Source organism: Streptococcus sp. LQJ-218, from assembly GCF_003428885.1.
Classification (GTDB): domain Bacteria; phylum Bacillota; class Bacilli; order Lactobacillales; family Streptococcaceae; genus Streptococcus.
Map to the genome: position 1 here is coordinate 173,015 of NZ_QQRU01000002.1, position 57,671 is coordinate 230,685.

The 57,671-nt window shown below is 38.7% G+C and carries 57 protein-coding genes, 2 pseudogenes and 1 riboswitch (2 of these 60 running past the window's edge); of the genes and pseudogenes, 10 read left to right on the forward strand and 49 right to left on the reverse strand.

Annotation, left to right across the window (positions count from 1 at the left end):
- The 10 genes from dltD to D2908_RS02530 all read right to left on the reverse strand — a co-directional run.
- Window positions 1–1,011: the 5' portion of a D-alanyl-lipoteichoic acid biosynthesis protein DltD gene (gene dltD, locus D2908_RS02485; protein WP_117304602.1), read on the reverse strand. 258 nt of this gene lie to the left of the window's left edge; the window shows 1,011 of its 1,269 coding nt (coding positions 1–1,011); it begins with the start codon at window positions 1,009–1,011; its stop codon lies beyond the left edge, outside the window.
- Complete coding sequence (gene dltC, locus D2908_RS02490; protein WP_000351967.1) at window positions 1,004–1,243, reverse strand: D-alanine--poly(phosphoribitol) ligase subunit DltC; 240 nt, start codon at window positions 1,241–1,243, stop codon at window positions 1,004–1,006. The genes dltD and dltC overlap by 8 nt, the downstream gene beginning before the upstream one ends.
- Before the next feature lie 13 nt (window positions 1,244–1,256).
- Entirely contained in the window at window positions 1,257–2,501 is a 1,245-nt protein-coding gene (gene dltB / locus D2908_RS02495; RefSeq protein WP_117304604.1) for a D-alanyl-lipoteichoic acid biosynthesis protein DltB, read from the reverse strand.
- A complete protein-coding gene (dltA, locus tag D2908_RS02500; RefSeq protein ID WP_117304606.1) occupies window positions 2,498–4,048 on the reverse strand; it encodes a D-alanine--poly(phosphoribitol) ligase subunit DltA in 1,551 nt (516 codons plus the stop codon). Before dltA ends, dltB begins: the two co-directional genes overlap by 4 nt.
- 20 nt (window positions 4,049–4,068) lie before the next feature.
- The gene (locus tag D2908_RS02505; RefSeq protein WP_049495393.1) at window positions 4,069–4,200 is read right to left on the reverse strand and encodes a teichoic acid D-Ala incorporation-associated protein DltX; all 132 of its coding nucleotides are present in this window, start codon (window positions 4,198–4,200) and stop codon (window positions 4,069–4,071) included.
- Window positions 4,201–4,511: 311 nt separating this feature from the next.
- Complete coding sequence (locus D2908_RS02510; RefSeq protein WP_117304608.1) at window positions 4,512–5,690, reverse strand: ryptide export MFS transporter; 1,179 nt, start codon at window positions 5,688–5,690, stop codon at window positions 4,512–4,514.
- Window positions 5,691–5,840: 150 nt separating this feature from the next.
- Complete coding sequence (locus D2908_RS02515; RefSeq protein ID WP_117304610.1) at window positions 5,841–6,545, reverse strand: MIP/aquaporin family protein; 705 nt, start codon at window positions 6,543–6,545, stop codon at window positions 5,841–5,843.
- A gap of 70 nt (window positions 6,546–6,615) precedes the next feature.
- Entirely contained in the window at window positions 6,616–8,442 is a 1,827-nt protein-coding gene (gene glpO / locus D2908_RS02520; protein WP_049495385.1) for a type 1 glycerol-3-phosphate oxidase, read from the reverse strand.
- A 30-nt stretch (window positions 8,443–8,472) separates the two neighbouring features.
- On the reverse strand, window positions 8,473–9,981 hold the full coding sequence (gene glpK, locus D2908_RS02525; protein WP_084930603.1) for a glycerol kinase GlpK: 1,509 nt from the start codon (window positions 9,979–9,981) through the stop codon (window positions 8,473–8,475).
- A 159-nt stretch (window positions 9,982–10,140) separates the two neighbouring features.
- On the reverse strand, window positions 10,141–11,568 hold the full coding sequence (locus D2908_RS02530) for a helix-turn-helix domain-containing protein (RefSeq protein WP_117304612.1): 1,428 nt from the start codon (window positions 11,566–11,568) through the stop codon (window positions 10,141–10,143).
- A gap of 164 nt (window positions 11,569–11,732) precedes the next feature.
- Between D2908_RS02530 and hslO the strand changes: the two genes are divergently transcribed.
- From hslO to D2908_RS02545, 3 genes are read left to right on the forward strand one after another with little or no spacing between them, the layout of a single operon-like run.
- Entirely contained in the window at window positions 11,733–12,605 is an 873-nt protein-coding gene (gene hslO, locus D2908_RS02535; RefSeq protein WP_117304614.1) for an Hsp33 family molecular chaperone HslO, read from the forward strand.
- The gene (dusB, locus tag D2908_RS02540) at window positions 12,592–13,572 is read left to right on the forward strand and encodes a tRNA dihydrouridine synthase DusB (protein WP_165847417.1); all 981 of its coding nucleotides are present in this window, start codon (window positions 12,592–12,594) and stop codon (window positions 13,570–13,572) included. Before hslO ends, dusB begins: the two co-directional genes overlap by 14 nt.
- 1 nt (window position 13,573) lies before the next feature.
- Entirely contained in the window at window positions 13,574–14,125 is a 552-nt protein-coding gene (locus tag D2908_RS02545) for a cysteine hydrolase family protein (RefSeq protein ID WP_117304618.1), read from the forward strand.
- Between the two features lie 297 nt (window positions 14,126–14,422).
- Here D2908_RS02545 and D2908_RS02555 read toward each other — a convergent pair whose 3' ends face one another.
- From D2908_RS02555 to D2908_RS02585, 7 genes are all read right to left on the reverse strand, one after another.
- On the reverse strand, window positions 14,423–16,690 hold the full coding sequence (locus tag D2908_RS02555; RefSeq protein WP_117304620.1) for an ABC transporter permease: 2,268 nt from the start codon (window positions 16,688–16,690) through the stop codon (window positions 14,423–14,425).
- Window positions 16,687–17,364 (reverse strand): ABC transporter ATP-binding protein, encoded by a 678-nt coding sequence (locus D2908_RS02560; protein ID WP_117304622.1) that lies wholly within the window; start codon window positions 17,362–17,364, stop codon window positions 16,687–16,689. The genes D2908_RS02555 and D2908_RS02560 overlap by 4 nt, the downstream gene beginning before the upstream one ends.
- 8 nt (window positions 17,365–17,372) lie before the next feature.
- Complete coding sequence (locus D2908_RS02565; RefSeq protein WP_240628268.1) at window positions 17,373–18,152, reverse strand: AAA family ATPase; 780 nt, start codon at window positions 18,150–18,152, stop codon at window positions 17,373–17,375.
- Window positions 18,139–18,693, reverse strand: a complete 555-nt coding sequence (locus tag D2908_RS02570) for an AvrD family protein (RefSeq protein WP_165847418.1) — start codon at window positions 18,691–18,693, stop codon at window positions 18,139–18,141. The genes D2908_RS02565 and D2908_RS02570 overlap by 14 nt, the downstream gene beginning before the upstream one ends.
- Window positions 18,686–19,042 carry an AvrD family protein gene (locus tag D2908_RS02575; protein WP_117304626.1) on the reverse strand — a complete coding sequence of 119 codons (357 nt, stop codon included), beginning with the start codon at window positions 19,040–19,042 and terminating at the stop codon, window positions 18,686–18,688. The genes D2908_RS02570 and D2908_RS02575 overlap by 8 nt, the downstream gene beginning before the upstream one ends.
- A 97-nt stretch (window positions 19,043–19,139) precedes the next feature.
- On the reverse strand, window positions 19,140–19,745 hold the full coding sequence (locus D2908_RS02580; RefSeq protein ID WP_117304628.1) for a response regulator transcription factor: 606 nt from the start codon (window positions 19,743–19,745) through the stop codon (window positions 19,140–19,142).
- Window positions 19,723–21,357, reverse strand: a complete 1,635-nt coding sequence (locus tag D2908_RS02585) for an ATP-binding protein (RefSeq protein ID WP_240628269.1) — start codon at window positions 21,355–21,357, stop codon at window positions 19,723–19,725. Before D2908_RS02585 ends, D2908_RS02580 begins: the two co-directional genes overlap by 23 nt.
- Window positions 21,358–21,612: 255 nt before the next feature.
- On the opposite strand from D2908_RS02585, the pseudogene D2908_RS02590 reads away from it, so the two are divergent.
- Window positions 21,613–21,813, forward strand: a pseudogene (locus D2908_RS02590) (tRNA dihydrouridine synthase DusB); the annotation flags it as partial.
- Window positions 21,814–21,883: 70 nt separating this feature from the next.
- Here the strand turns inward: D2908_RS02590 and D2908_RS02595 are convergent.
- Window positions 21,884–22,579, reverse strand: coding sequence for a hypothetical protein (locus D2908_RS02595; protein ID WP_117304634.1), 696 nt, complete (start codon window positions 22,577–22,579; stop codon window positions 21,884–21,886).
- Between the two features lie 278 nt (window positions 22,580–22,857).
- Between D2908_RS02595 and D2908_RS02600 the strand changes: the two genes are divergently transcribed.
- Complete coding sequence (locus tag D2908_RS02600) at window positions 22,858–23,088, forward strand: hypothetical protein (RefSeq protein ID WP_117304636.1); 231 nt, start codon at window positions 22,858–22,860, stop codon at window positions 23,086–23,088.
- Window positions 23,089–23,160: 72 nt separating this feature from the next.
- On the opposite strand, the gene D2908_RS02605 is transcribed toward D2908_RS02600, so the two are convergent.
- The 17 genes and pseudogenes from D2908_RS02605 to D2908_RS02685 all read right to left on the reverse strand — a co-directional run bounded on the left by D2908_RS02605 (window position 23,161) and on the right by D2908_RS02685 (window position 40,069).
- Complete coding sequence (locus D2908_RS02605; RefSeq protein ID WP_117304638.1) at window positions 23,161–23,934, reverse strand: NUDIX hydrolase; 774 nt, start codon at window positions 23,932–23,934, stop codon at window positions 23,161–23,163.
- Between the two features lies 1 nt (window position 23,935).
- Window positions 23,936–24,715 (reverse strand): nicotinamide riboside transporter PnuC, encoded by a 780-nt coding sequence (pnuC, locus tag D2908_RS02610; RefSeq protein ID WP_117304640.1) that lies wholly within the window; start codon window positions 24,713–24,715, stop codon window positions 23,936–23,938.
- 9 nt (window positions 24,716–24,724) lie between these two features.
- Complete coding sequence (locus D2908_RS02615; protein ID WP_117304642.1) at window positions 24,725–25,783, reverse strand: AAA family ATPase; 1,059 nt, start codon at window positions 25,781–25,783, stop codon at window positions 24,725–24,727.
- A gap of 147 nt (window positions 25,784–25,930) precedes the next feature.
- Entirely contained in the window at window positions 25,931–28,363 is a 2,433-nt protein-coding gene (locus D2908_RS02620; RefSeq protein WP_117304644.1) for an ATP-dependent Clp protease ATP-binding subunit, read from the reverse strand.
- Window position 28,364: 1 nt separating this feature from the next.
- Window positions 28,365–28,890: pseudogene (locus D2908_RS02625) on the reverse strand (CtsR family transcriptional regulator).
- A 118-nt stretch (window positions 28,891–29,008) separates the two neighbouring features.
- The gene (locus D2908_RS02630; protein ID WP_117304646.1) at window positions 29,009–29,737 is read right to left on the reverse strand and encodes an ABC transporter ATP-binding protein; all 729 of its coding nucleotides are present in this window, start codon (window positions 29,735–29,737) and stop codon (window positions 29,009–29,011) included.
- On the reverse strand, window positions 29,737–30,744 hold the full coding sequence (locus tag D2908_RS02635) for an ABC transporter substrate-binding protein (protein WP_117304648.1): 1,008 nt from the start codon (window positions 30,742–30,744) through the stop codon (window positions 29,737–29,739). The genes D2908_RS02630 and D2908_RS02635 overlap by 1 nt, the downstream gene beginning before the upstream one ends.
- 37 nt (window positions 30,745–30,781) lie before the next feature.
- The gene (locus D2908_RS02640) at window positions 30,782–31,540 is read right to left on the reverse strand and encodes an ABC transporter permease (protein WP_165847419.1); all 759 of its coding nucleotides are present in this window, start codon (window positions 31,538–31,540) and stop codon (window positions 30,782–30,784) included.
- Entirely contained in the window at window positions 31,503–31,793 is a 291-nt protein-coding gene (locus D2908_RS02645) for a thiamine-binding protein (RefSeq protein WP_117304743.1), read from the reverse strand. Before D2908_RS02645 ends, D2908_RS02640 begins: the two co-directional genes overlap by 38 nt.
- Window positions 31,794–31,866: 73 nt before the next feature.
- Window positions 31,867–31,969: riboswitch (TPP riboswitch) on the reverse strand.
- 82 nt (window positions 31,970–32,051) lie between these two features.
- Window positions 32,052–33,170 (reverse strand): choline binding-anchored murein hydrolase CbpD, encoded by a 1,119-nt coding sequence (cbpD, locus tag D2908_RS02650; protein WP_117304652.1) that lies wholly within the window; start codon window positions 33,168–33,170, stop codon window positions 32,052–32,054.
- Between the two features lie 89 nt (window positions 33,171–33,259).
- Complete coding sequence (locus tag D2908_RS02655; RefSeq protein ID WP_117304654.1) at window positions 33,260–33,526, reverse strand: Veg family protein; 267 nt, start codon at window positions 33,524–33,526, stop codon at window positions 33,260–33,262.
- Between the two features lie 2 nt (window positions 33,527–33,528).
- Complete coding sequence (gene dnaB, locus D2908_RS02660) at window positions 33,529–34,881, reverse strand: replicative DNA helicase (RefSeq protein ID WP_117304656.1); 1,353 nt, start codon at window positions 34,879–34,881, stop codon at window positions 33,529–33,531.
- 43 nt (window positions 34,882–34,924) lie between these two features.
- The gene (rplI, locus tag D2908_RS02665; protein ID WP_117304658.1) at window positions 34,925–35,377 is read right to left on the reverse strand and encodes a 50S ribosomal protein L9; all 453 of its coding nucleotides are present in this window, start codon (window positions 35,375–35,377) and stop codon (window positions 34,925–34,927) included.
- Complete coding sequence (locus tag D2908_RS02670; RefSeq protein WP_117304660.1) at window positions 35,374–37,347, reverse strand: DHH family phosphoesterase; 1,974 nt, start codon at window positions 37,345–37,347, stop codon at window positions 35,374–35,376. Before D2908_RS02670 ends, rplI begins: the two co-directional genes overlap by 4 nt.
- A 136-nt stretch (window positions 37,348–37,483) precedes the next feature.
- A complete protein-coding gene (gene raiA / locus D2908_RS02675; protein ID WP_117304662.1) occupies window positions 37,484–38,032 on the reverse strand; it encodes a ribosome-associated translation inhibitor RaiA in 549 nt (182 codons plus the stop codon).
- Window positions 38,033–38,111: 79 nt separating this feature from the next.
- Window positions 38,112–38,774: a ComF family protein gene (locus tag D2908_RS02680; RefSeq protein WP_117304664.1), complete on the reverse strand. Its 663-nt coding sequence runs from the start codon at window positions 38,772–38,774 to the stop codon at window positions 38,112–38,114.
- Entirely contained in the window at window positions 38,771–40,069 is a 1,299-nt protein-coding gene (locus D2908_RS02685) for a DEAD/DEAH box helicase (protein WP_117304666.1), read from the reverse strand. Before D2908_RS02685 ends, D2908_RS02680 begins: the two co-directional genes overlap by 4 nt.
- A 56-nt stretch (window positions 40,070–40,125) precedes the next feature.
- Between D2908_RS02685 and D2908_RS02690 the strand changes: the two genes are divergently transcribed.
- The 3 genes from D2908_RS02690 to cysK all read left to right on the forward strand — a co-directional run bounded on the left by D2908_RS02690 (window position 40,126) and on the right by cysK (window position 42,243).
- On the forward strand, window positions 40,126–40,761 hold the full coding sequence (locus D2908_RS02690; protein ID WP_117304668.1) for a YigZ family protein: 636 nt from the start codon (window positions 40,126–40,128) through the stop codon (window positions 40,759–40,761).
- Window positions 40,762–40,776: 15 nt separating this feature from the next.
- The gene (locus tag D2908_RS02695) at window positions 40,777–41,220 is read left to right on the forward strand and encodes a PH domain-containing protein (RefSeq protein ID WP_117304670.1); all 444 of its coding nucleotides are present in this window, start codon (window positions 40,777–40,779) and stop codon (window positions 41,218–41,220) included.
- A gap of 96 nt (window positions 41,221–41,316) precedes the next feature.
- Window positions 41,317–42,243, forward strand: a complete 927-nt coding sequence (gene cysK, locus D2908_RS02700; RefSeq protein WP_117304672.1) for a cysteine synthase A — start codon at window positions 41,317–41,319, stop codon at window positions 42,241–42,243.
- A gap of 121 nt (window positions 42,244–42,364) precedes the next feature.
- Here cysK and tsf read toward each other — a convergent pair whose 3' ends face one another.
- The 12 genes from tsf to D2908_RS02760 all read right to left on the reverse strand — a co-directional run bounded on the left by tsf (window position 42,365) and on the right by D2908_RS02760 (window position 53,590).
- A complete protein-coding gene (tsf, locus tag D2908_RS02705) occupies window positions 42,365–43,405 on the reverse strand; it encodes a translation elongation factor Ts (RefSeq protein ID WP_049494714.1) in 1,041 nt (346 codons plus the stop codon).
- Window positions 43,406–43,483: 78 nt separating this feature from the next.
- Window positions 43,484–44,263 carry a 30S ribosomal protein S2 gene (gene rpsB / locus D2908_RS02710; protein ID WP_049494712.1) on the reverse strand — a complete coding sequence of 260 codons (780 nt, stop codon included), beginning with the start codon at window positions 44,261–44,263 and terminating at the stop codon, window positions 43,484–43,486.
- Between the two features lie 224 nt (window positions 44,264–44,487).
- The gene (locus tag D2908_RS02715) at window positions 44,488–45,735 is read right to left on the reverse strand and encodes a CHAP domain-containing protein (RefSeq protein WP_117304674.1); all 1,248 of its coding nucleotides are present in this window, start codon (window positions 45,733–45,735) and stop codon (window positions 44,488–44,490) included.
- Window positions 45,736–45,828: 93 nt separating this feature from the next.
- Window positions 45,829–46,323: a rod shape-determining protein MreD gene (gene mreD / locus D2908_RS02720; protein ID WP_049494708.1), complete on the reverse strand. Its 495-nt coding sequence runs from the start codon at window positions 46,321–46,323 to the stop codon at window positions 45,829–45,831.
- On the reverse strand, window positions 46,323–47,141 hold the full coding sequence (gene mreC, locus D2908_RS02725) for a rod shape-determining protein MreC (protein WP_117304676.1): 819 nt from the start codon (window positions 47,139–47,141) through the stop codon (window positions 46,323–46,325). Before mreC ends, mreD begins: the two co-directional genes overlap by 1 nt.
- A 58-nt stretch (window positions 47,142–47,199) precedes the next feature.
- Entirely contained in the window at window positions 47,200–47,994 is a 795-nt protein-coding gene (locus D2908_RS02730; RefSeq protein WP_117304678.1) for an energy-coupling factor transporter transmembrane protein EcfT, read from the reverse strand.
- Window positions 47,987–48,826 (reverse strand): energy-coupling factor transporter ATPase, encoded by an 840-nt coding sequence (locus D2908_RS02735; protein ID WP_117304680.1) that lies wholly within the window; start codon window positions 48,824–48,826, stop codon window positions 47,987–47,989. The genes D2908_RS02730 and D2908_RS02735 overlap by 8 nt, the downstream gene beginning before the upstream one ends.
- Window positions 48,811–49,638 (reverse strand): energy-coupling factor ABC transporter ATP-binding protein, encoded by an 828-nt coding sequence (locus D2908_RS02740; RefSeq protein WP_117304682.1) that lies wholly within the window; start codon window positions 49,636–49,638, stop codon window positions 48,811–48,813. The genes D2908_RS02735 and D2908_RS02740 overlap by 16 nt, the downstream gene beginning before the upstream one ends.
- Window positions 49,635–50,180, reverse strand: coding sequence for a CDP-diacylglycerol--glycerol-3-phosphate 3-phosphatidyltransferase (gene pgsA / locus D2908_RS02745; RefSeq protein ID WP_061589682.1), 546 nt, complete (start codon window positions 50,178–50,180; stop codon window positions 49,635–49,637). The genes D2908_RS02740 and pgsA overlap by 4 nt, the downstream gene beginning before the upstream one ends.
- Window positions 50,181–50,190: 10 nt before the next feature.
- Window positions 50,191–51,018: a cytoskeleton protein RodZ gene (gene rodZ, locus D2908_RS02750; RefSeq protein WP_117304684.1), complete on the reverse strand. Its 828-nt coding sequence runs from the start codon at window positions 51,016–51,018 to the stop codon at window positions 50,191–50,193.
- A 41-nt stretch (window positions 51,019–51,059) separates the two neighbouring features.
- The gene (locus tag D2908_RS02755) at window positions 51,060–52,343 is read right to left on the reverse strand and encodes a pitrilysin family protein (RefSeq protein WP_117304686.1); all 1,284 of its coding nucleotides are present in this window, start codon (window positions 52,341–52,343) and stop codon (window positions 51,060–51,062) included.
- Window positions 52,340–53,590, reverse strand: a complete 1,251-nt coding sequence (locus D2908_RS02760) for a pitrilysin family protein (protein WP_117304688.1) — start codon at window positions 53,588–53,590, stop codon at window positions 52,340–52,342. Before D2908_RS02760 ends, D2908_RS02755 begins: the two co-directional genes overlap by 4 nt.
- Before the next feature lie 158 nt (window positions 53,591–53,748).
- Between D2908_RS02760 and yaaA the strand changes: the two genes are divergently transcribed.
- Complete coding sequence (gene yaaA / locus D2908_RS02765) at window positions 53,749–54,117, forward strand: S4 domain-containing protein YaaA (RefSeq protein WP_117304690.1); 369 nt, start codon at window positions 53,749–53,751, stop codon at window positions 54,115–54,117.
- Between the two features lie 2 nt (window positions 54,118–54,119).
- Window positions 54,120–55,217: a DNA replication/repair protein RecF gene (gene recF / locus D2908_RS02770; RefSeq protein ID WP_117304693.1), complete on the forward strand. Its 1,098-nt coding sequence runs from the start codon at window positions 54,120–54,122 to the stop codon at window positions 55,215–55,217.
- Window positions 55,218–55,267: 50 nt separating this feature from the next.
- Here recF and guaB read toward each other — a convergent pair whose 3' ends face one another.
- Window positions 55,268–56,746, reverse strand: coding sequence for an IMP dehydrogenase (gene guaB / locus D2908_RS02775; RefSeq protein WP_000073411.1), 1,479 nt, complete (start codon window positions 56,744–56,746; stop codon window positions 55,268–55,270).
- Window positions 56,747–56,897: 151 nt separating this feature from the next.
- Window positions 56,898–57,671, reverse strand: partial view of a tryptophan--tRNA ligase gene (gene trpS, locus D2908_RS02780; protein ID WP_117304695.1) — the 3' portion only. It continues 252 nt past the right edge of the window; only the last 774 of its 1,026 coding nucleotides appear in the window; its start codon lies beyond the right edge, outside the window; it ends in the stop codon at window positions 56,898–56,900.

A 57,671-nucleotide genomic window follows, 5' to 3' on the forward strand; every position in this document is an offset into this window, starting at 1 on the left:
GTACATATCTTCTCTGAGCCCTGTGTAGTCCATCCATTTCTTATTGACAGGTTGGATGACAAAGAGGACATTAACTTTCGATTTTGCAAATTGATTGAGAACCAACTGTAAATCATTATATTCAGATGATTTTAGGAAGCTGTAATTCTTTTGATACCCTTCCCATTTTTTCAAATCCTTCTTAACCTCTCTCGTATAGAAATGATTTTCCATTCCCATATCATTATTGGTCGTATTTGTTTCTGCATCCTTTCGAGCTATTTTTTCTAACTCTTGGTAAGAAAATTGATCTGGAAGATCTTTTAAATAATTTTCCACATGTTCCTTATATTTGAGTTTTCCTCTAATGGAGAACTGACCAAATAGAGAAGCCTGTCTCTCATTGAATCGGGCAAAGGCTTTAACAATAGTATAGTCAACTTCTGACAACTCCTCTCCCTTCTCCAATTTCTGGACAATACTCTTCATAGGTAATCGTGGATTTTGCTTTAAGAGACGTTTTGCCGCGTGCTTAGCAGCTGTATCTCCTGTTTGATTTTCCAAAAAAGCCGTCAACTGATCGTTGTTAAAATAGTTTTGGAAAAATGCTGGCTCGTAATCTTCTTCTGTAAACCACTGAGGAGAAATCACAAATACCGCCTGTTTATTCTCAATTTCTGGCAAAATTTGTTGCATACCAAAGTACTGATTAAGAGAAGCCGCACCTGCCTGCCCCAAAAAGTATGGTCGATAAGAACGATTATACTTTTCAGCCAATACAGCAGGATGCATACTATCAAAACGAATCCACTCACTTGAACCAAAAAAGGGGACAAAGCGCATATTAGGATCTGAAAGGGCCCTAACCTTTTGACTTCTTTCTTTAAAACTTTCCGTGCTAATTGCAGCCGCAAAATGTTTTTCTTCTAACAAATTATGACTTTGATTACCAGGATAGAAATAAATCAATAATAAGACAAGAAAACTAGCAAGAAACAGAGGTCCGAAGATTATCCATAAGCGTTTAAGCATTTTGTAGCTCCACAATGCCAGCTATAATTTTATTGGCTGTATTCCAGTCATCGCGACCGAACTCTGTCACTGGCACACGAATGTCAAAACGGTTTTCAATCTCCACAATCAATTCAACCGTTCCCATACTATCCAAGACACCTGCATCAAAAAGATCTTCATCCATCATGTCAGAAACATCTTCCATAAACAACTCATCAATGATTTCAATAACTTCTGATTTGATATCCATTTTTTATATCCTTTTATTTTTTAAACCACAAATCATTCAAAAATCCAGAAAAGATCAAGAATGAAAACATGACGACATGGAAGGTGACAACCATGCCAAGCAACTGAATCCAGCGATTCTCAGGTAAGGCAGCCTTCCCTGCTTTTTTGCGTTCTTTATTGAGTGCTTTTTTCTTGCGAACCCAAGCGTCATTGATGACCAGTCCAATCCCATGAAAGAGTCCGTAGGCGATGTAGTACCAGGTCACACCATGCCAAAATCCCATAATCAGCATATTGACAATATAGGCTACACTTGAGGTTACATTACGATTTTTAAAGACCTTCTTTCTGGTCAACACCATGACCATTCGCATAAAGACAAAGTCACGGAACCAGAAAGACAGGCTCATATGCCAACGATTCCAAAACTCCTTTAAATCTCGTGATAAAAAAGGCTTGTTGAAGTTGATCGGGCTACGAATCCCCATCAAGTTTGAAATGGCTAAGGCAAACATAGAGTAGCCAGCAAAATCAAAGAACAATTCCAAACCAAAGGTATACATGACTGCTAGGGCATAATGATTAAAGAAACCACCTGACTGTAGGGCTAGATTCTTCAGAGGAGGTAATAAAATCTCTCCTAAAATATGGGCTAGGATGAACTTGTATAGAAAGCCAAGCATGATGTACTTGACAGCTTCTTCCAGCATATCCATCAACTCATCTCGCTCAGGAATAGTCCGATAATTTTCATTAAAACGTTTGAAGCGATCAATCGGACCACTTGAAAATGTCGGCATAAAGAGTAGAAAGCGGAGGAATTCCCAGAGGGTAAAATCCTTAATCACTCCATCTCTCAGCTCGATGATAATTCCCACCGAACGAAAAGTCAGATAAGAAATTCCCAAGAACCCAAGCAAAGACTGCGTTCCATTGATAGCCGGCTGCACCTTGACAAAGATAATCGGAAGGAGGGACAGAAAACTAACTAGGTAGAAGACCCACTTGCCATCCTTACTTTTTCGATAATGCTTGTAGAAAAGCAAGAGCAATATCTCCCAGCAAAGGTAAATACCCAAGGCAGCCAATTGACTAGTCTTCCCACCTACCAACATGGTGACGATAAAGAAGATACTAACCAACACCTCGTACCAGGCAAAGCGTTTCTTGAAAAAGAGACCGATAAAGATGGGCAAGGTTGCAGCAATCACATAGACAAAATACTGAGGATTGCCGTATGGCTCTAAATGAGGAAGCTGTTTGAAAAATTCCATCATCGGCTGTTTACCTCATTGATCAAGCCTTTGATGTCAATCTTTCCATTTGGAGTCAGTGGTAAACTGTCTCGATAAAGGAATTTAGATGGCATCATATAAGACATCATGATATCTGCTAAGTCTTCTTTGATAGCCTTGGTAATATCGATATCACGCTCAAACTGCTCGCGGACACCGTCTTTTAAGATGACATAGGCCAGTAAATTTTGTACCTTGTGATCCTTGTTATAGCGCGGCACTGCAACAGCAGACTCTATAAAACGAGACTTATTAAGATTTTGAGAGACATCTTCAAGCTCAATGCGATAGCCATTAAACTTAATCTGGAAATCCATGCGCCCACCATAGAGAAGCAAGCCTTCATCTGTCATAGTTCCCACATCGCCTGTGTGATAGGCTGGCAGCCCTTCAAATTCAAAGAAGGCTTCTGCTGTTTTTTCAGGATTGTTCATATAACCTTTTGAAACGGCTGGTCCAGAAACAATGATTTCTCCCTGTTCGCCATTTGGCAATTTATTGCCGTCCTCGTCAATGATAAAGGTTGGAGAATCAGCCTTGGTATAGCCGATTGGTAGGCGTTTGAAAGTCGCTAGCATCTCGTCTGTCACAGCAACAGCTGACAAGGCTACTGTTGCTTCTGTTGGGCCGTAGGCATTGATAATACGGGCATTCGGGAAACGCTCACGTAGTTTTTGAGCCGTTTTGACCGTCAATTCTTCGCCATCAAAGTAGAAATGCGTAATTCCAGGCATTTTCTCGCTATTGAAGTCTTCAGACAACATAGCCATATCCACAAAAGAAGGCGTTGATGTCCAGATAGCGATTGGTAATGAAAAGATGGTCGCAAAGAGTTGCTTAAAGTCCTGAGTAATAGCTGAAGGAAGGGCAAAAAGTGTACCACCCAGTGCCAAGGTCGGCGCCCAATACATGACAGACAAGTCAAATGAATAAGGTGGCTGAGCCAGCATTTGTGGACGACTTGGAGTTGAAAATTCCTTGTCCGTAATCATCCAGTTGGTAAAGCTGAGGAGATTATCATGTGAAATCTGCACTCCCTTTGGCTTACCAGTCGTACCAGAAGTAAAGATAATGTAGTAGTTATCATCTCCCTTGACTGGATGCGTGATTTCATAGCTAGTCCCTTGAGCAAAGGCTTCTTGAACCTGATTTAGGTTCATCATCGGTGTCGAAACCTGCTCCAATGGAAAGTCTGAGATGGCAATAATCAAGCTTGGCTCTGCTACTTCTATGATAGCTGAAACTCTCTCCAAGGCTGAATGACTGTCAATGGGAATGTAGGCATGACCTGACTTAGTCAGCGATACAAAGGTTGCCAACATTTCATATTCTTGGCCTCCAAAAACAACCACAGGAGACTTCTCTGGTAAATCCAGTCGATCGATGACTGCAGCCAAACTATCCGAATCAGCCTTTAAATCTCCATAAGTGTGTTCCTGACCCAAAACATTGTAAACAGGATAGCTAGGCTGGGTCTGAGCAAAATACTCAATGGTTTCAATCATATCTACTATTGGTTTATTTGACACAATAGGAATTCTCCTTCAAGTTAAAATTCATTATAGATAAAGCTTCCTTGACCCTGACCAAGATAGCTAAAGAAGTAAATCAGCCCTAGAAAGATAAGAAAATACAAGGCTGTCCGACCAAGAAAAAGGTACAATTCTTTTCTCTGTTTCATCAAGAAAAACCATTCATTTCTGTAATTTTTGCTAAATAAGATAGATTCTTACTATAGTATTTTTCTACCATTGTACCACTTTATAGACTAGTTTTTCAATTGTTTACCGTACATTTTCACTACATTTCAGATTATTTTAAGGATTATGCGGTTTTTATATGTATATTTCAAATAGAGTGATCCTGGGCAAAAACTCAATTTCAGTAGAAAATGAAGGGAATCTGTCCATAATAAAACGCATAATATCAAGTTTTTTTCAACACCTGATACTATGCGCTTTTCTGATTTTTAAAGACTTCTTACCCGGTCTCTCATTTTAAATAGTCTCGTCTGATATAAATTAAAATAGCTTCTATCATCAGACAAATGGCTGATATCCAAAAACTGATGCTAATACCAAAACTCTCAGTAATATAGCTCATTAGCAAAACAAATACTGAAAATGATAGTGTCGAAATCACTTCAAGAACGGAATAAACATTAACCAAATTATTTTCCTCTACTGTTTCCTGAAGAAATACACTTTCAGGAACTTCTTTTAGTTGCGATAACATACCAACTAAAGCTGAAAATACTAAAAACATCTGTGCGTTTGGAAAATATAGAATAGTCAGTGTCACTATTGCAATGGCTACAAGAGGAAAAAGAATACTTTCCCATTTAGCAGCGAGTAACTTTTCAGATAGCCTAAAAGCAATTAAGCCACTAATTATAATACCAATAGAGTATGCTGTATTAGAATATCCCCAGTAACTTTCCGTTTCATTTAATAACTCCGTTACAAAGACAAGTATGATAGACGAAACCCAAATCGTATTTGAGAAAATTTCAAATAAATTTGCTGATACAAAAAGTCTTAATCTAGGATTTCTAGCAACTAACTTCCAACCTTTGAGCAAAATTTCAAGATTAGTTTCTGACTCTAACACCTCCACTTCAGCCTTAGGAAGAAATAACATCAGGAAGCTAGAAATGATATACAAGATTAAAATGATAAACGTGGTAGGTAGCAGACCAATTGTTGCAAACAAGAGTCCACCTAACCCCCACCCCACCAATTGAACGGCTTCACCACTCATTGATAAGGCTGAGTTAGCCTTACCCAAATCAGTCGCATAGCGTGGCACAATAGCATAGGAAACAGGTGCTGCAAAACCATCTAATATGGAAATTGCAACAACAAATAGATAGATTACCAAAGGCGCTACTGATTGCATTACGGTAAACATTCCTACCAATATCGTCAATAATATAGTCTTTCCAAATTGGGATAAAGATAAAACCCTATTTAGCGCTAACCTTTTAGTAACCAAAGGAACTAAAAGACTCGCAACAAAAGAGGATACCCCTATTAAAATGGGAACTAGTGATGTGGCAATTACTGATTTTGAAATAATGTATATGTTAGCAATGATGGTTACTCTAAAGAAAATATCTGCTAAATTTGCAAACAATTGAGAGACTAACAATTTGATAAATGAATTAGACATATAGCTCTCCCATCTTAGTTACAAACTTTAGAATTAAAATTTGATTTTTAATATTTTAGCATAAAATAGCAGAAAACAAAAGTGATGGTTTTCACATAAAAAAGCCTGAGATTTTCATCTCAAGCTTTATCAACATAATTGTTTTCTAGATTAGAAAAGTGAGAATACAAGCACGGCCAAGGCTGCACCGAGGATAGGTCCCACAACAGGAATCCATGCATAAGACCAGTCTCCGTCTCCCTTGTTTGAAATTGGAAGGATACTGTGCATGATACGAGGTCCAAGGTCACGAGCTGGGTTCAAGGCATATCCTGTTGTCCCACCTAGTGATAGACCGATACCGACAATCAAAGTCCCCACTGCAAAGGTTCCGATTCCTGCTTGAAGGTCATAAAGTCCCAAGGCAAAGATTGTCAACACCAAAACAAAGGTTCCAAGGATTTCGCTGATCAAGTTAGAAACTGTATCTTTGATGGCTGGTCCTGTGCTGAATGTTGCCAGGATATTGCCTGCATTTTCCTCTGCCTCATAATGCGGTTTGAATTGCAACCAAACCAAAATCTGACCCAGCATAGCCCCTGCGAACTGGGCTAGGATATAAGGCAATACGGAAGCCCAAGGCAAGTCACCTTTTAAAGCTACACCAATTGTCACAGCTGGGTTTAAATGAGCTGGACTAAGTTTGCCAGATACAAATGCTGCAACCGCAACTGCAATCCCCCAACCCATAGTAATCACAATCCAACCTGAGTTGTTGCTCTTGGTTTTAGGAAGAACCACACCTGCAACAACACCATTTCCTAGAAGAATCAGGATTAAAGTTCCCAAAAATTCTCCAAATAATTCATTCATCATCTCTCTGTCTCCATTAAAAAGGAGGAGAGGGTAGACTAGGAGTCCTGCCCTCCACCTCTTTTATTTTTTCTTAATTTTTTAATTCTGCTAAATCATTGTTAGCAAGAGCTGCTTCGACATCAGCTCGGTAAGCTGCTTTTTCTTCTTCTGTCCAGTCATAGAATCGTCCCATTTCATCCAAAACTGGCTCAACGATGCTATCCAAACTATCACGCATAAAGAGCATGTGGTTGGTACGACGAAGGAGGAAGTCAACTGGGCTCAGAGCCAACTCGTTGCGCATTGCATAGTGAAGTGACAAAGTATCTGCCAAGCTGAGTCCTGGCGCTTGTTCTAAGCTGTGAGCAAGAGCAAAGACTTTCGGTGCATTTGAACCGTAAAGATTTGCTAGGTAATGAGCTTCCTTGCTATCCAAACCACGTGACACTCCAAGTTGCGCAAAGGCTTCGATTTCTGAGTCCACATTTGCTGGGTTCAATTCTCCACCTGAAACAGGGTAAGTCTTAGAGTTGATGAGTTTAAAGCTGCGGTCAAATTCTGCTTTGAGGATATCAACCACGCGCTCCATAGCTCCTTCAGCCATCTTACGGTAGTCTGTGATTTTACCACCAGCAAGGGTCAAGAGGCCATTATCATCACGGTCCAAGCTCGAACCACGTGAAACTGCAGATGGGTCCAAATGTTTCTCAGAGGTACTGCTTTCAAGCTTGCTGACAGCTGACTCAACATCTTCACGCGTTTTTTCTTTAGAAAGATAAGATTCAACAGTCGCAATCAAGTTGTTAAAGCTTTCATCGCTGATGGTTCCGTTATTTCCGCCATTGTAGTCAGAAGCGCTATTGCCTGCGATCAATGGACGAAGACCTGCCCAGCTGCTTTCGATATCATCAATGGTGATGTTGGCTTCTGGGAAGCGGTTGTTGACAATGCCAAGTAGATAATCTACATCTTCCTGCGTCACTTTTGGATGTTCCAAATCACCTGTGTAGTCTGTATCAGTTGTACCAAAGTAAGTCTTGTTTTCACGTGGAAGTACAAAGACCATACGACCATCGCCCAAACCTGTGTCAAAGTAAACTGGCTGTGAAACCTTGATCTTGCTTGAATCCACTACCAAGTGAACTCCCTTAGTTGGACGCATTTGTGAGAATTGGGTTCCCTTATTAGACAAATTGCGTACCTTGTCGCTCCAAGGACCTGTCGTATTGATAACCAGACGAGCCTTGATTTCAAATACTTGGTCTGTCAATAAATCACGAGCTACAACACCTGTAATCTTGCCACTTTCGTCAAAGAGGAAGCCTTCTGCCTTCACGTGGTTGGCAATGAGAGCACCATCTTGGTTGGCACGTTTGATGTTTTCAATCACGAGACGCGCATCGTTGTTACGGAAGTCAAGGTAAACCCCACCTCCCACCAAACCTTCTTTCTTCAAGTTTGGCTGGCGTTCCAAGACTTCTTCCTTACTCAAAACCTTGTTAGCAGCTGGCGTGTTATTAACCCCTGCCAAAAGATCGTACAAGTCCATAGCTACTTTCAGACGGAAGAGGCTAAAGGTCGCTCCATCTTCATCGTAAACTGGTAAGAGCATTGGATCTGGTTTTGGAATATGTGGTGCGATTTGTTGAACCACTGCACGTTCAGAAACTGTATCTGAGACCACTTCTACATCGAATTGTTTGAGGTAGCGAAGTCCTCCGTGAACCAATTTAGTTGAGCGGCTAGATGTTCCTTCTGCAAAGTCTTGCATTTCAATCAAACCAGTATCTAGACCACTGGCTGCAGCCTGCAAGGCTACACCAGCACCAGTGATTCCTCCACCGATAATCAAGAGGTCCAAGGTACGTTCCTGCATTTTTTGAATTGATAATTCTCGTGTTTTCTTTGAAAATTCCATATTTACACACTTTCTAACTAAGTCGTTTTATTAGTCGTCGATTTCCGCAAAGACTTGCGTTGCTTTCACAGCCTTCTTCCAGCCCTTGTAGAGTTGTTCCTTGCGAGATTCGTTCATAGATGGTTCGAAGAGTTCTCCTGTCTCATTCAAGAGTTTCAACTCATCCAAGTCTTTCCAGTAACCTACTGACAAACCTGCTAGGAAGGCTGCCCCTAGAGCTGTTGTTTCCAAGTTTTTGGCGCGTGCGATATCGATTCCCAAAATGTCAGCTTGGAACTGCATGAGGAAATTGTTCATAGCTGCACCACCGTCTACTTTCAAGACTTGGATAGCTGTCTGCGCATCCACTTGCATGGTATCAATGATATCACGCACTTGATAAGCGATAGATTGCAAAGTCGCCTTGATAAAATCTTCTTTAGTTGTTCCACGAGTTAAACCAAAGACCGAACCGCGAGCATTTTGATTCCAGTATGGAGCACCTAGACCTGTAAAGGCTGGAACGACATAAACTTCATCGTTGTTGTGAGAATCACGAGCGTATTTTTCAGATTCTGGTGAATTTTCTACCATGCGAAGACCGTCACGAAGCCACTGAATAGCACTTCCTGCGATGAAGATCGAACCTTCCAATGCATAGTAAACCTTGCCGTTAATTCCGTAACCAATGGTTGTCAAAAGATTGTTCTCAGATAACTGCATCTCTTCCCCAGTGTTCATGATGATGAAAGAGCCTGTTCCATAAGTATTTTTAACCATACCAGGTTCAAAGGCCAACTGTCCAAAGAGGGCCGCTTGTTGGTCCCCAGCCATACCTGAGATTGGCACTTCTCCACCGTAGAAATGGAATGGCGCTGTCTTACCGTAGATTTCAGAGTTAGAACGAACTTCTGGTAGCATAGCCTTAGGAATATTGAGGATTTCCAAAATCTCATCATCCCATTTGAGTTCTTTAATATTGTAGAGCATAGTACGGGCTGCATTTGAGTAGTCCGTCACGTGAGCCGCACCGTCAGTCAATTTCCAAACCAACCAAGTGTCAATAGTACCAAAGAGCAATTCCCCTTTTTCTGCTCGCTCTTGAGCACCTTCTACATGATCCAAAATCCAACGAACCTTAGTCGCTGAGAAGTAAGCATCGATGATCAAACCAGTCTTTTCATGGAATTTTTCCACATAACCTTGGCTTTTTAGTTGCTCAGCCAAAGGGGCTGTCTGGCGTGACTGCCAAACAATAGCATTGTAGATAGGGAGCCCTGTTTTCTTATCCCAAACGACTGTTGTTTCACGTTGGTTGGTAATTCCAATTGCTTCGATTTGACTTGGCTTGACACCACTTTCGATGAAAGCTCCAGCAATAACAGACTGAACTGAGTTCCAAATTTCATTGGCATTGTGCTCAACCCAACCTGCCTGAGGAAAAATCTGAGTAAACTCTTTTTGACTCGAGCTAACCTTTTCTCCTTTTTTGTTAAAAATAATGGCACGAGAACTTGTAGTTCCCTGGTCAATCGCCATAATGTATTTTTCTTGTGACATGTGCTGTCCTCCTGATAAAAATCTTGAGGATATTTCCTCTTTACACTAACTAGTATACAAAATAAAGCGCTTTCTCGTTCATCAATTTTTTTTAATTTTTTAAAAAACATGAGGAAATTGTGTGAATTTCACAAAAAAGACCTGGAACAACCAAGCCTTTTAAGTGAATAATAAGTGGCGAATAGCCGCCAAATCTTCCATATCTAAGTCATTTTTTAAATAATAGACCGGTGTTTGTTCCTTCTTATGAATGGGGTTATTGGTAACCAGCAAATCATAATGTCGAGTTCGGTCATAGGCTTCAATGGTAATAAAACGATTGTATTCCAAATACCGTTTCAAAATGGCTGCCATTCTTGAAAAGACAAGAAAACCAGATGTCAAATCCAGACCAATCCGCATATGTTGGCCACCATTTTCAGCCATATATTCGATTAACTGGAGCCATTCCCAGAGAATTTTCTTATCCAAATCCGTCCCCTGCTGAAAGGCAGGTAGAGCATGAAAAATCTCTTCTGCTATCTCTTTAAAATCATGTTCCATCAGGAAATATGGATGACGATTCTCCAACTGGTACTTGTAGTGATCCTGTAAAATATAGCCCTTATAGAGATAGACTTGAGCACAAAGCTGACTGAGTTCATAGGTGACATGGTCCTCTGTATAATCCCCCAGCAACTCCTCCTTCTTCATTTCTTGAATCAATTGCGTCAGCAAATCTGCCAACCGCCCTCCAAAACCAAGAATATACTCCATAGTGTGAAGGGGAAGAATACGATGAGATAAGAGGAAAGAAAAGAAAGTCATCATCTCCCCATCCTCAGTTCCTAGAGGAAGGTGTTGCCCAGCAAAAAAGGACGGAGCCTTTCGATGCAAACGAAGGTAGAAAATGTTGTCAAAATACCCTCGCATTTTCTCTTCTATCACTTGAAACTGACAGGCATTGACCCGGAGACGCTGTTGACTGATGTGAGACCATAGAACCAAGTCCAGTTTCTGCCCAGAAGACAAACTTGCACCGCAGATTTCTTCTAGTGTAGCAATCTCCTGTTTTCTCTCTGGCTTCTGCATGTGGTCTTCCCATTCCTGACTCGACCAGACCTTGCGGAAAAGACAGAAATAGAAATAGCGAATCTGATGCTCTGGACCTCGCCAACGTCCATTTTGGATGGATAAATCAAATTCTGACAATATCTGATTTAAACCAGCCAAATGGCGACCAAGTGTTGCCTCGCTAATCACCAATTCTTGAGCCAGCTGATGGGCTAAAAACTGTTGATGGTAGAGTAGATAGACCAAAATCTGATATTTAACAGCATTCTCCAAAAACAAGCTCCGGATATCTCTCCCCTTAGTAGTTGCATCGATTGACAGACGCAGATTTTCATCTTCTAAAGAGATATTCAGGTCTAAGCCACTGTCCAAAGCCTTATCATTGATCAGAGTGACATATTTGGTTAGGGTTGCTTTTGAAAATCCTGTTTCCTCCATTACAGCCTTAATGGTTGTCTGAGACTCTTGTAATAGAAAGGAAAGGATTGAAAATTGGCCAGATTCGGCCTTTTCCATCAAGTCTCCTAAATACATTTGTTACCCCTTTCATTTTCTACCTTAAGCATAGCATAAATCTTAGAAATGCTGAAATAATCTGTTTCTCTTTTTATTTTCATGCCGATTTCCTGGTCCATTATCCTGAAAATCAGCAAACACACGGCTCCCCCTTTGGGCATTTTTATGCTAAAATAGTAGCTATGGATAAAATTATTAAAACTATATCAGAAAGCGGAGCCTTTCGTGCTTTTGTCCTTGATAGCACAGAAACCGTCCGCACTGCTCAAGAAAAACACCAAACCCAAGCTAGCTCAACTGTAGCGCTTGGTCGAACTCTTATCGCCAGCCAGATTCTTGCTGCCAATGAAAAAGGAAATACCAAACTAACAGTGAAGGTGCTGGGAACGAGCTCTCTAGGCGCTATCATCACCGTCGCCGATACCAAGGGGAACGTCAAAGGCTACGTTCAAAATCCTGGTGTTGACATCAAAAAGACTGCAACTGGTGAAGTCCTAGTCGGGCCTTTTGTTGGAAATGGTCAATTTCTCGTTATCACAGACTACGGCATTGGAAATCCTTACAATTCTATGACTCCTCTCATCTCTGGGGAAATCGGTGAAGACCTAGCTTTCTATCTTACAGAAAGTCAACAAACACCTTCTGCAGTCGGTCTCAATGTCCTTTTGGACGAAGAAGACAAGGTCAAGGTTGCAGGTGGTTTCCTCGTTCAAGTTTTGCCAGGAGCCAAGGAAGAAGAGATTGCTCGCTTTGAAAAACGCATCCAAGAAATGCCAGCTATCTCAACCCTTCTGGAAAGCGACGATCATATCGAAGCCCTCCTCAAGGCTATCTATGGCGACGAGCCATACAAACGCTTGTCTGAAGAAGAAATCCGTTTCCAATGTGACTGTAGCCATGAACGCTTTATGAACGCTCTTACCAGCCTTCCAAGCTCAGACTTACAGGAAATGAAAGAGGAAGACCACGGGGCAGAAATCACTTGTCAATTCTGCCAAACTACTTACAACTTTGATGAAAACGACCTGGAGGAACTCATTCGTGACAAATCTTAATACACCCTTTATGATTGGCAATGTTGAGATTCCCAATCGTACCGTTTTAGCACCCATGGCTGGCGTGACCAACTCAGCCTTCCGTACTATCGCAAAAGAGCTTGGAGCTGGACTCGTTGTCATGGAAATGGTCTCTGACAAGGGAATCCAATACAACAACGAAAAAACTCTTCACATGCTTCATATCGATGAAGGCGAAAACCCAGTCTCTATCCAACTTTTTGGTAGCGATGAAGACAGCCTCGCACGCGCAGCAGAATTCATCCAAGAAAACACTAAGACTGATATCGTGGATATCAATATGGGCTGCCCAGTTAACAAAATCGTGAAGAACGAAGCTGGCGCTATGTGGCTCAAGGACCCAGACAAGATCTACTCTATTATCAACAAGGTCCAGTCTGTCCTTGATATCCCACTTACTGTCAAAATGCGTACCGGCTGGGCTGACCCGTCTCTGGCAGTAGAAAATGCCCTCGCTGCTGAAGCTGCAGGTGTTTCTGCCCTCGCCATGCATGGCCGTACCCGTGAGCAAATGTATACAGGTCACGCAGACCTTGAGACCCTGCACAAGGTTGCCCAAGCTCTGACCAAGATTCCATTTATCGCAAACGGTGATATCCGTACGGTTCAAGAAGCCAAACAACGCATCGAAGAAGTCGGGGCTGACGCAGTTATGATTGGACGCGCTGCTATGGGAAATCCTTACCTCTTCAACCAAATCAACCATTACTTTGAAACAGGAGAAATCCTACCTGATTTGACCTTTGAAGACAAGATGAAAATCGCCTACGAACACTTGAAACGCTTGATTAACCTCAAAGGGGAAAACGTCGCAGTTCGTGAATTCCGTGGCCTCGCTCCTCACTACCTCCGTGGAACATCTGGCGCTGCCAAACTCCGTGGAGCTATTTCACAAGCTAGCACCCTGGCAGAGATTGAAGTCCTCTTGCAATTGGATAAGGCTTAAAATGGTTCATACTGCTCTACTGGTTATCGATATGCAAAAAGCATTTGATAACCCTATCTGGGGAGAACGGAACAACCCTCTAGCTGAACAACAAGCATTGAGGGTACTGGCATACTTTCGTAAACATGCTCTTCCAGTCTTACATGTTCAACACATATCTGATAATCCCCAGTCACAATTTCATAACAAACAAAATCAGGAGTTTAAAAGTGGATTTGAGCCAGTTACTGCAGAACCTGTCTTTCAAAAAACGGTTAATAGCGCCTTTATTGGAACAAACCTTGAATCCTATTTACGAACAAATCAGATTTGTCGTTTAGTCGTTGTTGGTTTGACGCTGCCTCATTGTGTATCCACTACTACACGAATGGCAGCAAATCTTGGTTTTAAAGTCACTTTACTAGCAGATGCTACTGCCAGTTTTACCCTATCTAACAAAAACGGTCAGGCTATCTCGCCTGAGACTATCCATGAGATTAATCTCCTTTCTCTACAGGATGAATTTGCTCAAATTCTTACTACAGAAGAATTTTTAACCCAAGTACAAGTATAAAATAATCCGTCAACTCTTATTGAGCTGACGGATTATTTTATACTGTAATGCAGTGAACCGAAACACAAATAGATAAATTTGTACCCTATACTCTTCGAAAATCTCTCCAAACCACGTCGGCGTCGCCTTAACGTATATAGGTTACTGACTTCGTCAGTTCTATCTACAACCTCAAAGCAGTGCTTTGAGCAGCCTACGACTAGCTTTCTAGTTTTCTCTTTGATTTTCATTGAGTATTAGAACTGATGATTAGCAATTATTCATAAATGTCTATAGATTCACTCAGAACTGACCATACTAGTCTACCCCCTTTAGAGCACTAATCATGTCAATCTTTCTCATACGAAGACTAATAAAATAAGCAGTCCCTAAAGATGTAAACCAAACCAATAACGTAGCAGAAGCAAGGACATACATACTGACATAAGCGGTATACTCAATTCGAATCGTCGAAAATGTTGCTACATATTCTTTCAAAAACCATATGCCTAAAGGAATTCCTACTAGCCAACCAATAAAGGTAGTTAGTATAGTCTCAAAAAGAGTTAGCATCTGTAGATATTGATTAGAAAATCCTAATACTTGTAATGTAGCATAGTCTCTCATTCTCTCTACAAAGTTTAAAGAGCCCAGATTATAAAGAACAATAATAACAAGTAATAAGGCAAAGCCAATAATCATTAGAAATACACTCATCAAACTAGATACAAAATCATAGGCATTTTTTTCTTGGCTCCCTTTTTCAATGACAGATAGAACACCTTTATCTTGCTTAATAGTATCTTCATCCACCTCCGGCCCAACTAATAAAGTATGTGGAGTAAAATCTCCCCCTGCTTTTTCAAAGACTCTAGCATGAAGATAAGCCCCTTGATTGGTTTCACTTGTGACAATCCCTTTTACTTCAAACTTGTAAGTATGACCATCTTGATAGGGAGTCACATTTAAAAAATCTTCGACTTTAATACCTGCTAAACGGGCAAATGATCTAGTTACATACAAACCATCATCTTTCAAAGAATCAGCACTCTCTGTTTTTGCTTGAATCATATCTCCATCATCAAATATAATCAATAAACGATTGTAACCATCATCTGGATTAAAATGTGCTTGTGAAATTTGTACACCTTGCCCACCATATCTGGACTTAGAAGTGGTATAATCTGCTACGGTCAGTCGTTTTGAATAAGAAAAATCTTCATTATATGCCTTATCAACAAGATGATTCATGGACACAGGCATACCAATTCCAGCAATCAGTAACATCATACTTCCTGCAACTCCCACGATTCCCATCAAAACTCGAATACGATTAAATGAGGCATCCCGAATTGCCCATCTTGAAGGATAAGAAATTCGTTGCCAGATAGAGGAAAATCTTTCCACAAAGACAAATTTAGCAACTTTTTCTTTACCTCTTAAAAATATTGCTGGTAAGCCTCTAGCCGACTCTCTAGAAGCTAAATAGGCAGCTAAAACACAAATAATAATGACCACAATACCAACGACTATTGATGAAGATGAATAAGAGATTTGCCAATTTGGAAGTGTAAACATTGACTTTTGAGTTTCTAGTACAAACCATGACATCAAGGGAGATATAGCAAATCCTGTGAAACTTCCTAATAAACTCACTACTAAGCCAAATAAAATATAATGTAAACTGATAGCCTGATTTGAAAAACCTAAAGCCTTTAATACAGCAATCTCTTTTGTTTGGCCATCAATCAAACGCTGAATGGTTGTAAACATAGCTAATATAGCTAACAAAATAAAGATAAAAGAAAATAAGTAAGATAAGTTTCTAATTTGCCCAACTCGATCGGTAGCTTCTGATATTTCAGTTAAACTTTTTTGATCTTGATAAGAAACTAAATCTCCCCCAAAAATAGACTCTAAATCTCCTCGCAAATCTACCTTAGAGCCATAAATTTCTAAGGCATTATCTGACGATAAACCCAGAATTCCTTTTGCAATTTCATTATCTGCAATATAACCATAGGCATCATTGTCAGGATTTGGAGCTATATATTCCATGCTACCTGTAAAATAAATCTTATCTGTCGCCTGAACAAATCCTACAATTTCTAAATCTATCTGTTTCCCCCTTGATGAAATAGAAATGGAATCTCCAATCTGTAATTGATTCTTCTTAGCATAATTCCCATCAATCCAAATCGAATCTTGTTTTCCTTCAGAAAAAGGACTTCCTTCTGTTACTGTAACCAGTTGATCATCTGTAATCGTTTCAAGATTGATTCGTCCGTCAGTCTTGTCTAAACGAACAATATTAGCAAATCCTTTCTTTTTACTGATAACTTTTTCAACAGAAGATAATAGTTCAACCTGCTTAATTTTTGATTCATCAATTTGTCTCGCTTGAACCCAAACAACAGGAAGTTCAGATTGTTTCAAATAACTCTCTAGACTCTTTTCAAGTCCATGCCAAGCTCCTTGTAGACCTACAAAGATTAATACACTTAATAGAGACATCAGAAAAACAGAGAAAAATTGTTGCCAATTTTGCCGGAGATCTCTTAATAATTTTATATGAAGATACCTCATCTCAACACCTCTTCATTATTCTCTATTTTTTCAATACTTCCATCTTTCAAATATATAACTCGATCTGCAAATTTAGCAAACTCTCTATTATGTGTAACCATTACAACTGCAGCATTCCCATTTCTAGAAACTTCCTTCAATAAAGTTAAAATACTATCACCTGTCTTTGAATCTAACGCTCCTGTAGGCTCATCACACAATAATAGGCTAGGCTCTTTAGCCAAGGCCCTTGCAATTGATACACGTTGCATCTCACCTCCAGAAAGTTGATTAGGAAAATTATTTTTTCTATGAAGTAAACCAACTTGATCTAAATACATATCGATTTCTTTATTGTTTTTCACTAAATTTGCTGCAATACCTATATTCTCCTTGGCTGTTAAACTTGGAACTAAATTATAAAATTGAAAAACAAAACCAATTTTATCTTTTCGATAAGCAGATAATTCCTTGTCTGTAAATTTTGTTACTGGTTCCTCATCAAATATAAAGGTTCCTGATGTCGCACGATCCATCCCACCAAGTAAATTTAGCAACGTACTTTTCCCTGAACCTGATGGACCTAAAATAACTGTAAATTTCCCTTTCTCAATAGAAAAACTAACTCGATCCAAAGCACGAACTTCTTGCTCCCCCACCTTATAAATCTTACTAATATTTTGAAACTGAATCATACATACTCCTAATATCTTGTCATAAATTTTATTTTTTCCTTTAATGTAGGCTCTTCATACTGGTCTATGATACGTTTAGATACCGCTTCCCTGTTTTCTCGTATAACCTTTTCAGCTAAGGAAATAGCCTCATCTACTGGAACAACTATTGGCAACTCATAATGTTGAATGATCTGATTTAACCGTTCTTTCTGACTACCTTTGACACAATAAGGTGTCAGACCCAAATTCCTATAAGCTTCATATAATTCCTCATCTGATAAATTTCGATACTCTTCAGATACTGGTCTATGCCCATCTGGATCCATTGCAAACTCTACTGGTAGATGGACAACATCTGTATACCACAATTTCGCATGATTTTTAGAGACAATCCCATAGGCAGTCAAATATTTTTTGAAAAATCGTCGTCCTGGAATACCTAAAATAGATTTCATCAATCGATGAATGAATGCTGATCCTGGATTAATTCCTACCCTCATTCGAACAGTCCCGTAAATCCATTCATTCAATACTGACCCATCTGATAGAAAACTTCCATGTTCCTTGTATAAAATTCCTTCTGTACGAATTCTCTCTTCAAAACGCTTTAACCCCAGTGCCATTAACTCAGTTGATGACATATCCTGAAATCTTCTCCCAGGATATAAATCTGTCAAAATTTCCCTCGCAGACAAAGCGTCGATTAAGGGAAGTCCCGTTGCAATCGAAAGAGCTGTAGCAGTTGTTGTCTTACCTGTAGAATAAGTTCCTGATATGACTAACCTTAATTCTCTATTTCCCATCATTGTCCCCTCCATCAGGTAATTTTTGAGCTATTTTACTTTTAAAGACTACCTTATGATCTACATCATTCCCAGACATTTCGTAGATTTTCCAATGTTCTTCTCTAATTTTTAATAATCTATTTTTTGAAACACTACCACTAAGCTCTACTACTCCGTTCAAAATTGGTAAATTCAAGTCTGCACTCACTTGCTTCATCCACATGGTATTACTCTCTTCTCGAGATATCTCTTCTATATGATAGGCTAACATCTCTGCCATTTGAGAAAAAATAATCAGAAGTTCTAACAAACTATAATAATTCTGTTCTAGACTACCTACACCACTATATTCAATATCTTTGATCAGTACTTGCTCTGCCTTACAAGATATACTATTATCTGAAAATTCAACATCGTATATATCATGCTGTCTATCTCTTAAATGTGTTGATAAAAAATCTCTACCTTGTTCTCCTATAGTCACTACATTTTCCTTATATTCTAGTAATTGATAGCCTAAACAAACTTTCATATCCATTACCAAACAATCAAATTCAATCACTTGGTTCGTCATTTTGAAATTTTGTAATTCTAATTTTTAAATTTACCAATTCTTCTATAGCTTTTATCCCTGACTTTATCTCGAAATGACTTAACCTATATTGATTTAAGTTCATCCCCATTATTTTCAGTATTTCACTTCCAAATAAATATGCTAATACTATTCCATCTAATGTACTCAGGTGTTGTTGTACGATTTCAGATTGTTTACTAGACCATAAACCCTCCTGATGAAGAGAGCCAACTCCTTCTAAAATATTTTTCAACTTAACTAAATAAGTCGTTCTCTTATGTCCTCTACCAAAATAGCGATTTCTATTATCTCCAAGTAAATAATCTACTGTTAGCATATTCTTCTCCAATCTTTTAAACTGATTCTATATTAAACAAAAAAAGACAAGAAAGAATCCGTAATTTACGAAAACCTTCTTGCCTTTTTAGGATAAATTATAAAGATACTAGATTTAATCGAATAGCTTCACGTACAGCTCCAACTCTACTCGTAACTCCCAACTTTGAACAAATATTTGAAACATGGGTATCTACTGTTCTCCTGCTGACAAATAAACTATTTGCTATCTTTTCATTAGAAAATTCTTTTACAATAAGTTCCAATACACTTAACTCCGTATCTGTCAATAGATTATTTTCTTGCTTTTCTAACAAACCATCTGGGATAACATGATTGCCCTTATAAACAGCATAAACTGCACTTTTAACATCCAAATAAGAACTTTCTTTGGGTAAAAAAGCTTGAATCCCAAAATCCATCGCTCTCTTATGTAACAAAGTATCATAAAATCCTGATAAAAGGACTATCTTGGGAACTGTATTCAGAAATCTATTTATTTGACTAATAACATCAAATGCCGTTACTCCTTTCAGCATAAAATCCATAACTAGCACATCTACCTTTTCATGCTTGAGACAAAGAAGTAAATCTGCTACTTCTGTATAGGACCCAACAATTTCAAAATCATCTTCCTTTAAAAAATAGTTCTCCAATCCTTGTAACACTAAACTGTGATCATCAATCAAAACCAAACGAATCATTTTTCTTCCCTTCTATAGGTATTCGTATCTTCACACTTGTAGGTTCTATATTTATCTGAACAGTTCCCCCCAATAAATGAACCTTCTCTACAATTCTGTTTAAACCAAAATGATGTTCATTAGACTGATAGTTTCCCTTAAAAATACCATCATCTGTAACTTCAATAGATAAAATCTTTTCTTTTGTAGATAAATCTACAGTAATTTCTCTAGCATTCCCATGAAGAATACTATTATTGACTAGTTCCTTAACTGTCCTTAATACAAATGTGCTCACTTTGTCATTAACTTTTTCTTCATCTATTGAAAAAGTTGTCATAATCGAAACAGTTTCCATCTTCATGAATTGGTTTAATATGCTAGTAATAGATTCTTTCAGCCCTAATTCATGCACCATTAAAGGATAGATATTGGAACATAAATCTCTTAATTCAAAGACAATATCATCCAACATCTCTAATAAAGCTACCCTATTAATTTGTTCACTAATTTCTAACTGCTTTTTATAATAAATAACCTTCTGAATTGTAGTATCATGTATAAACGTTGCAATTTCTTCCCTCTCCAATTCAGTAGCTACAAAAGTATGAAAACTACTAAAGATTCCCTCCATTTTATGGCTAATCAACATCATTTTCCTTATTTCAGGTAACAAAGCTAGCGAAAAAAGAAAAGTGTAAAGAACGAAAAAAATTGGAGAAAATTCTCTTAATAACAGACTAAAAAGAATAATTAGACTAGTAAAAAAAACGGCAAATATCAAGTTATATATGAAGGGGTTCCACTTCCAAGCAACATATATCATTCGCTCTAGTATCAAGTTATTTACAATAGAGAACAAAATAAGCAACAATAAAGGAATACTATAAATAAATGAAACTTCCTTACCAATTGGAAAAATATATCCAAAAAATAGAGGAAATAAGGCAAGAACTGCTAAAAATAAGGTATGAATTGGTAACATTTCTCTTATCTGAGAGTGATTTATAAGCATCTTTAACAGTAGGATAACTAAAAAGAAAAATACTAAATAAAATACCCCCCTAGAAAAAAAGATGGTCAAAAAATCAATGGGTTGTATAAGATTATAAACAAACAAAAGTTGAGTGATGAGTGAATAGCCCAGTATAATACGAGAAAAGTTAGAAATGGTTGAACCTTTTATCTTCAAGACTGACACTCTAATGAAGATATCCATGAATAATGGAAATAAAGTCAAGTATGAAATTAATAGACTACGACCAAATACATCTCCTATACTTGATGGAATAATCGATAATAACATCAGACTAGTATAAATAATAAAATAAAAATACCGTTTTCCAGTTTTTCCTCTACTTCTACCTTTTATGTATAAGCGAAATAACAGTAGAATCAGAAAAGCAATGATTGACAAAACAAGAAAGATAATTTGGCTTGATTTTCCAGATTCTATTATTAAAGTCTTTGAAATTCCTCTATCTAAGACTGTCACAGAATGAAGCGGTTCAACAATTAAAAATCGAGATAATAAGAAATTACTATCTGGACTCTGACCGTCTATTTGTATAATTGATGACCCTATTATCTCTTGATGATCTGCAAAGCTTCCCAGATTATGGACTTGTCTCACTATCCACTCATTATCATGTTTATCTACGGTGATTCCATTGTACGTTCGGTTAAATATTGAAAACGAAAAATAAAAAAAGAAAATAAATAACAAAACAAAATAAAATCGAAACATTTTTGACTTCATTGTTTGCAACACTCCACATTTCACTTGATATTGATGTTTATTCTACCATTTTTTCATTCAATAAGACAGGTTTTATAGTTAAATTTATTCTTTTTTCTTTCGAGATATAACTGATACAATCTTCTAGTAGGTGAAATCTTACCTGATTTGACCTTTGAATATAAGATGAAAATCGCCTACGAACACTTGAAACGCTTGATTAACCTCAAAGGAGAAAACGTCGCAGTTCGTGAATTCCATGGCCTCGCTCCTCACTACCTCCGTGGAGCCATTTCACAAGCTAGCACTCTAGCAGAGATTGAGGCTCTCTTGCAGTTAGATAAGGCTTAATAGTTTAAAACCCGTAACTCTCTTAAAGGTTACGGGTTTTTGATTGTAAAAATTCAAATACTGATAGCTATTATTGATTCAAAGCAACACTGGAAACCTTACCATCTGCTCCTGTTGTAATTTGGATGACTTTTCCTCCACCAATTTTGGCATTATACTTACCATCATCAAGAGTATAAGAATAGCCTTTGATAGAGTAATTTTCTTTCTTTCCATCAGCAGATTCTACTGTAAATTGACCACCTGATGAAACTGTGATGGTTTCGCCATTTGCTCCCTTCCAATTGCCTGCTGCAGCTGAGAAATCACCATCTACCATGGTTAAAACACCCTTGTAGCGTTTATTTTGCTCTGCTTGCTTGTCTTGAAGTTTGCGGTCAGTTGTAGGATCATAGCTTGATTGGTTAGACTGGGCTTGAGGAGCCTGAGCAGGAGTTTGTTGACTAGCCGCCTGTTGACTAGCTACCTGTTGATTAGCCACTTCTTGATCTTGTCTTTGCTCTGGTGCAGATGCCGCTTGTGATGGTGTTGCACTTGCTGAAGACTGGTCGGTAGATGCCTTGGCCTTTTCAGATGAAGCTGAACTTGAAGATTTTTGAGTCTTGCTTTCTTTGCTCGCAGAAGCTGCTTTAGAGCTTGATGATTGACTTGTCTTAGCAGAACTGCTCGCTTGAGTTGTTTCCTTTTTATTTCCACAGGCTCCTAATAGCAGGGTAGAAGCCAATACAGTCGCTGCCATCAATTTAACATAGGTTTTCTTTTTCATTTTTCTACTCCTTTGTAATATTTTAGAAATATAAAGAAATCTTTTTGTAATACAATTGTAACATTGGGATTTAAATATGTCAACAATTTATCTAAACTATTTTAAAAATATCATATAATTTAGATACATTTACTCCTCCTACTCTTTTATTCGTAATAAAACAGAAAAACAGGAGATTTTCCTATTAAAAATTTGAATTTGTTTTTGTGTAATCGCTTGCATATTTAAGTACAAAGGAATATAATAACATTGAAATAGAATATAGGAGGTGCACTCTTATGCTAAATAAGTATTATAAGTATCTGCCTTGGTTGATTTTAGATGCTTTCGTTTCTTATGGGGCAGCTACTCATTACGCTCAAACAACATTTGATGTGTTTTATCTGACTACAATCTTTTTGATTGTTTATATTGCTTTGTTATTTTTACATGAGAACTATCTCAAGTATCGATATAAAGACTTTTTTACTCACCTGTTGAGCAATTCTAAGAAAGATAGCCACCCATAAAAGTAGTCACAACACAAAACCATCTCATGATGGTACATAAAGAGGTCGGGAACTTTGTCCCGACCTCACTTTTTATTTCAATCGATAGGTTTTTCTTGGTTTCTTTTTAGGCACTCGTTTGAGTCCAACTTCTTCTACATATTCTCCGTATTTTACGAGAAAGTTATTGCTGACGATTGGACGACCGGGGTTGATAAGATTGACCAGTTCAGTTCCTTCGTAGACAGTGAACTCCTCCTCCAGCAGATAGAGGAAGGTTGGATTCCAGTCGAGACGGCCTTGGATTCGTTTGATGGATTCTTGGATAATGGCATAATGGTCAAAAGCGAAGGCTTGCTCTTCCAACTCTACTCCCTCTAGGTAGCATTTTCCTGTCTGAAAATCGACATCTACGAAAACGACATCCTTGGCATCGTCTCCTGCTTGAACAAGTTCTAATGCACGACTAGGCAGATAAACCAAGTGGGCAATGGTCACTGTCCAGCCCCGGGGGTCACGGCCGGGGGTCGATACGGTCATCAATTGCTCAATTTTTTCCAAAGGAAGGTCGAGATTGACTTCTTCTCTCACCTCACGCTGACAGGCATGCGCAGCATCTTCGTCCTTGTCCATAAATCCTCCAACTAAGGCCAAACAGTTTTGATAAGGGTGAGCCTTGCGACGAATTAATAAGAGCTTGATCTTTCCTTCGACAAAGCAATAAGCTACCATATCCACCGTCACGCTCGGTTTTTCATACTGAGGAAGATCCTGTTTGCAGTACCAGTCTAAAAATTCCTTCTCAGTTGCATGAATTTCAAAATATTCTTTTTCCGTCATCCCTACTGGAATCATCGTGTCCGTCATTTTATGCCTCCTTACGAACAGCCTTAGTCCATTGGTACCAACCGACTAGACTATTGATAGTGTAGACCCAGTACATTCCTTGGATATGGATGTTTTCACCCCACCAGAGGTAAATACTAAAGAGATTGGTTGCAATCCAGAAAATCCATTGCTCACGGTAAAGACGTGTCATTAAGAGCTGACCAACACCATTGGTCGCATCGGTAACACTGTCACGGAAAGGACGAGCACTGCTGATACTTTGGTAGGCCAAGCCCATGCCAATCCAGATGATAGCAGTCAAGGCTAAGTACTTGAGCCAATCAAAAACAGATAATTTCTTAGCTTCAAAATGAGATTCTTCTGTTTTTCCTTGGTCGTTGATACGGTTGGACAACCAAGCATAGAGACCAATCGGCTGCATGACAAAGAAGTAAACGGTCGTCAAAACTTCGCCATAAAAAGTCGCATTCATGGCCAAAATCAAATAGATAGCTGAGTTGATGGCCCCAAAGAGATAATTGCTTGCACGTCCTTCTGCTACTAAGATAACACAGACAATCCCAGTCCAAGAGGCAAACAAGCTCATCCAGTCATGACTTTCTGTATTTTGCGTGAATTCCAAGATCAAGGGAACACTTGACAAGGCGATGAGATACAACCACTGGAAAAGGCTACGGCCGACAAAGAGATCTTTCCAGAGCAGGCTCATGATTCCTGCAAACCCGATCTTACGAGCTTCTGCATGAACATTTTTAAAGTTTTCGATAAATTGTGTGATTTTTTCAGTTACTGTTTTCATAATTTTCTCCTAATCTGCTTGGTAAATGGCATCAATAGCCACTTTTGCTGCTTCATAATTGCCTAGGTAATCCTCAGCTAGATAAACCAGTGGAATGTTTGCTAAGTAACGCTCTCTCATCTGATCCAAATGCTGGGAAAAACTGTGACGAATATGGTCTTCCGCCATGGTCATATCTCTAAAACCATCATTGACATAGGAGCCGACAGGCTGCACAAAGAGAATCAAGTCCCATTTCTCCTTAGCCAAGATCGAGGCAAAGAGATTGTCAAATGTTTCTCCTGATAAATCCTCTTGGTCCTCAGTCTCCATGTAATAATCATAGTAGCCCTTGGTTACCAATGAGTTGGTATCGGCTATCACTAGGCCTCGATTGGCATTGCTATCGATTAACTTAGAGGTCTGGTCATACTGGCCCAACAGGAGATAATAGTAATCTTTTGGAGTCAATTCATCGTCGCGGACATTGTTTTTGATCTGGTACTCACGTGCGTATTCCAGACTGACCGGCGCGTCATAGAAACGAGCTAAATCCTTGGCCAGAGTGGTCTTCCCATTGCTGGCACTTCCCATAATCAACACTTTCTTAGTAAACTGACGACGGAAGGGTTGAGCAATATATTTCCAATATTTGCTTGGGTTTTCTCGAATCATAGTCGCTGAGATACCAAACTTTCTTTCTTGCAAGACAGTCTCAAAACCGCGATTAGACAATTCTTGCTGGTAGTCTGCTTCTCCCACAAAAAAAATTAGTTCTTGCTGGGTTTCATCATAGGAAATCACCGCTAACATCTGGTTCAACCACTCCTGCCAGCCCATAGGGTAACGGGGAAGATTGGTTTCATCTAACTTGCAGACAGAGGTCAACTCGTCATCACGAAAGGCCTCTCGGATATAGCGAAATCTTTTTTGAAGCGTTAAGCCTACCTGCTCCCCTCTATCTCCCTCATAGCCTGAAACGACAACCCAGACCTGGTCACACTGCCGCTTCGCTCGCTGGATTAGATCGATATGTCCTTGATGAAGTGGAGCAAAGGTTCCAAATACCACTGCTGTTTTCTTTTTCATAAACCTATCACCTTTTTATATTTTTTAATATTTTCGTTATCTATGTTTTTTATTATAAACTATATTTTTATTTTGTCAATAGTTTTTTATCGTTTTTTATAAAAAGATTGCGAAAAAAGAATCAAGATTGCTCCTGATTCTCCATTTTTATGCAATATCAAATTTCAACTGGCCTGCTTTGACGCCAATCTTCAGAGTCTTACCAGCTTCCAATTCACCTTTAAGGAGAAGTTCTGCTAACTTGTCTTCCACTTCTGTTTGTAGGGTTCTGCGAAGTGGACGAGCTCCCATCTCTGGGTCATATCCTTGATTTGCCAACAATTTCAGTGCGGAAGATTGTAATTTCAAGTCAATGCCTTTTTCAGCCAAACTTGCCACTAAAGGTTTGACCATAATCTTCACTACTTCCTGCATATGGTCGCTAGACAGGCTATGGAAGACTACCTTTTCATCAATACGGTTGATAAACTCAGGTCTATAAGCTTTTTTCAGCTCTTCAAACATGCGTTTTTCCATATTTTCCTGGTCAAAACGAATATCCTTTGCCCCAAAACCAACTGTCTTGTCATCACGAAGGGCTGTCGCACCAAGGTTTGACGTCATGATGATAATGGTATTTGAAAAGTCAACCTTACGACCCTTGCTATCGGTCAAGACACCATCGTCCAAGACTTGCAAGAGGACATTGAAGATATCTGGATGGGCCTTCTCTACCTCGTCAAAGAGAAGCACTGAGTAAGGTTTATTGCGGACCTTCTCGGTCAACTCTCCCCCTTCTTCGTAGCCCACATAACCCGGAGGAGCTCCGTTGAGACGGCTGGCTGCAAATTTCTCCATATACTCACTCATATCAAAGCGGATAAGAGCTGATTCGTCGTCAAAAAGAACTTCTGCCAAGGCCTTAGCCAATTCAGTCTTACCGACACCTGTGGGTCCTAGGAACATAAAGGAACCAATCGGACGCTTGTGACTACGAATCCCTGACTGGTTGCGGCGAATGGCACGGCTAATGCTTGAAACTGCTTGATCTTGACCGATGACACGTTTGTGCAGTTCAGCTTCCAAGTTTAAGTATTTCTTAGCGTCAGTCTGAGTCAGTTTTTGGACTGGAATACCTGATAAACGACTCAAGGTAGTCAAAATATCAGACTCTGTCACCAAGTCTTTGTAGACAGGCACTTCCTCTTCTTTTGCGATTAGCTGCGCTGCCTGTTTCCACTTGCCATCCATCAAGGCCTTGTCAGCTGGACTCAAGTCGGATTCGTCTGCTTTCACATGCTTAGATTTATTTTGCACTGTTGCTGCTGCCTCATCCAAGAGATCAATCGCAGAGTCTGGCAAGTGACGACTAGTCAAGTAACGATGAGCCATCTTGACGGCTGTTTCAACCGCTTCATCTGTGATTTGCACACGGTGATGTTTCTCATAAGTCGCCTTCAGACCTTGCAAAATGGTCATGCTGTCTGCCACACTTGGCTCTTCAATCGTCACTTTGGCGAATCGACGAGAAAGGGCCGCATCTTTTTCGATGTGTTTTTGGTATTCTTCCTGAGTGGTCGCACCAACCGTTCTCAAAGTTCCACGCGCCAATGCTGGTTTCAAGATATTGGCCGCATCCAGAGTTGAATCAATCCCGCTCCCAGAACCCATGATAGTATGGAGTTCATCGATAAAGAGGATGACTTGGCCATCTTCTTCAATATCCTTGATGATATTGTTCATGCGTTCTTCAAAGTCACCGCGGAAACGTGTCCCTGCAATAACATTCATCAAATCGAGCTCTAACACGCGCATCTTAGCCATTTCCGCAGGTACATCCCCACTAGCAATACGCTGGGCAAGACCAAGCGCTAGAGCAGTTTTCCCGACACCTGCATCCCCAACCAAGACAGGATTATTCTTGGTCTTCCGACTCAAGATTTGAATCATACGTGAGATTTCCTTGTCCCGACCAATGACTGGTTCTAACTTGCCAGAGCGCGCTTGCTCTGTCAAGTCATGCGTATAGTCCTCGAGACCACCACTTGAAGTCTGGGGCATGCCCATCATATTCGCCATAGAATTTTGCTTGTCAGCTACTGTACGATGTCGTTGGCGTAAAGCCTTGATGTCTTCACGAGTCCAGCCTGCCCGTTCTTCTAAATTTCGACGAAGAGCAGCAATCTTGACCTGATCTTTCTTGTCTTCATAAGAAAAACCAGCCCTCTCCAAGATACGAGTCGCCAAGGCATTGCCATCATGCAAAATCGCATAGAGGACATGCTCTGTCCCTAACACCTTTGCATGGACCACTGATGCCACATACTCTGCTTCATCAAAAAGGGCCTGCAAACGATGAGAAAACGGCAATTCCGTAAAGGTTTCATCCTGGCTATAGTCCGTTTCAGTCAGTTCCAAAGCCACCTCTTCTAAACGGTCCATCTCATATGGATAATCATTTAAAGTGGCTCCTGCCACACTATAACTGTGATTAGACATGGCAATCAACAAGTGCCAAGACTCTAGGTAACGAGCTCCAAAATGGCCAGCCACCATGTAGGCACTTTCGATACATTCATTCAATGCTTTTGAATAGTTCATCTTACTTCCCTTTTCTATCTACCTCTTGTATGACCTGTCGTAGCATGTTTGCACGAAGGACTGGAGCTTCTTCTCCTAGAACGCGATCCAAAGCTACTGATACTAGCAAATTCATCTCCTGCAAGGACTGGAGCTTCTTCTCCTAGAACGCGATCCAAAGCTACTGATACTAGCAAATTCATCTCCTGCTTGGTCATCAATTCCTGCTCAACCAAAAGCTGCAGAATATCCTCATAAATTTCTTGACTAACCCGCTCACTAATCGAGTAAAGCAGCTCCCTGAGCATTTCATGATGACTGGAAAACTCAATTCGTCCTATACGAATATAGCCTCCGCCACCACGCTTACTTTCAACCAAGTAACCTCTACTTTCCGTAAAGCGTGTCTTGATCACATAGTTAATCTGACTAGGAACAACCTGAAAGGTATCTGCCAACTGACTCCGTTGCAACTCCACGATACCAGATTGATCTAAAATCGCCTTGATGTAGGCCTCAATATGATCCGATGTATTTTTAAATCTCATTCCAAACCCACCTCTCTCTTTGAACCTTGACTATCTTTGACTATTATACCGAAATTTTCTCATTTTTAAAAGAAAAAGGGCATCGGTAAAGGACAATCTTCACCAACTCCCTCTTTTTCTACTTATCTAAGCCTAATTCTGCCAAGATTTGACGTTTGTAGGCAATCTTTTGGACTTCCTTGTCCTCATCTTCAGACCAATCTAGTTTAATTTCTGAAACAATCTGCCCAGGACGATTTTTCAAGATATAGATGCGGTCACTGAGATTGAGGGCCTCCTCGATACTGTGAGTAATAATCAAGGTTGTTAGCTGCAACTGCTTGTGAATCTCAAGATACCAAGCGTGGAGTTCCATCTTGGTCATCTCATCCAAGGCGCTAAAAGCCTCGTCTAAGAGAAAGAGTTTGTGCCCGAAAAGGTAAGTACGAAGCAAGGCCACACGCTGGCGCATCCCACCACTGAGTTCATGAGGGTATTTATCTCTGACAGCTGTCAACTGGAAGGTCGCAAGAATTTCATCTGCACGAGCAATAGCTTCTGCCTTATCCACCTTTTGAATCAAGAGGGGCAGAATGATATTACCAAGCACCGTCTTGTGCTCCAAAAGCAGATCCTTTTGCAACATATAACTCACGCGCCCCTTGGGATTTTCCTCCCCATCAAGGACAATTCTCCCTGACTGAACTTCTAAAATCCCAGCGATTAGATTAAAGAGGGTGGTCTTTCCTACACCACTTGGGCCTAAGATAGAAACCACTTCACCTGAAGTCACTTGTAGGTTAATATCCTCTAAAATCTTTTCATCATCGTAGGCGTAGCTTACGTGTTCTAGTCTAATTTCTGTCATTATTTCACAAATTCGTTAGTGAAGCCTTTGTCTGTCAAGTCTTCTTTTAGGATACCTTTTTCTTTATCCCATTTGTAGAAGGCATTCCAGCGAGCTGCATCAAATTGTCCCCATTTTTCCTTGTCGCTTGCGTATTCTTTTGACAAGTATTTTTGAGATTCAATGACAAAGTCACGTTTTTCCTTGAGTTCAGGTGCATTTTTAATGAGGATATCAGCTGCTTCTTCTGGATGCTCCATGGCATATTGGTAGCCTTTTTTGATAGCTTGGATGACTTTACGGGCTTCTTCTTTGTTGTCTTTCAAATAGTCGTTGTTTGCGATGATAACTGGTGAGTAGTAGTCAAATTCTTTAACGTAGTCTTTCAAGTACATGAAATTAGCATCTACACCTTGAGATTTAGCAAGGATACCATCCCATCCATAGTAGATCCAAGCAGTGTCGAAGACACCATTAGCGATTGGTGTGATAGAGTTTGAGTCGTTATTTGGTACTTTTTCTACCTTCTCAAAGTCTCCACCTTGTGATTCTACCAAGGTTTTCAACATAGCAAGTTCAGTTGGGTCATTCCAGGTTCCGTATTTCTTACCAACCAAGTCTTTTGGACTGGTTACATTGTCAGACTTACGAGAGATGATTCCTGATGTATTGTGCTCAACGATTGCTGCAACGGCTGTAATTCCTGCCCCTTTTTCTAATTTCTTAGCCATGTAGTCTTGGAAATAGATAGCAAACGGTGCCTTACCATTGATAACTAGGTCTGATGAGCTTTCTTCTGGTGGTAATTTCAAATCAACATCCACTCCAGCTTCCTTGAAATAACCTTTTTCCTTGGCAACATAAAGCCCTGTGTGGTTGGTATTTGGTGTCCAGTCTAGGATAAAGTCAATCTTCTTGAGCTCTGCTTCCTTATTATCCTTAGAAGCAGTTCCTTGGCCACAAGCCACAAGTACAACAGCTAGAAGAGCTGTTACAATCGTTAAAAACAATTTCCATGTTTTCTTCATTTTGATTTCCTCTTTTCTTTTTACAAAACGCTCTATTTTACGAACGTTTCCATTTAATCACATATTTTTCACTGACATCAACCAACTTCATACCGAGAAGGCTGATAATCGACACCAGAATAATAATCGCAAACATGGTATCATACTGAAACAGTTTCTTGGACTGAATCATATAAACACCAAGACCCTCAAAGCCTCCCAACCACTCAGATACCACTGTTGTGATAAAGGCGTAGGAGACACTGACCCTCAGACCTGCATAAAAGTAAGGCAGACTGACTGGGATTTTAAAATGCCACAGGATTTGCCAAGGCTTGGCTCGCATCAGACTAAACAGGGTCAGCATATCCTTGTCACAATGCCTAAAACCGTCCAAAATACTGACGATGATAGGGAAGGTTGTCGTCAAGATAATCAAGACAATCTTTGGCAAAATCCCATAACCTAGCCACAAGACCAGGATAGGAGCTATAGCAATAGTCGGGATAGTCTGGACAACCACCATCATAGGGTAAATCAGGTCATTGAGCCAAGTCAAACTATCCATGAGCACAGCCATGAGACAGGCAATCAAGACTCCCAGAACCAACCCCAGTAAAGCCACTCTCAAGGTGGCCCAGCTATGGTGCCAGAGAAATTCTCTGTCACGAACAAAGGCCTGGAGAATTTCAAGAGGGGTCGGCAGGATAAACTTGGGGAGAAGTTTAAGTAAACCTGCTAACTGCCAGATTGACAAGACTCCTAGAAAGCCCAATAGACTAATGTGTCGTCTCAGTATACTTTTCAAGTTTCTCATCAATACTTAAAATCTCTCCTACATTTATTTTGACATTAGCAAAGACATTATCTGCCTCCTGCCCTGCCACTTCCAGCGCTTCTTTGAGAATGCGCATAAGCTCATCAAACTCCCCTTCCAAGACTGTTTCAAATGGTGTCACCACCATCGTCACTTCTTGAGCTTGCAGATAAGCGATGATCTGATCGATAACAGCAATCCGATCAATCCCCTGTGATAGGGGTAAAACTTGCAAGGCAATGCTTGCTTTCATAACAACCTCCTCTTCTCGTTTTCCTTTGACAAAAAGAAAAACCTTTGCCATATCATATATGGAAAAGGTCAAGAGTAGACTAAGTATCGTTCCCTACGCTGGCATTACCCAGATCAGGTGCGGTCGAAGCTTAACGCTTCCTCTCAGACTGTACACAGACTCCCATATATTATGTGGATATATGATAGCGCAAAATAAAAAAAATGTCAAGGAAACTGCTTACAGAAAAGAGTAGGAAAAATTTCCTACTCCCATTTTCTATACTCGCTCGCCATCACTATTTACTCTGTAGCCATCGACCGTCGTATTAACAGCTAAGGCACCTGAAGAGTAAGAATAATACCACTTACCAGAGACTTGATACCAGCCTGTTTTCATTGCCCCTGAACTATCCAGATAATACCAAACTCCATTTTCCTTTAACCATCCTGTCTGCATTTCACCAGATGATTTCAGATAATACCAGCTAGAACCATCCTTCAACCAGCCTGTTGATTTAGAACCATTTGATTTGAAATGATACCAACTACCATTTATTTTCTTCCAACCAACAGTTGAACTGTTATTGGATCCATAGTTGGAGCTATTTCCTGATTGATTCTGATAATTCTGTGAAGAAGTCACACTCTCTAGCTGGATATAACGACGACTTCCGTTATAAGCCGTATAACTCAACCACTTGTATCCATCTTTTTCGAGAATTTGATCATAATGAACATTCTCCCCAGGATAATAGTAATCAATCGCAGTTGCGCTAGCTAGAGGCTGATTTTTGATAGCAGCCTTAGCCTTAAAATAATGTGTTCCCCCTGTTGAAGTTGAGGATTGACTATTTCCAACACTGCCACCAGCCAAATCTTTAAAATGAATAAAACCGGTCATAGTATTGGCCTTCACGACGCGCTTGTTATAAGATTCCCTCATTCCATAATTGTATTCTTCAATCTCAATCTCATCTCCCACTACATTTGATACCCAGGCAACATGACCATAAGTTCCTGCAGTAGACCAAGCAATGGAGCCAATAGCTGGTGTATTATCTACACGATACCCTTCACGACGAGCACGATAACCCCATTCATTCGCATTTCCATAAGCAGCCGGAATCTCAAAACCATTGACATTACTCAAACGAAAGGCTGCAAAAGAAGTACATTGACGAGAATACATGCGCCACTTATCAATCTCCTGGCTCCCATTTTTATAATGAGCAGGATAATCATCCCCACGCGCAATTGATCTATTTCCTCCCGAATAAGCATATACACTATTACCCGCTGCTAGCATCATTCCTACTACTAAAAAAGGAACAACCTTTTTAACTGATTTTCTAAAAGAAAATCTTGTCTCTGTTACTGTAAATGGTGAAATTTTCATTCATCCTCCTTGAAAAATAATATAAGTCGAAGATTGCCTTCACTTAAACTATTCGGAGAAAAAAGAAAAAGTGAGAAAATTTTCTCACTTTAGTCAAGATAATGGATTAGATTTTTTTCGGTAAGGATATCTGAGTAAGTAAAGGATTCAACGTAAACATTAGCTTGTTTATCTCCTTCAACATTTCCAAATTCAACGATAAATAGGGATGGATAAATCTCAATTAACTTACCCAATCTATTTTTTTGACGCTTACGACCATTCTCCAAAGTCATTTCTACGACTTGTCCCTCATGTGCCTTGATTTCTTCTTTGATTTTTTTCATCTTGGCTACATCTGTAAATGCATCTGACATCTTTATGCCTCCCTCTTTGAGATACTTGAAAATTTATTGTATTCTTTTTGGAAAATTAATTCCACCGTTCCACGAGCTCCACTACGGTTTTTCTCGATAATAACTTCTACCTTATTATTTGGTATGCCTTCCTCTTCTTCACCACCACGCTCATAGTAGTCGTCGCGATAAAGAAAGGCTACGATATCAGCGTCCTGCTCAATAGACCCAGATTCACGAATATCAGACAAGACCGGTCTCTTATCCTGACGTTGTTCTACACCACGAGACAACTGACTCAGAGCGATTACTGGAACTTTCAGTTCCTTAGCTAAAATTTTCAACTGACGTGAAATTTCTGAAACCTCTTGTTGACGATTTTCCCGGCCAGTCCCCGTGATAAGCTGCAAATAGTCTATTAAAATCAAACCAAGATTTCCAGTTTCTTGAGCCAGCTTACGAGAACGAGAACGAATCTCTGTAATCCGAATCCCTGGCGTATCATCGATATAGATACTGGCGTTAGCTAGATTCCCTTGAGCAATGGTATATTTTTGCCACTCCTCATCAGTCAATTGACCCGTACGGATAGAATGGGATTCCACCAAACCTTCTGCCGCCAGCATACGATCCACTAGACTTTCCGCACCCATTTCGAGAGAAAAAATAGCAACCGTTTTGTCCAACTTAGTTCCAATGTTCTGAGCGATATTCAAGGCAAAGGCTGTCTTACCAACTGCCGGACGAGCTGCTAGAATAATCAACTCCTCCTCATGCAAACCAGTTGTCATATGGTCCAAATCACGATAGCCTGTCGCAATACCTGTTATATCGGTCGTTTGTTGCGAGCGGGCTTCCAAATTTCCAAAGTTGACATTCAGCACATCTCGAATATTCTTAAATCCACTTCGATTAGCATTTTCGCTGACATCAATCAGGCCTTTTTCTGCCTGAGCAATGATTTCATCAGCTGGTTGCGAAGCCTCGTAAGCTTGATTGACAGACTCTGTCAACTTGGAGATTAAACGACGTAGCATTGCTTTTTCTGCAACAATCTTGGCATAATACTCCGCATTAGCAGAAGTTGGCACAGAATTGACAATCTCAACCAAGTAAGACAGGCCACCGATATTCTGTAAATCACCTTGATTATCAAGAATAGTACGAACCGTTGTTGCATCTATAGCATCGCCACGATCGGATAAATCGACCATAGCTTGGAAAATCAAACGATGGGCATATTTAAAAAAGTCCCGAGACTCAATATATTCTCGCACAAAAACAAGCTTACTCTCATCAATAAAGATAGCCCCTAAAACGGATTGCTCAGCTAAGATATCTTGAGGTTGTACTCGTAACTCTTCTACTTCTGCCATCAGACTTCCCCTCCTGTTACAATCTTGTCAAGAAGGTGTAAACTTATCCTTCTTTCACACGAAGATTGATTACACTTGTGATATCTTGATAGATTTTCACTGGTACATCAATCAAACCAACTGCTCGAATCGGAGCTTGTACTTGGATATGACGTTTATCAATCTTAATTCCAAATTGCTTTTGCAATTCTTCTGCAATCTTTTTATTGGTAATAGAACCAAAAATACGGCCATCTGGACCAACCTTTTCAATAAATTCTACAACTGTGTCTTCTGCTTCAAGTTGAGCTTTAATTGCTTTTGCTTCTGCAATCATCTCAGCGTGAGCTTTTTCTTCTGATTTTTGTTTACCACGAAGTTCACCTACAGCTTGAGCAGTTGCTTCTTTTGCTAAATTCTTCTTGATAAGAAAGTTTTGTGCATACCCTGTTGGTACTTCCTTAATTTCACCTTTTTTACCTTTTCCTTTAACATCTGCCAAAAAGATTACTTTCATTCTTCTTTCTCCTTTTCCTTTATTTCATTTAATACAATTTCTGTCAGTTTTTCACTTACTTCTGACAAGGTTAAATCCTTAATTTGAGCTGCTGCCAAATTAAAGTGACCTCCACCTCCCAGCTCCTCCATGATTCGTTGTACATTCAGTTTACTACGACTTCGAGCTGAAATAGAGATAAATCCTTGTGTATTCTTCGCAAGAACAAAACTCGCTTCAATACCTGACATAGCTAACATAGCATCTGCTGCCTTACTAATAACAACTGTATCATAGCATTTCGAGTCCTTAGCCTCTGCTATTAGTACATCTGAAACTAATTTACGCCCCTGTAAAATAAGTTCATTGACCTCACGATATTCTTCAAAATCTGTCGCAGCGATTTCCTGGATAGCAATACTATCGCTTCCTCTAGTTCTGAGATAGCTAGCAACATCAAATGTTCGACTGGTAACTCGCGAGGTGAAATTTTTAGTATCCAACATCATACCAGCCATCAAGACACTTGCTTGCATACGAGTCAGACGATTTTTCTTAGAATTTTGGAACTGAATCAATTCCGTTACCAACTCACTGGCACTACTTGCACCACTTTCTATATAAGTGATAACTGCATTGTCTGGAAAATCCTGATCCCTGCGGTGATGGTCAATAACAATGGTTTGGGTAAACAAATCATAAAAATCTTTTGATAGAGTTAAAGCTGTCTTTGAATGATCTACAAGAATCAACAAAGAACGATTGGTCACCATTCCCATTGCATCTTTAACAGACAACAACTTCGTAACTCCCTCTTTTTCTAAGAATGAAACAGCTCGTTCAATATCTGGAGACATTTGTTCTTCGTCATAAAGAGCATAGCTATTTTCAGTCACATTGCTGGCAAATAATTGCATACCTACAGCAGAGCCCAAAGCATCCATATCTAGATTTTTGTGACCAACAACAAAAACCTGATCCACACTTCGAATCTTATCTGAAATAGCTGTCATCATAGCGCGCGTACGAGTCCGTGTACGTTTGGTTGAGGCAGCAGACCCACCACCAAAATAAACTGGATTTTTTGTTTCTTCGTTTTCCTTGACAACCACCTGGTCGCCACCACGCACTTCAGCCAAGTTCAAGTTGAGCAAAGCAACTTTCCCTATTTCATCATGATTTCCATCACCATAAGAAAATCCCATACTTAGGGTCAATGGTAACTGTCTCTGTTTCGACTCTTCTCTAAAAGCATCGATAACTGAAAATTTATCACTCATCAATTCCTCAAGTACCGTATAGTCCGTAAATAGATAAAAACGGTCCATACTCACTCGACGGGAGAACATGACATGTTTTCCAGCAAATTCTGAAATAAAATTGGCTACAAAACTATTAATATGACTGATATCAGACTCCGATGTTTCATTTTCTAAATCATCATAGTTGTCAACTGAGATAATCCCAATCACAGGTCTACTCGTAACTAACTCAACAGTCGCTTCGTATTCTCCAGACACATCAAAGAAGTAAAGAACTCCAGATACCTTGTCCATATGAACAGAGTAACGGGTCTCACCCAAGGTGGCGTAAGAACCAGGATTCCCCACAGAAGCCTTGATAATAGTCTGAATTAAGGTTATATCAATCTCTCCCTCTTCAGTCGTTAGAATTAGCTCTGCATACGGATTAAACCATTCAACTTCACCAGTTGATAAGTCTAATTTAATAACCCCAACAGGCATCTGTTCTAACAAGGTTGTCAAACTATCCTCAGCTTGATGGTTTAGATACTGGATTTGTTCTACCTCACTCCTTGAGTAGTAGTCTCTCTGATGGATGAATAATAAACTATAAGAACCCAAAATAAGTAGCAAAAGAAATAGCGTTACCAGTGTATTCGTTACAAAAACAAGTTGCACAGATAGCACTACGAAAGCTACTATTCCTAATATTATGGGGAAAATAGGATTTACATAAAATTTTTTCATTCCAAACCTCTTGGCACCCATTATACCATAATAACCACCAAAAAGCGACTTTTTAAAAGTGTAATCAGTCATTCTATCAATTATAAGAAAAAGGTAGGTTTACAATCTAGTAAACCTACCTTTACACATATTAAAATTAAGATTCTTTAACTTCTAACAAACCAATTTCGCCATCCTCACGACGATAAATCACATTAGTTGTTTGATCTTCAACATCCACATAGATAAAGAAATCATGTCCCAACAAATCCATTTGTAGAATAGCTTCTTCCAAATCCATTGGTTTTAAATCAATTTGTTTTGAACGAACAACTCTAGACTGGACAACATTTGAATCTTCCACCAAAGCATCTGTAAATAATTTACTAGTTGCTACCTTATTTTTATTTTTACGCTCGATTTTTGTTTTATTTTTACGAATCTGACGTTCAATTTTATCAGTTACAAGGTCAATTGAGCCATACATATCTTGAGACACATCTTCTGCACGAAGAGTAATTGAGCCAAGTGGAATCGTTACTTCTACTTTAGCAGTTTTTTCACGATATACCTTCAAGTTTACTCGAGCATCCAACTCTTGTTCAGCTTGAAAATACTTTTCGATCTTTTCGAGTTTAGAAACTACATAATTGCGAATTGCTTCTGTTACTTCTAGGTTTTCACCACGGATACTATATTTAATCATATAAGTACCTTCTTTCTAAACATTTTTATTTTTCTAACTATATTATAACGCTTTCATTTTCATTTTGCAAATTTTTTCCTCATCTTACGAGAGAAAATGTTTTTACATCTTCAGCACCAGCTTCTTCCAACAGTTTCTTCACACGATTTATAGTAGATCCAGTAGTATAAATATCATCTATAAGTAAGATTTTTTTAGGAATAGTGACTCTACTTTTAATAAAGAAAGGAAGTTCTGTTGCCAAGCGTTCTGAACGATTTTTCGAAGAACTGGCTCGCTCTTCTCTCTTCTCTAGTAAGTCTTGAAAAGAGAACCCAGCTGCTTCAACAAAACCTTCAACCTGGTTAAATCCCCTCTCAAGCAATCTCTCAGGACTTAGGGGAATTACGACAAATTGATACTCTTTGTACTTTTTCAACTCCTCATTTAAAAATGAAGCGAACACTTTTCTTAAAAGGAAGTCTCCATCAAACTTATACCTACTGAAAAAATCCTTCATAACTTGATTGTAAGTAAAAATCGCTCTATGACTGACCTCAACTCCTTCTTTACACCAAAATTGACAATCTTTACACTTTGTTGACAAGCCTTTTTTCATACAATTTGGACAGTACTCCTCTCCAATTCTCTCAAAAGTGGAAGCACAGTCTGAACAAAGATAGGAGTCATCATTCCTCAGAAGTAATAGACTCCTGAAAGTTAAAATAGTCTTCATAGTTTGCCCACATAACAAGCACTTCATAGACCCGCCTCCTTATTCATCTGCTGAATTTCCTTAATTGCCTTCTTGATTGAAGCATTTATCCCATCATGGAAGAAAAGCAAATCTCCTGTCGGTCTATCCATGCTTCGCCCAACTCGGCCACCAATCTGAATCAAGCTAGACTTTGTAAACAGGCGATGATTGGCCTCTACTACGAAAACGTCAACACAAGGGAAGGTAACTCCACGCTCCAATATCGTCGTACTGATAAGTATTGTCAGTTCTCTATCTCGAAATGCTTGTACCTGCTCTAATCGATTTTCTGTGATAGAAGATACAAAGCCAATTTTCTCATTTGGAAATTGCTCCTGTAAGATTTCTTTTAACTGTTCCCCTTTCTTAATCTCTGAAGCAAAAATGAGTAACGGATAAGCTGTCTTTCTCTGCTTCTCAATATAGAACTTTAACTTTGGTGACAACCTATTTTTCTCTAAACAGTGATTAAAATCCGATAACCAGACAGGCTTAGGAATAATCAAAGGATTTCCATGAAATCGTCTTGGCAAGCTCAATCGTTTTAATTCCCCTAAACGGACCTTCCTATCTAATTCATCGGTAGAAGTCGCTGTTAAAAAAATTCTCAAGCCATTTTTCTTTACACTATTCTTAACAGCGTAGTAAAGCGTAGGATTGTCAACATAAGGAAAAGCATCTACTTCATCCACTATCAGCAAATCAAAAGCTTGATAAAACTTTAATAGCTGGTGAGTGGTTGCTACAACTAAAGGTGTACGAAAATAGGGATCCGATTCCCCATGTAGTAGTGCTATCTCACAAGCAAAATCCTGTTGCAATCGCTTATACAGTTCCAAACACACATCAATTCTAGGGCTGGCCAAACAAACTGCACCACCTTCATCAATCACTTTGGCCACAACTTGGTAAATCATCTCTGTCTTTCCAGCTCCTGTTACAGCGTGAACCAAGGTTGGCTCTTGCTTTTCTACCGCTTGAAGCAGTCCTTCTGATACTTTTTCTTGAAAAGGAGTTAATTGACCGCACCATGTAAGAACATCTTGCTTCGGAAAATCCTCCTGCGGAAAATAGTATAAAGTTTGATCACTCCTGACTCGCTTCATCAGTAAACATTCCCTACAATAGTAAGCACCGATGGGCAAAGACCATTCTTCTAGAATAGAACTATTACAACGTTGACAGAAAAGTTTCCCTTTCTCCTTTCTCATTGCTGGAAGTTTCTCCGCCAACTGACGATCCTCTTCTGATAATTCATTCTCAGTAAACAAACGACCGAGATAATTTGGATTTACTTTCATACTTCTTTATTCGTAAAAACCTAGCGCTTTAGATCATTTTTTAGTACAATTTAATTATGGAATTTAGAACAATTAAAGAGGACGGACAAGTCCAAGAAGAAATTAAAAAATCACGCTTTATCTGTCATGCCAAGCGCGTTTATAGTGAAGAAGAGGCTCGTAACTTCATTACAGCCATCAAAAAAGAACACTACAAAGCGACGCATAACTGCTCTGCCTTCATTATTGGAGAACGTAGTGAAATCAAACGTACAAGTGATGATGGTGAGCCCAGTGGTACTGCTGGTGTTCCCATGCTTGGGGTACTAGAAAATCACAATCTTACTAATGTCTGTGTTGTAGTAACACGCTATTTTGGAGGCATTAAGCTAGGCGCTGGAGGACTGATTCGTGCTTACGCTGGCAGTGTTGCCTTAGCCGTCAAGGAAATTGGCATCATTGAAATAAAGGAACAGGCGGGCATTGCTATTCAAATGTCTTACGCTCAGTACCAAGAATATAATAACTTCCTTAAAGAACATGATCTCATGGAACTTGAGACAAACTTTACAGATAAAGTCGATACGATGATTTATGTTGATAAAGAAGAAAAAGAAAATATTAAAGCTGCTCTTGTAGAGTTTTTTAATGGAAAAGTTACTTTAACTGATCAAGGTTTACGAGAAGTTGAAGTTCCTGTAAACTTAGTGTAAACAAAGGAGAAAAATATGGCATTTGGAAAATTCATTCAAGGACTTGCTGGTAACTTTAGCGAGCAAAACAAAGAAACTCTTATCAAAGAATATGGACAATATCTACTAGAAAATGAAGAAATTCAAAGTGGATATAAACTGGTTTGTGACTCAATTATATTTACAAATATCCGTATTATCTTTACAGATAAGCAAGGCGCTACTGGTCGCAAGATGTCCATTAAATCAATCTTTTTAATGAACATTATTAACGTTGAAATGGAAACTGCAGGAGCAGGAATAGATGATAGTGAAATTACTATTACTTATTTAGAAAATGTCTTTCTAAAAGCGCATAATGAGCATTTTAGTGCTCATAAATTTGAATTTCCTAAGAAAACGGATATCGTTCCACTTTACACCTATTTATTTGAATTAGCTTATCACAATCGCTTGAAAATTAATGGCTTAGACCTGTGATATAAAAAAATCCTATCACTTCGATAGGATTTCTATATTTTACAAATAGTATAGATAGCGTTATACTAGAAATATCTTATACAAAGAGGTATTCATATGTCTATTTATAACAATATTACTGAACTAATCGGTCAAACTCCGATTGTTAAACTCAACAACATCGTGCCAGAAGGGGCTGCGGACGTCTATGTAAAGCTTGAAGCATTCAACCCTGGTTCTTCTGTAAAAGATCGTATTGCTCTTAGTATGATTGAAAAAGCTGAACAAGACGGTATTCTAAAACCAGGTTCTACAATTGTTGAAGCAACAAGTGGAAACACTGGTATTGGACTTTCATGGGTAGGTGCTGCTAAAGGGTATAAAGTCGTCATCGTTATGCCTGAAACTATGAGTGTAGAACGACGTAAGATTATTCAAGCTTATGGCGCTGAACTCGTCCTAACTCCTGGTAGTGAGGGAATGAAAGGCGCTATTGCTAAAGCACAAGAAATCGCTGCTGAACGTGATGGTTTTCTTCCTCTTCAATTTGACAATCCAGCGAATCCAGAAGTACACGAAAGAACAACAGGAGCTGAGATACTAGCTGCTTTCGGTAAAGATGGATTAGATGCCTTTGTTGCTGGAGTGGGTACTGGTGGAACAATTTCTGGTGTTTCTCATGCACTCAAAACAGCAAATTCAAGCATTCAAGTTTTTGCAGTAGAAGCAGATGAATCTGCTATTCTGTCTGGTGAAAAACCTGGCCCTCACAAAATTCAAGGTATCTCAGCTGGATTTATTCCTGATACACTTGATACAAATGCCTATGATGGTATCGTTCGTGTAACATCAGACGACGCTCTCTCACTCGGCCGTGAAATTGGTGGAAAAGAAGGATTCCTTGTTGGTATTTCTTCAGCTGCAGCTATTTACGGAGCCATTGAGGTTGCCAAGAAACTAGGTACAGGTAAAAAAGTTCTTGCTCTAGCACCAGATAATGGTGAACGTTATCTCTCTACAGCACTCTATGAATTTGAAGTGTAGTCTCCTAAATACACTTAGCCCTTATTATAGGGCTTTTTATTTATACCTTAAAAATAGAAAACTCTCCCTATAAGAATCTACTGCATAGAAAAAAGGAAGCAATTTAGCTTCCTCTTTATTATTAGTTATTCAAGGCTGCTGCCATTGTTGCTGCAACTTCAGCTTCGAAGTCGTTTGCAGCTTTCTCGATACCTTCACCAACTTCAAAGCGAGCGAACTCAACTACTGAAGCGTTAACTGATTCAAGGTATGCTTCAACTGTCTTGCTGTCATCCATGATGTAAACTTGTGCAAGAAGTGTGTAAGCTTGGTCAACTTTAGTGTTGTCAAGCATGAAGCGATCCATTTTACCTGGGATGATTTTGTCCCAGATTTTTTCTGGTTTGCCTTCTGCAGCCAATTCAGCTTTGATGTCAGCTTCAGCTTGAGCGATCACTTCATCAGTCAATTGAGATTTTGATCCATACTTCAAGTGTGGAAGAGCTGGTTTGTTAACCATTGCACGGCTTTCGTTGTCTTGGTCGATTACGTGGTTCAATTGTGCCAACTCATCTTTAACGAATTGCTCATCCAATTCTTTATAAGAAAGAACTGTTGGTTTCATTGCTGCGATGTGCATTGACAATTGTTTAGCAAGTGCTTCGTCTCCACCTTCAACAACTGAAATAACACCGATACGTCCACCGTTATGTTGGTAAGCTCCAAAGTGTTGTGCATCTGTTTTTTCAAGCAAAGCAAAACGACGGAATGAAATTTTTTCACCGATTGTAGCTGTTGCAGATACATATGCAGCTTCAAGAGTTTCACCTGAAGGCATTGTCAAAGCAAGAGCTTCTTCATTATTAGCTGGTTTTCCTTCAGCAATAACTTTAGCTGTAGTATTTACCAATTCAACGAATTGAGCGTTTTTCGCAACGAAGTCAGTTTCAGCATTTACTTCAACTACTGCTCCAACGTTACCGTTAACGTAAACACCAGTCAAACCTTCTGCAGCAACACGGTCAGCCTTCTTAGCTGCCTTAGCCATACCTTTTTCACGAAGCAATTCAATCGCTTTTTCGATGTCACCGTCTGTTTCTACAAGCGCTTTTTTAGCGTCCATAACACCGGCACCAGATTTTTCACGCAACTCTTTTACAAGTTTAGCTGTAATTTCTGCCATTTTGATTCTCCTATATTTTTTAAAAATAGGAGAGCCGGGCTAAGCCCCGCCCTCCTAGGTAATTACTATTTGTATAAATTAAGCGTTGTCGCCTTCTACAACTTCAACGATTTCTTCAATTGAATCTGCTTGAGCTTCAGAAGCTGCAAATTCTGCTTCAACTGCTGCTGCATCTTCACCTTGACGACCTTCGATGATAGCGTCAGCCAATTTAGCTGTGATCAATTTAACAGCGCGGATAGCATCATCGTTAGCTGGGATGATTACATCGATATCATCTGGATCAGTGTTTGTGTCAACCATCGCTACAACTGGGATTCCCAATTTTTTAGCTTCTTTAACAGCGATTTGCTCTTTATGTGGGTCAACTACGTACATAACATCTGGGATACGAGGCATATCTTCGATACCACCCAAGAATTTTTCAAGACGTGCACGTTGTTTGTTAAGAAGTGCAACTTCTTTCTTAGGAAGAACTTCAAAAGTCCCATCTTCTTCCATACGTTTGATTTCTTTCAAACGAGCAATACGTTTTTGGATTGTTCCCCAGTTTGTAAGAGTTCCACCCAACCAACGGTGGTTGATGAAGTATTGACCTGAACGTACTGCTTCTTCAGCAACTGCATCAGCTGCTTGTTTCTTAGTACCAACGAACAATACAACTGCATCGTTAGCTGCTGCATCACGCATGAAATTGTAAGCTTGGTCAGCGTATTTTACAGTTTGTTGCAAGTCGATAACGTGGATTCCGTTACGTTCAGTGAAGATGTACTTAGCCATCTTAGGGTTCCAGCGACGAGTTTGGTGACCAAAGTGAACACCAGCCTCAAGAAGTTGTTTCATTGAAATTACTGCCATGAGTATTTCTCCTTTTTGTTTTTTCCTCTTCTTGACTTCAACTCGCAAAACGACCCAAAGGCAACTGTTTCACAATTCATCAAGAATGAGTATTATCGTTCACACGACAAGTTTTATTTTACCATACTTTTTTAATATTTTCAAGTAATTTTAGTAGATTTCTAAAGTAAGTTAACTATATAAATCATAAAAGAGACTCAAATCGAGCCTCTTCGTTTCATTCATTAGTTTGGATAAATGTATGTTACAAAACCTTCTGAAGTTGTAGTAGGATTGAACCATCCACGTTTATTTCCGATTGTACGATCTCCACCATAGTTTGATTCTGATACTTGAATGCTAGTTGATGATGAAACTGCTGTAACAACCGCTACGTGTCCATAGCCACCGTCATTCCAACATGCAATGGCACCAACTTGTGGAGTTGATCCTGTACGGAATCCTGCTGCAGCTGCACTTGTAGCCCACTGTGCTCCATTACCCCAGTAATCTCCAGCCCAAGGTGCCAATGTTTTAGCTCCCCATGTACACTCACCAACTGGATAACTTGAAGCATTTGTACTGTATGTTGGACGTTGTTTCACCGGTGCAGGAGTGTAGCTTGTTGATTCTACTGAAGCACTGCTTGAAGATGATTCAGACGAACTTGACTCAGATGAACTTGATGAAGCAGTAGTAGATACTGCTTGAACTTCTGCTGTAAAAGTTGTATTTCCAGAAGCAGCTACTGTTTGTTGTTGACTTGCTTGTTTAGCTTTATAAGCTGCTTCTGCTTCTGCAGCTGCTTTAGCTTCTGCTTCTGCAGCAGCTTTTTTCTCAAGTAAACTTGCTTTTTCATCCTCTGCAGTAGCCTTTTCAGCAGCAAGATTCAATTCTGCAGCTTTCAACTCTGCTTGTTTTGTAGTTAATGATTGAGCATCATCAGCTAGTTTTTGCTGATTTGCAATAACAGTATTAATTGCATCATTGTTTGCTACTTGTTTTTCAGAAATAGCTTGTTTATCTGCTTTTTGTTGTTCCAACATCTTGTTGTTTGCAGACACGATTTCACTCATTGCAGCAACACGTGAAATAGCTTCTGTAATTGATTTTGAATTCACAACTGTATTGATGTAATTTGTTGCAGCCCCATTTGTTTGAGCACTACGAGCTTGTTTTTGCAATGAATCATTACGAGATACAATATTCTTAGAAAGTTCTGTAATTTCACCCTCAAGCTTTTTAGATTCTGCTTGTAGTCTATCATTTTCAGATTGCAAGTTTGATTGCTCTGTTTGAATAGCAGATACTTGCTCCTGAATTTGATCAACTTGTTTTTGAGCTTCTTGTTGTTGTGCTGTTAAGTTACTAATTTTTTTATCTTGAGCAGTAATTTTGTCATCAGTAGTTTCTGCATGCGCAGTTGTTAAAACAGCTGCTTGAGAAACCATTACTGTACTTAGTAAAAGTGAAGCTAAGATTTTTTTCTTCATAGTTCGTAGATACTCCTTCTTTTAAAGACATTACTAGTATACCAAAAAAAGGCCTAATGAATATTACGCCTTTGTTACATTTTTGTGTCTTTCTTATAGATAAAATTTTTCAAAAATAAACTGAAAAATAATCATCCATATAAGGTTCAAAATCATCGATGGTACTAAACTATAGACTATAAATAAAGACATACTATCCACAGTTAAACCTACCACTAATGCAAGTATATAAGCTCCCATCTCAAATAGAAAAGTCATGACAATAATTGCCAACATTCTCGTCCAACGATTCAATAAAATAACGCTATTAAATTTATGAAGAAATACCCCCAACAAGACGAATAACAGAGTCGCAATCCCTATCAAGTGGAAAAAGTAAATATCATAAATCAAACCAACTACAAAACAATAAGCTAAGTAGAAGTACTCTGATACTTCAATCGTCTCAAATAAGAGAAACAAAAATAGAAAATGACTAACCAACTGCTCGTGGGGAAAAAATGAGCCCAGAAGTTGACTAATATGAGCATCAATTAGAACAAAGAAAGGAAGCAATAAAAATACTCCGACCCGCTTCAACTGTCTCATTATGAATTCTCCACTAATTCTATCACACTTACATTATGAGTATCTGCACTCAATTTAACAGTTACTTCTCGTGCCAAGTAGTCCGTACTATGCGTTGTGGTAACCACTTCACCAACAGGAATATCAGCAACGTTAAAGTTTCCTAATCCACCAGTGGTCACCTTATCACCCGCACTAATATCGCTACTACTATTTAATTGGCTGATTTTAAGAACTTCATTTTCCTTGTCATAGCCAACAATAATCCCATAAATTGTAGTAGAACCATGTTGAATTTTAACAGAAATCTTATCAGCATTTTCCGTATTTGTCAGAAGGTTGACTACAGTAGAATTCTCCTCTACTTTTGAAACACTCCCAATCAAACCACCATTTGCAATGGCTAACATATTTTCAGAAGCCCCTTTTGATTTGCCTACATTCAAGGTCAATTCTTGCCTCCAAGATACCGGAGAACGCATAATAACATCTGCTGCTAAAGTCTTTGTAGCTTGCAACTTGGACTTCATATCAAGCAATTGGCGCAATTGTTCATTTTCTGTCTTTAAACTTCCCGCCTCATTTGATTTAACTTCTAATTGGTAAATCTGTTTCTTCAAACTCTCATTTTCATTATAAGTTCGTGTCAAATGAGCCAAATCTGATTTGACAGAATCAAACCACTGAAAAGGTTTTTGTACAATCCTATCAACCAATGAGATTCCATCGCCTAATTTTGTCACAATTGTACTTGAATAAGTTGTCGCTAAGAGAGCCGACACAAGCAGAACAGTGACAAAAACAATAATGACATATTTTGATTTTTTAAAACGGTTCATATCCCTACCTTTATATCAAAAACTGTTACAGTAACTTTTTATCAATTTCTGAAAGCTACTAAGATTTTAAGAAAAATAAGCAACAACCAAGTACGATAATAACAAGAATGGTCAGCGTATCCTTTCGAGTCCATTTCAGTTGCCGGTATTGACTTCTGCCTTTCCCCCCCTGATAACCACGCGCTTCCATGGCGATAGCCAAGGAATCCGCACGTTTTAAACTTGTCGCAAAAAGAGGAATCAATATGGGAATCATCGCCTTCACCTTTTGAACAATGTTTCCTTCACCAAAATCCACTCCACGCGCTTTCTGTGCATTCATAATCCGCGTCGTATCATCCATCAAGGTTGGGACAAAACGCAAACTCATAGACAGCATCAATCCAATTTCATGAACTGGAACTTTCACACGCTTTAAAGGCGCTAATAGAGCTTCGACAGCTGATGCCAAACTTAAGGGCATGGTCGTTAAGGTTAGCAAAGTTGAAAAGAAAATAATTAATACAAAGCGACAAAAAATAATCCCAGCTTGTTGCAAAGCATAATCTGTGATTCTCACAAACGAAAACTCAAATAAAACATTCCCATTAGAAATAAAAAATAGTTGAAAAATAGTTGTGAAGGCAATCAAGAAAAACATAGATTTCAAGCCCTGAATAAAAAATGAAAGAGATACTCCTGACAAGGCAATAAATATCCCTGTCGCTATAAAAAGAATCAGATTCGTCAAGGGATTATTAGCCCAAAAAACGATTAAAATTAGTAGCATCATAGCAAGCAATTTGCTACGTGGATCCAATCGGTGAACAATCGAATCCCCTGGGATATAACGCCCCAAAATCATACTATCCATTTAGCGACTCCTTAAACTCCTCTATCTTAATCGGTAATCGTTTAAATGACACGCCCCTATCAGCCAATCGTTTACAAAAGGCTGTAATTTTAGGTACTCCCAACTGCACTTCTTCCATAAAGACAACATCTTGAAAGACATCACTTGGTTTACCACCCTTAACTAAATGTCCCTTTTCCATCACATAGACTTGATTCGCATATTCAGCAACATCATCCATCAAATGCGTTACCAAGACAATAGTCATCCCTGACTGGTGGAGTTTTTTGAACAAATTCATCAACTCTTTTCTCCCCAGAGGGTCCAGGCCTGCTGTGGGTTCATCTAAGACTAATATAGCTGGCTCCATGGCAAGTATACCTGCAATGGCAACACGTCTCATTTGTCCACCTGATAGCTCAAACGGACTACGATCAAAAAGTGATTCATCAATTCCAACAAGAGCCAGTTTCTTACGTGCAATCTGCTCCGCATCTTCTTCAGAAACTCCAAAATTTTGCGGTCCAAAAGCAACGTCCTTCAAAACTGTTTCTTCAAAGATCTGATTTTCAGCAAACTGAAATACCAAGCCAACCTGTTTTCTAATTTGACGAATATCTTTATTTTTAGAAGTCGAGGTGATTAAGGTATCAAAAACTCGTACACTCCCTTGACTTGGCAGCAATAAACCATTTAATAGTTGTAAAATAGTTGATTTACCACTTCCTGTGTGTCCAATTAAAGCCGTATAAGAACCATCTTCAATCGTCAAAGAAACATCCGACAAAGCTGCTGAAGCTAAGGGAGTCCCTTCTTGATATGTAAAACTCACATTTTCTAGAGCAATTCCCATAGCTTATCCTCTAGCTCACTTTCTGTCAAATAATTTTCAGGTAAATCATAGCCATTCTGGCTCAAAGAATGTTTTAATTGATTGGCAAAAGGATCGTCTAATCCAATTTGATCCAAATCATTTCGAGAGAAAAGCTCCCTTGGACTACTAGTTGATTCAATTGACCCTTTTTTCATGATCAATACGCGGTCACTCATGGCAACTTCTTCCAAATCATGTGTAATGGAAATGACCGTCATATCATAGTCTTTTCGAATTCCTTTTACTGTCTCAATGAGTTCTCTACGTCCCTCAGGATCCAACATACTTGTTGCTTCATCTAAGATTAAAATAGCTGGTCTTAGGGCTACAACACCTGCAATAGCCACACGTTGCTTTTGGCCACCTGATAGACGTGCCGGCTCTCTCTTTTTAAAGTCCAACATGCCAACCAAATCCAGAGCTTCTTCCACTCTCATTTTCATTTCTTGACGAGAAAGACCCTGATTTTCCAAACCAAAGGCAACATCATCTTCAACAGTCGCTCCAACAAATTGATTGTCTGGATTTTGAAAAACCATACCGATTTGACGACGTATATTCCAAACATTTTCCTCAGTCAGCAGTTGGCCATCTATTACAATCTCTCCAGACTCCGCTTCCAATAAGCCATCAATTAATCGGACAGTAGTTGATTTACCACTACCATTATGCCCCACAATCGAAAGCCATTCTCCACGTTTCACGTGAAACGTAATATCCTTCACATCAAAGTATTCCTGACTTTCCTTATAGCGAAAAGAAAGATTTTTTACATCAATTACTGATTTCATTTCGAACCAAATGTCCCTTTAAATACATAGGCACTACCCTTGAAATAATCATAGCCAGAGTAGATAGTGAAAAACAAGGCTACATAAAGTAGAACTTGACCAAGCAAAGTCCAATGTAATAGCAAGAAAATAATGGCAAACATCTGACTGAAAGTTTTAATTTTTCCAGGCATTGCTGCTGCTAAAACCGTTCCACCAGTTTCAACCAATAAAAGTCTTAAACCTGTCACAGCCAACTCACGACAGATGATCACTGCAACAATCCAAGCCGGAGCCATACCCAACTCAATCAACATGATAAAAGCCGACATAACTAGCAACTTATCCGCCATTGGATCTGCAAACTTCCCAAAGTTGCTAACCACACTCCATTTACGAGCTAAATATCCATCTAAATAGTCGGTAATACTGGCAATAGCAAAGATAATAGCTGCTACTATATGACTTTCTAGCGAATTCCCTATCGTTAAAATAAAGATAAAAATTGGTATAAAAAGAATTCGACCTATTGTTAAGAGATTTGGAATTTGTTCTTTTTTCATTCATTTTTCCTTAATTTTTAGTAAAGGTTAGAGTGATTTTTCCCGTCTGAGCTGTTAATTTCGATAAGTCAACAGTCTGATTATCTACTGTTAAGGCAACTCCTTTGACAACACCTAAGGTAATGGTCACAGGATTTTTTGTTGAAACTGTTGTCTCCGCACTTTTATTATCCTGCGATAAGGTCACACCACCCTCAAGATCACTTTCTGAAACACTAACCCAACTTCTAGCATCTGAGACTGATAATTGTAATTTTGCAGTTTCCTTGCTCGTTTTATAAGCAACTTCTACTATATTTCCTTCACCTGATACCGTTATAGCTGGTTCCATATTCGAAGAACTACTAGATGAGCTACTGCTTGAGGATGGAGTTACAGAACTAGTCGAGCTTGTTGCTTGGACTACACTATAACTAGACGCAGATGAACGCTCAGGTTGAGTTTGAATATAGTTCCAAACATAGTAAGTCACAAAAATGACAATCGATAGGGCAAAGAGTATAAAGTAAAATAAAGGTAAAAATGATGTCCTATTTTTCTTACTTGAACGTCTCCTGCCTGTTAACTCCTCTTGATCAACATCTACCTCCTCATAAGTAATCATGCTCCCAGAATCATAAGCATCCAAGACAATTCTCTCATCTAGCTCAACTGCCCACGCATACTTTCGTAAAAAAGAACGAGCATAAAATGGACTAGGAAGTTGATCAAAATCATCAGCTTCCATTGCCTCCAACATATCCAACTGAATTTCTGTTTTTTTCTGCAATTCATCTAAACTCAATCCCTGATTGATTCTAGCTAATCGTAAAACCTCACCAATTGTTTTTTTCCTCATACTTGTCATCCCTTCTTTCTAGTGTCTACTATGATAGGTTACTACGATGGAAATATTGTAAAATCAACTATATCACCATCATCTATTAAATGGTGTCCAGCATCAAGGACATCCTCTAAAGTAATTTCCTGTAAAATTTTCGGCAAATCAAAAATTGTCTCACCATTTTCAAAAGCATCATATTGCGTTGCAATAAATTCAAGAGAGTTCATGCTACTAAAAAATTCTCCAAACATCTCTCTTTTTATAATATCTAAATGATCCTCTGTAATATCTAAATCCTTTGCAAAATTACGAATAGCCTTCTTAAACTGATGAGATAAAGCAACTGGCTCTTTTGTATCCATTGTCAATATGACAAAATGAAAGCGACTTGTTACTTCAATTTCAAGAGATAAAAAAGCATCTATTTTACCTGATTCATATAATTTTTGAAAACGATCTGAAGTCCAACCAAACATCATCGTAAACAATAATTTTAATAAAATATGATGTCGATAGCAATCCGCCTCAGCAACTTCTCGTTTACCTCTAATCCCAATCGCTAGTTTGGGAGAAGATACTTCCATTCTCATACTGTCTGTTTGCTTTACAGCCTGTAAAACAAACTTTTCTCTTGCTCCATCCTGAACATCTAAATCTTTCAATTCTTTGCTTTCAAAATAGTCCTGTACTTGCTTCACTTCAAAATTACCAACTAAAAACAGAGACATATTTACAGGTTTGTAAAACCTTGTAAAATTTTCTTGCAAAATAGTTAGATTGATTTGGGAAATGGACTCCTCACTGCCAACTATATCAGTTGCTAAAGGTGTCCCAGGATACAAATTCGCTAAAGTTGAAAAGAATAAACACGAATCTGGATCATCTTGATACATTTCTCGTTCTTGCTGGATAATATCCTGCTCTCTTAAAATAGAATCTTCAGTAAAGTGTGCTGATGTTACCAATTCATTAAGTAAGTCTAAATTTTCTAAAAAATAATCCGTTGCTGAAAAAAGATAACTTGTTTTTGTAAAACTTGTAAAGGCATTACTATCTGCACCTAGACTCGTAAAAGCCGACATCAAATCACTAGAATCTTCTCTTTCAAATAATTTATGTTCAAGAAAATGAGCAATTCCTGTAGGATAGTATTTTACACTTCCGTCAACTTCTGTGACAAGCCTATCTACCGAACCAAACTGTACAGTTACACTCCCGTAAACCTCTTTAAATTCCTTTTTAGGTAAAAGAGCAACTGTCAATCCATTTGACAAACGAGTTCGATAAACCATTTCTTTTACAGCTGGATAGTATTTTTCTTCAAAAACAACCTTTGTCATTCTATTCCTTCCATAAAGTAAATCGCCTGTAGTTTCACATTATTAGCTGCTCTACAAATAGCATCTTTGTCAACTTGCTCGAGTTTTGCAATCCAACCTTTAAAGTCTGCTGAAGATTTCCCAAGTAAAGCATTTTGATAAGCACGTTCAATCAATGAACTTTGATTATCTTGAGAAAGTAACAAAGATCGACGAATCATTTCCTTGGTCTGCTCTAGCTCAAGCTCTGTAAAATATCCTTTTTTTAAATCAAGAAGTTGATTATTCATCATTTTACGAGTCTGGTTTCGATTTTCTCGATTGATACCAGCATACATCCTCAATAATCCACTAAACACATCGAACTGACTTGAAATAGTATAAGCCAATCCAGCATTTTCACGTACATTTGTAAATAGTTTAGAGTGAGCAAATCCACCAAGTAAACCATTCATTACAATCATGGGTAAATGTTGCTCATCACCATATTCAGAAGGGCAATGATAACCTAATTCCAAAATGGATTGTCCCACATTTTTCCGAACCATACCTTCCTGAAGAATATTGGAATAAGGTTGACAGTACTGAACCTTCACATCTCCTTCTCGACCTTTCAAGCCAAATGATTCTAATACATTTTGAATTTCGATCTCATTAAAATCACCTAGGAAAAAGAAATCTATTCGATCATTGGCCAAAAATTCTTGGAAACAAGAATAAGAACTTTGTGGAGTTTCAACTAAAATACGATTTCGTAATTCACTATATTCCAATTGAATACGGTCATCATAAAAAAATAATTTATCCAATTCTTTATGTGCGAAATAAAAAGAATCATCCATATCAGCTGCTAAACTTGCTAGCAATTGCTTTTTCTCAATTTCAAATAAGGCCGGATCAAACCCATTATCAACTAGCTTGGGTGAAAAAAGAGTTTCTTTTACTAGTTCTAAAACCTGAGAAGTTAGCATATTTTTCCTACTTAAAAACTCATCACGAACATAGGTAAATGTCAATTCTACAATATGACTTTGCCCTCTTCTGAAACAATTGGTTGACATATCTGTACCGTACAGATTGGCCAAATGTTTTCTCAAATCTTGAGAAGTGGGGTACATCTGATTAGCAGTCTCTAGCATACTCGCACTCAACATGCGACCTGCAATCGTATCAAGAGATAATGGAGCGGTAAAACGCACGGTGATTTTGTTCGTTTTAAACTTTTTTGATTGGATAAAATGTGTTGAAATTCCATGCACTAACTCCATGATTTACCTCCTTATATACAGACTTCTATTATATCACGAAAACCTGAAATTTTCTTGTTCTCTGTAACACTTTTGAAATAAAAATCGCTTACATTCCTTCCCGTTTCTCTCACTATTTTTAGGAAAATATGATATAATACCAAAGATTGAGGTGAATTATGGAATACAAATTATTTGAAGAATTTATTACCCTCCAAGCACTACTCAAAGAACTTGGAATTACACATAGCGGAGGAGCTATCAAATCATTTCTCTCTGAACATTCTGTTTACTTTAATGGGGAATTAGAGAGTCGTCGTGGAAAAAAACTTCGTATCGGAGATAAAGTTGACATCCCTGACATGAATATTGACATCTTGTTGACACAACCTACTTCTGAGGAGCAAGAGGAATACCAAGCTGATAAAATTGAAAAAGAACGAATCGCTAAACTTGTCAAGGAGATGAATAAAGGAGTTAAAAAAGACAACTCTAAACCTACTTCATCATCCAAAAGCAAACAAGCTCCGCGATTCCCTGGTAGATAATCATGTGGCTACAACACCTATCTCTCAAAACTTTTCGTAACTACAAAGAAACGAAAATAGACTTTAATCCTAAATTAAATGTCTTTTTAGGACGCAATGCACAAGGTAAAACAAATATGTTAGAGGCTATCTATTTTTTAGCCTTAACACGTAGTCATCGAACTCGAACAGATAAAAATCTCATTCATTTCGATGAGGAACAACTTCATCTTTCAGGTCTTGTTCAGAAAAAAACGGGATCTATTCCTCTCGAAATTGAACTAACGCAAAAAGGCCGTGTAACAAAAGTTAATCACTTAAAGCAGGCACGACTTTCAGATTATGTAGGACACATGAATGTTGTCTTATTTGCTCCGGAAGATTTACAACTAATTAAAGGAGCACCTTCAGTTCGACGAAAATTCATTGATATGGAGCTTGGGCAAATTAAGCCCATCTATTTATCAGATTTAACCAATTATAACCACATCCTAAAACAAAGGAACACTTATCTAAAATCAGCTCAAAAAATAGATGAAACTTTTCTTTCAGTACTAGATGATCAGCTAGTCGATTATGGATGTCGTGTAATGAATCACCGCTTAGATTTCATAAAAAAACTAGAGTATTTTGGGCATAAGAAACATTTTGAATTATCTAATCAGATTGAAGAGTTGTCAATATCCTATCAATCTTCTGTCAAGCTAACTGACAAAGAAGACTTATCCGAATCTTTCAAAATTGCTTTAGACAAAAGTAGGTCCAGAGATTTATTTAAAAAGAACACTGGTGTTGGTCCTCATCGGGATGACATTTCTTTTTATATAAATGGGATGGATGCTAGTTTTGGAAGTCAAGGTCAACATCGTAGTCTCGTCTTATCAATAAAACTAGCAGAAATCGAATTAATGGAAAGTATAACTACAGAATCTCCAATATTACTGCTTGACGATGTTATGAGCGAACTTGACAACACTAGACAACTAAAATTATTAGAAACGATTTCTCATTCAATCCAAACCTTTATTACAACAACCAGCTTAGATCATCTTCAAAATCTGCCAGAAAATCTAAGTATCTTCACTATTCAGGATGGTAAAGTTGCTGTAAACCAAAGTTGACAACATCGTAAAAGAACTCCTGTTCTCACGGGAGTTCTTTTACGATGTTTTTACATAGAATAATTTGGTGCCTCATTCGTAATTTGTACATCGTGAGGGTGACTTTCTTTCAAACCAGCACCAGACATTTCAATAAATTGAGCATTATCGTGTAGTTCTTTAAGGTTAGCTGCACCACAGTAACCCATACCAGAGCGAATACCTCCAATCATTTGGAAAACAATATCAGCTGCCGCACCTTTATAAGCAACACGACCTTCAATTCCTTCTGGAACAAGTTTGTTTGCTTCATTGACAGAACCTTGGAAGTAACGATCGCTTGAACCTTTCTTCATAGCAGCGATTGAACCCATACCGCGGTAAGTCTTGAATTTACGTCCTTGGAAAATTTCAGTTTCTCCTGGAGCTTCATCAGTTCCAGCAAACATAGATCCAAGCATAACGGCATTTCCACCTGCAGCAAGGGCTTTTACAATATCTCCAGAATACTTGATTCCGCCATCAGCGATAATCGTTTTACCATATTCACGAGCAACTGCTGCTGCATCGTAGATAGCTGTTACTTGAGGAACACCAACACCAGCAATAACACGAGTTGTACAGATTGAACCTGGGCCAATACCGACTTTAACAACGTCAACACCTGCATCATAAAGGGCACGCGCACCTTCAGCAGTAGCGATGTTCCCAGCAATCAGTGTACGGTCTGGGAAATGAGCACGGATTTCAGCGATTTTACGAAGCACACCCGCTGAGTGTCCATGTGCTGTATCGATGACAATAGCATCTGCGCCCGCTTCAAAAAGGGCTTCAGCACGTTCAAAAGTATCAGAAGTTACACCTACCGCACCAGCAACTAGAAGACGACCGAACTCATCTTTAGCAGCATTTGGAAATTCGATTACTTTTTCAATGTCTTTAATCGTAATCAAGCCAGAAAGACGTCCTTCTTCATCTACCAAGGGAAGTTTTTCAATACGGTGTTCTTGGAGAATGTTCTCAGCTGTTGCAAGGTCTGTACCCACAGGAGCAGTAACAAGATTTTCACTAGTCATATGGTTTGAGATTGGTTGGTTATAATCTGAAATAAAACGAAGATCTCGGTTTGTCAAAATACCAACTAATTTACGATTTTCAAGTGTTTCAACAACTGGAACACCACTGATACGGTAACGTCCCATAAGCTCATCAGCTTCAGCAATTGTATGTTCAGGTGTCAAGAAGAACGGATCAATAATAACTCCATTTTCAGAACGTTTTACCTTGCGAACCTCGTCTGCTTGTTGAGCAATTGACATATTTTTATGGATAACTCCGAGACCGCCTGCACGAGCAATAGCAATAGCCATTTGACTCTCTGTTACTGTGTCCATGGCAGCGGTAATAATTGGGATATTTAAAGTCAAATTATCTGCCAATTTAGTTGTTAAATCTGCATCGTTAGGTAACACATGACTTTCAGCTGGAATAAGCAATACATCATCAAAGGTAAAACCTTTTTTCAAAAATTTAGTGTCCCAATTAGACATTCGAAGTTTCCTCTTTTCTTTCTTTTTGAGCTTGACGCTTTTTATATTGTATCTATCATACCATTCTATAAAAATTTGTCAAATGTTACAGGGGTAAATAAAAAACTATCTTTTCTTTGAGATAGAAATGATAGTTTCTTGTAAAATAAACTTAGTTAAAGTAATTGAGTCCCATTGCACCCTTAACCTCAGATAGGGTTTGACCCGCAACTTCACGCGCTCTTTCACTACCTTTTTGAAGCATATTATAAACTTCTCCCATATCCTTAGCAAATTCAATACGACGCTCACGAATAGGACCCAGTTCACGTTCTAATATTTCAAGTAGATAACGCTTGGTCTTCACATCACCAAGACCACCTTGTTGATAATGTTCTTTCATGTCAGCAATTTCTTGAGCATCTTCTGGACGACCAAAAACATCTAGATAATGGAAAACCATATTTTCTTCAATTTTACCTGGATCCTCAACGCGAATATGATCTGGATCTGTATACATACTCATTACTTTTTTACGCAAAGTATCCGCATCATCAGCTAAATAAATACCGTTATTGAGTGATTTAGACATTTTAGCATTTCCATCTAAACCAGGTAAACGCCCTGCTCTTTCATTTTCTGGATAAATACCTTCCGGTTCCACCAAGACATCACAGTTATATGCATTGTTAAAAGAACGAACAATCTCGCGAGTTTGCTCAATCATTGGTTTTTGATCTGTCCCAACAGGAACATAATTAGCCTTAAAAGCTGTGATGTCAGCTGCTTGAGCGATTGGGTAAACCAAGAAGCCTGTCGGAATGCTTTCTCCAAATCCTTTCTGAGAAATTTCTGTCTTGACAGTTGGATTACGCTCCAAACGAGCTAATGAAACTAGATTCATATAATACATAGACAACTCAGCCAACTCTGGAATCTGGCTTTG

Coding starts and splice junctions, on each gene's coding strand:
- recF (WP_117304693.1), top strand. CDS start 54,120: ATGTGGCTACAACACCTATCTCTCAAAACTTTTCGTAACTACAAAGAA.
- D2908_RS02640 (WP_165847419.1), bottom strand. CDS start 31,540: ATGAGAAACTTGAAAAGTATACTGAGACGACACATTAGTCTATTGGGC.
- tsf (WP_049494714.1), bottom strand. CDS start 43,405: ATGGCAGAAATTACAGCTAAACTTGTAAAAGAGTTGCGTGAAAAATCT.
- rodZ (WP_117304684.1), bottom strand. CDS start 51,018: ATGAGGAAAAAAACAATTGGTGAGGTTTTACGATTAGCTAGAATCAAT.
- mreD (WP_049494708.1), bottom strand. CDS start 46,323: ATGAGACAGTTGAAGCGGGTCGGAGTATTTTTATTGCTTCCTTTCTTT.
- hslO (WP_117304614.1), top strand. CDS start 11,733: ATGGATAAAATTATTAAAACTATATCAGAAAGCGGAGCCTTTCGTGCT.
- D2908_RS02560 (WP_117304622.1), bottom strand. CDS start 17,364: ATGATTCAGTTTCAAAATATTAGTAAGATTTATAAGGTGGGGGAGCAA.
- D2908_RS02595 (WP_117304634.1), bottom strand. CDS start 22,579: ATGAAAAAGAAAACCTATGTTAAATTGATGGCAGCGACTGTATTGGCT.
- D2908_RS02530 (WP_117304612.1), bottom strand. CDS start 11,568: ATGTATTTAGGAGACTTGATGGAAAAGGCCGAATCTGGCCAATTTTCA.
- D2908_RS02670 (WP_117304660.1), bottom strand. CDS start 37,347: ATGAAAAAATTTTATGTAAATCCTATTTTCCCCATAATATTAGGAATA.
- D2908_RS02620 (WP_117304644.1), bottom strand. CDS start 28,363: ATGAACTATTCAAAAGCATTGAATGAATGTATCGAAAGTGCCTACATG.
- D2908_RS02690 (WP_117304668.1), top strand. CDS start 40,126: ATGGAATTTAGAACAATTAAAGAGGACGGACAAGTCCAAGAAGAAATT.
- pgsA (WP_061589682.1), bottom strand. CDS start 50,180: ATGAAAAAAGAACAAATTCCAAATCTCTTAACAATAGGTCGAATTCTT.
- D2908_RS02695 (WP_117304670.1), top strand. CDS start 40,777: ATGGCATTTGGAAAATTCATTCAAGGACTTGCTGGTAACTTTAGCGAG.
- D2908_RS02515 (WP_117304610.1), bottom strand. CDS start 6,545: ATGATGAATGAATTATTTGGAGAATTTTTGGGAACTTTAATCCTGATT.
- D2908_RS02555 (WP_117304620.1), bottom strand. CDS start 16,690: ATGAGGTATCTTCATATAAAATTATTAAGAGATCTCCGGCAAAATTGG.
- glpO (WP_049495385.1), bottom strand. CDS start 8,442: ATGGAATTTTCAAAGAAAACACGAGAATTATCAATTCAAAAAATGCAG.
- D2908_RS02630 (WP_117304646.1), bottom strand. CDS start 29,737: ATGACAGAAATTAGACTAGAACACGTAAGCTACGCCTACGATGATGAA.
- D2908_RS02735 (WP_117304680.1), bottom strand. CDS start 48,826: ATGGGAATTGCTCTAGAAAATGTGAGTTTTACATATCAAGAAGGGACT.
- D2908_RS02760 (WP_117304688.1), bottom strand. CDS start 53,590: ATGGAGTTAGTGCATGGAATTTCAACACATTTTATCCAATCAAAAAAG.
- D2908_RS02655 (WP_117304654.1), bottom strand. CDS start 33,526: ATGTCAGATGCATTTACAGATGTAGCCAAGATGAAAAAAATCAAAGAA.
- glpK (WP_084930603.1), bottom strand. CDS start 9,981: ATGTCACAAGAAAAATACATTATGGCGATTGACCAGGGAACTACAAGT.
- D2908_RS02635 (WP_117304648.1), bottom strand. CDS start 30,744: ATGAAGAAAACATGGAAATTGTTTTTAACGATTGTAACAGCTCTTCTA.
- dltC (WP_000351967.1), bottom strand. CDS start 1,243: ATGGATATCAAATCAGAAGTTATTGAAATCATTGATGAGTTGTTTATG.
- raiA (WP_117304662.1), bottom strand. CDS start 38,032: ATGATTAAATATAGTATCCGTGGTGAAAACCTAGAAGTAACAGAAGCA.
- D2908_RS02580 (WP_117304628.1), bottom strand. CDS start 19,745: ATGATTCGTTTGGTTTTGATTGATGATCACAGTTTAGTGTTACAAGGA.
- D2908_RS02505 (WP_049495393.1), bottom strand. CDS start 4,200: ATGAAACAGAGAAAAGAATTGTACCTTTTTCTTGGTCGGACAGCCTTG.
- dnaB (WP_117304656.1), bottom strand. CDS start 34,881: ATGGCAGAAGTAGAAGAGTTACGAGTACAACCTCAAGATATCTTAGCT.
- D2908_RS02510 (WP_117304608.1), bottom strand. CDS start 5,690: ATGTCTAATTCATTTATCAAATTGTTAGTCTCTCAATTGTTTGCAAAT.
- D2908_RS02600 (WP_117304636.1), top strand. CDS start 22,858: ATGCTAAATAAGTATTATAAGTATCTGCCTTGGTTGATTTTAGATGCT.
- dltB (WP_117304604.1), bottom strand. CDS start 2,501: ATGATGGAATTTTTCAAACAGCTTCCTCATTTAGAGCCATACGGCAAT.
- pnuC (WP_117304640.1), bottom strand. CDS start 24,715: ATGAAAACAGTAACTGAAAAAATCACACAATTTATCGAAAACTTTAAA.
- D2908_RS02740 (WP_117304682.1), bottom strand. CDS start 49,638: ATGAAATCAGTAATTGATGTAAAAAATCTTTCTTTTCGCTATAAGGAA.
- D2908_RS02645 (WP_117304743.1), bottom strand. CDS start 31,793: ATGAAAGCAAGCATTGCCTTGCAAGTTTTACCCCTATCACAGGGGATT.
- mreC (WP_117304676.1), bottom strand. CDS start 47,141: ATGAACCGTTTTAAAAAATCAAAATATGTCATTATTGTTTTTGTCACT.
- D2908_RS02545 (WP_117304618.1), top strand. CDS start 13,574: ATGGTTCATACTGCTCTACTGGTTATCGATATGCAAAAAGCATTTGAT.
- rplI (WP_117304658.1), bottom strand. CDS start 35,377: ATGAAAGTAATCTTTTTGGCAGATGTTAAAGGAAAAGGTAAAAAAGGT.
- D2908_RS02685 (WP_117304666.1), bottom strand. CDS start 40,069: ATGAAAGTAAATCCAAATTATCTCGGTCGTTTGTTTACTGAGAATGAA.
- yaaA (WP_117304690.1), top strand. CDS start 53,749: ATGGAATACAAATTATTTGAAGAATTTATTACCCTCCAAGCACTACTC.
- D2908_RS02575 (WP_117304626.1), bottom strand. CDS start 19,042: ATGCTAACAGTAGATTATTTACTTGGAGATAATAGAAATCGCTATTTT.
- D2908_RS02755 (WP_117304686.1), bottom strand. CDS start 52,343: ATGACAAAGGTTGTTTTTGAAGAAAAATACTATCCAGCTGTAAAAGAA.
- D2908_RS02615 (WP_117304642.1), bottom strand. CDS start 25,783: ATGAAAAAGAAAACAGCAGTGGTATTTGGAACCTTTGCTCCACTTCAT.
- rpsB (WP_049494712.1), bottom strand. CDS start 44,263: ATGGCAGTAATTTCAATGAAACAACTTCTTGAGGCTGGTGTTCACTTT.
- D2908_RS02715 (WP_117304674.1), bottom strand. CDS start 45,735: ATGAAGAAAAAAATCTTAGCTTCACTTTTACTAAGTACAGTAATGGTT.
- cbpD (WP_117304652.1), bottom strand. CDS start 33,170: ATGAAAATTTCACCATTTACAGTAACAGAGACAAGATTTTCTTTTAGA.
- guaB (WP_000073411.1), bottom strand. CDS start 56,746: ATGTCTAATTGGGACACTAAATTTTTGAAAAAAGGTTTTACCTTTGAT.
- cysK (WP_117304672.1), top strand. CDS start 41,317: ATGTCTATTTATAACAATATTACTGAACTAATCGGTCAAACTCCGATT.
- D2908_RS02565 (WP_240628268.1), bottom strand. CDS start 18,152: ATGATGGGAAATAGAGAATTAAGGTTAGTCATATCAGGAACTTATTCT.
- D2908_RS02605 (WP_117304638.1), bottom strand. CDS start 23,934: ATGACGGACACGATGATTCCAGTAGGGATGACGGAAAAAGAATATTTT.
- D2908_RS02680 (WP_117304664.1), bottom strand. CDS start 38,774: ATGAAGTGCTTGTTATGTGGGCAAACTATGAAGACTATTTTAACTTTC.
- D2908_RS02730 (WP_117304678.1), bottom strand. CDS start 47,994: ATGGATAGTATGATTTTGGGGCGTTATATCCCAGGGGATTCGATTGTT.